The 48,692-nt window shown below is 42.9% G+C and carries 41 protein-coding genes and 1 riboswitch; of the genes, 11 read left to right on the forward strand and 30 right to left on the reverse strand.

The genetic code is table 11. The features are described 5' to 3' along the window. Positions 1–469 precede the first annotated feature (469 nt). The 5 genes from J2Z66_RS39970 to J2Z66_RS39990 form a co-directional block, all read right to left on the reverse strand. The gene (locus J2Z66_RS39970; protein WP_209979296.1) at positions 470–1,114 is read right to left on the reverse strand and encodes an ABC transporter ATP-binding protein; all 645 of its coding nucleotides are present in this window, start codon (positions 1,112–1,114) and stop codon (positions 470–472) included. Next, complete coding sequence (locus tag J2Z66_RS39975) at positions 1,111–2,763, reverse strand: ABC transporter permease (protein WP_209979297.1); 1,653 nt, start codon at positions 2,761–2,763, stop codon at positions 1,111–1,113. The genes J2Z66_RS39970 and J2Z66_RS39975 overlap by 4 nt, the downstream gene beginning before the upstream one ends. 2 nt (positions 2,764–2,765) lie before the next feature. Beyond that, positions 2,766–3,878, reverse strand: coding sequence for a Fe(3+) ABC transporter substrate-binding protein (locus J2Z66_RS39980; protein WP_209979299.1), 1,113 nt, complete (start codon positions 3,876–3,878; stop codon positions 2,766–2,768). A gap of 876 nt (positions 3,879–4,754) precedes the next feature. Further along, positions 4,755–6,197, reverse strand: coding sequence for a HAMP domain-containing sensor histidine kinase (locus J2Z66_RS39985; RefSeq protein ID WP_245376198.1), 1,443 nt, complete (start codon positions 6,195–6,197; stop codon positions 4,755–4,757). A gap of 2 nt (positions 6,198–6,199) precedes the next feature. Further along, positions 6,200–6,877, reverse strand: a complete 678-nt coding sequence (locus J2Z66_RS39990; protein WP_209979303.1) for a response regulator transcription factor — start codon at positions 6,875–6,877, stop codon at positions 6,200–6,202. Positions 6,878–7,056: 179 nt separating this feature from the next. On the opposite strand from J2Z66_RS39990, the gene J2Z66_RS39995 reads away from it, so the two are divergent. Both J2Z66_RS39995 and J2Z66_RS40000 read left to right on the forward strand, forming a co-directional pair. After that, a complete protein-coding gene (locus tag J2Z66_RS39995; protein ID WP_376774562.1) occupies positions 7,057–8,217 on the forward strand; it encodes an AI-2E family transporter in 1,161 nt (386 codons plus the stop codon). A 36-nt stretch (positions 8,218–8,253) separates the two neighbouring features. After that, positions 8,254–9,267 (forward strand): oxidoreductase, encoded by a 1,014-nt coding sequence (locus J2Z66_RS40000; protein WP_209979306.1) that lies wholly within the window; start codon positions 8,254–8,256, stop codon positions 9,265–9,267. Between the two features lie 580 nt (positions 9,268–9,847). Here the strand turns inward: J2Z66_RS40000 and J2Z66_RS40005 are convergent. From J2Z66_RS40005 to J2Z66_RS40025, 5 genes are all read right to left on the reverse strand, one after another. Continuing rightward, positions 9,848–10,315, reverse strand: a complete 468-nt coding sequence (locus tag J2Z66_RS40005) for a LytA/YqiH family protein (RefSeq protein ID WP_209979308.1) — start codon at positions 10,313–10,315, stop codon at positions 9,848–9,850. A 32-nt stretch (positions 10,316–10,347) separates the two neighbouring features. Continuing rightward, positions 10,348–12,273, reverse strand: coding sequence for an ABC transporter permease (locus tag J2Z66_RS40010; protein WP_209979311.1), 1,926 nt, complete (start codon positions 12,271–12,273; stop codon positions 10,348–10,350). Next, on the reverse strand, positions 12,248–13,030 hold the full coding sequence (locus tag J2Z66_RS40015; protein WP_209979313.1) for an ABC transporter ATP-binding protein: 783 nt from the start codon (positions 13,028–13,030) through the stop codon (positions 12,248–12,250). The genes J2Z66_RS40010 and J2Z66_RS40015 overlap by 26 nt, the downstream gene beginning before the upstream one ends. A 133-nt stretch (positions 13,031–13,163) precedes the next feature. After that, complete coding sequence (locus tag J2Z66_RS40020) at positions 13,164–14,270, reverse strand: sensor histidine kinase (protein ID WP_209979315.1); 1,107 nt, start codon at positions 14,268–14,270, stop codon at positions 13,164–13,166. Beyond that, positions 14,267–14,977 carry a response regulator transcription factor gene (locus tag J2Z66_RS40025; RefSeq protein ID WP_209979317.1) on the reverse strand — a complete coding sequence of 237 codons (711 nt, stop codon included), beginning with the start codon at positions 14,975–14,977 and terminating at the stop codon, positions 14,267–14,269. Before J2Z66_RS40025 ends, J2Z66_RS40020 begins: the two co-directional genes overlap by 4 nt. Positions 14,978–15,100: 123 nt before the next feature. Here J2Z66_RS40025 and J2Z66_RS40030 point away from each other — a divergent pair, with 123 nt between their 5' ends. Next, a complete protein-coding gene (locus J2Z66_RS40030; protein WP_209979319.1) occupies positions 15,101–15,733 on the forward strand; it encodes a pyridoxamine 5'-phosphate oxidase family protein in 633 nt (210 codons plus the stop codon). A 441-nt stretch (positions 15,734–16,174) separates the two neighbouring features. Here J2Z66_RS40030 and J2Z66_RS40035 read toward each other — a convergent pair whose 3' ends face one another. The 3 genes from J2Z66_RS40035 to J2Z66_RS40045 all read right to left on the reverse strand — a co-directional run bounded on the left by J2Z66_RS40035 (position 16,175) and on the right by J2Z66_RS40045 (position 19,121). Beyond that, the gene (locus tag J2Z66_RS40035; protein WP_209979321.1) at positions 16,175–17,392 is read right to left on the reverse strand and encodes a TerD family protein; all 1,218 of its coding nucleotides are present in this window, start codon (positions 17,390–17,392) and stop codon (positions 16,175–16,177) included. 386 nt (positions 17,393–17,778) lie between these two features. Next, positions 17,779–18,357 (reverse strand): hypothetical protein, encoded by a 579-nt coding sequence (locus J2Z66_RS40040; protein WP_209979322.1) that lies wholly within the window; start codon positions 18,355–18,357, stop codon positions 17,779–17,781. A gap of 449 nt (positions 18,358–18,806) precedes the next feature. Next, complete coding sequence (locus J2Z66_RS40045) at positions 18,807–19,121, reverse strand: hypothetical protein (RefSeq protein ID WP_209979324.1); 315 nt, start codon at positions 19,119–19,121, stop codon at positions 18,807–18,809. Between the two features lie 83 nt (positions 19,122–19,204). Here J2Z66_RS40045 and J2Z66_RS40050 point away from each other — a divergent pair, with 83 nt between their 5' ends. The 3 genes from J2Z66_RS40050 (at position 19,205) to J2Z66_RS40060 (ending at position 21,423) form a co-directional block, all read left to right on the forward strand. Further along, positions 19,205–19,345, forward strand: coding sequence for a hypothetical protein (locus J2Z66_RS40050; RefSeq protein WP_209979326.1), 141 nt, complete (start codon positions 19,205–19,207; stop codon positions 19,343–19,345). A gap of 217 nt (positions 19,346–19,562) precedes the next feature. Further along, positions 19,563–20,978 (forward strand): GNAT family N-acetyltransferase, encoded by a 1,416-nt coding sequence (locus tag J2Z66_RS40055; protein ID WP_209979328.1) that lies wholly within the window; start codon positions 19,563–19,565, stop codon positions 20,976–20,978. 16 nt (positions 20,979–20,994) lie between these two features. Continuing rightward, entirely contained in the window at positions 20,995–21,423 is a 429-nt protein-coding gene (locus J2Z66_RS40060) for a hypothetical protein (protein ID WP_209979330.1), read from the forward strand. A gap of 68 nt (positions 21,424–21,491) precedes the next feature. Here the strand turns inward: J2Z66_RS40060 and J2Z66_RS40065 are convergent, their stop codons facing one another. The 7 genes from J2Z66_RS40065 to J2Z66_RS40095 all read right to left on the reverse strand — a co-directional run bounded on the left by J2Z66_RS40065 (position 21,492) and on the right by J2Z66_RS40095 (position 32,420). Next, positions 21,492–22,373, reverse strand: a complete 882-nt coding sequence (locus J2Z66_RS40065; protein WP_209979333.1) for an aminoglycoside 6-adenylyltransferase — start codon at positions 22,371–22,373, stop codon at positions 21,492–21,494. Further along, positions 22,373–22,921: a GNAT family N-acetyltransferase gene (locus tag J2Z66_RS40070; protein ID WP_209979372.1), complete on the reverse strand. Its 549-nt coding sequence runs from the start codon at positions 22,919–22,921 to the stop codon at positions 22,373–22,375. The genes J2Z66_RS40065 and J2Z66_RS40070 overlap by 1 nt, the downstream gene beginning before the upstream one ends. Next, positions 22,905–23,459 carry an SRPBCC family protein gene (locus tag J2Z66_RS40075; protein WP_209979334.1) on the reverse strand — a complete coding sequence of 185 codons (555 nt, stop codon included), beginning with the start codon at positions 23,457–23,459 and terminating at the stop codon, positions 22,905–22,907. The genes J2Z66_RS40070 and J2Z66_RS40075 overlap by 17 nt, the downstream gene beginning before the upstream one ends. Next, positions 23,456–24,043: an ASCH domain-containing protein gene (locus J2Z66_RS40080; RefSeq protein WP_209979336.1), complete on the reverse strand. Its 588-nt coding sequence runs from the start codon at positions 24,041–24,043 to the stop codon at positions 23,456–23,458. Before J2Z66_RS40080 ends, J2Z66_RS40075 begins: the two co-directional genes overlap by 4 nt. Positions 24,044–24,107: 64 nt before the next feature. Next, positions 24,108–24,773 carry an HAD family hydrolase gene (locus J2Z66_RS40085; RefSeq protein WP_209979338.1) on the reverse strand — a complete coding sequence of 222 codons (666 nt, stop codon included), beginning with the start codon at positions 24,771–24,773 and terminating at the stop codon, positions 24,108–24,110. A 3-nt stretch (positions 24,774–24,776) separates the two neighbouring features. Next, a complete protein-coding gene (locus tag J2Z66_RS40090; protein ID WP_209979339.1) occupies positions 24,777–26,198 on the reverse strand; it encodes an extracellular solute-binding protein in 1,422 nt (473 codons plus the stop codon). Between the two features lie 348 nt (positions 26,199–26,546). Beyond that, a complete protein-coding gene (locus tag J2Z66_RS40095; RefSeq protein WP_209979341.1) occupies positions 26,547–32,420 on the reverse strand; it encodes a chitinase N-terminal domain-containing protein in 5,874 nt (1,957 codons plus the stop codon). A gap of 316 nt (positions 32,421–32,736) precedes the next feature. Between J2Z66_RS40095 and J2Z66_RS40100 the strand changes: the two genes are divergently transcribed. The 5 genes from J2Z66_RS40100 (at position 32,737) to J2Z66_RS40120 (ending at position 39,920) form a co-directional block, all read left to right on the forward strand. Beyond that, positions 32,737–34,398 carry a type 2 periplasmic-binding domain-containing protein gene (locus tag J2Z66_RS40100; protein ID WP_209979343.1) on the forward strand — a complete coding sequence of 554 codons (1,662 nt, stop codon included), beginning with the start codon at positions 32,737–32,739 and terminating at the stop codon, positions 34,396–34,398. 111 nt (positions 34,399–34,509) lie between these two features. Then, on the forward strand, positions 34,510–35,460 hold the full coding sequence (locus J2Z66_RS40105) for an ABC transporter permease (RefSeq protein ID WP_209979345.1): 951 nt from the start codon (positions 34,510–34,512) through the stop codon (positions 35,458–35,460). A 34-nt stretch (positions 35,461–35,494) separates the two neighbouring features. After that, complete coding sequence (locus tag J2Z66_RS40110; RefSeq protein ID WP_209979348.1) at positions 35,495–36,385, forward strand: carbohydrate ABC transporter permease; 891 nt, start codon at positions 35,495–35,497, stop codon at positions 36,383–36,385. Positions 36,386–36,464: 79 nt separating this feature from the next. Beyond that, positions 36,465–38,306, forward strand: coding sequence for a sensor histidine kinase (locus J2Z66_RS40115; protein ID WP_209979350.1), 1,842 nt, complete (start codon positions 36,465–36,467; stop codon positions 38,304–38,306). Between the two features lie 15 nt (positions 38,307–38,321). Further along, positions 38,322–39,920, forward strand: coding sequence for a response regulator (locus J2Z66_RS40120; RefSeq protein WP_209979352.1), 1,599 nt, complete (start codon positions 38,322–38,324; stop codon positions 39,918–39,920). 285 nt (positions 39,921–40,205) lie between these two features. Here the strand turns inward: J2Z66_RS40120 and J2Z66_RS40125 are convergent, their stop codons facing one another. The 10 genes from J2Z66_RS40125 to J2Z66_RS40170 form a co-directional block, all read right to left on the reverse strand. Beyond that, a complete protein-coding gene (locus tag J2Z66_RS40125) occupies positions 40,206–40,964 on the reverse strand; it encodes an HpcH/HpaI aldolase family protein (RefSeq protein ID WP_209979354.1) in 759 nt (252 codons plus the stop codon). Next, positions 40,958–41,995 carry an Ldh family oxidoreductase gene (locus J2Z66_RS40130; RefSeq protein ID WP_209979357.1) on the reverse strand — a complete coding sequence of 346 codons (1,038 nt, stop codon included), beginning with the start codon at positions 41,993–41,995 and terminating at the stop codon, positions 40,958–40,960. The genes J2Z66_RS40125 and J2Z66_RS40130 overlap by 7 nt, the downstream gene beginning before the upstream one ends. A gap of 301 nt (positions 41,996–42,296) precedes the next feature. Further along, the gene (locus J2Z66_RS40135; protein ID WP_245376199.1) at positions 42,297–42,911 is read right to left on the reverse strand and encodes an HAD-IA family hydrolase; all 615 of its coding nucleotides are present in this window, start codon (positions 42,909–42,911) and stop codon (positions 42,297–42,299) included. A gap of 3 nt (positions 42,912–42,914) precedes the next feature. Further along, the gene (locus tag J2Z66_RS40140) at positions 42,915–43,169 is read right to left on the reverse strand and encodes a DUF7660 family protein (RefSeq protein ID WP_209979359.1); all 255 of its coding nucleotides are present in this window, start codon (positions 43,167–43,169) and stop codon (positions 42,915–42,917) included. A 164-nt stretch (positions 43,170–43,333) separates the two neighbouring features. Further along, the gene (locus J2Z66_RS40145) at positions 43,334–43,807 is read right to left on the reverse strand and encodes an NUDIX hydrolase (RefSeq protein ID WP_209979361.1); all 474 of its coding nucleotides are present in this window, start codon (positions 43,805–43,807) and stop codon (positions 43,334–43,336) included. Positions 43,808–43,832: 25 nt separating this feature from the next. Beyond that, positions 43,833–44,360 carry a GNAT family N-acetyltransferase gene (locus J2Z66_RS40150; RefSeq protein ID WP_209979363.1) on the reverse strand — a complete coding sequence of 176 codons (528 nt, stop codon included), beginning with the start codon at positions 44,358–44,360 and terminating at the stop codon, positions 43,833–43,835. A 159-nt stretch (positions 44,361–44,519) separates the two neighbouring features. Next, on the reverse strand, positions 44,520–45,095 hold the full coding sequence (locus J2Z66_RS40155) for a DJ-1/PfpI family protein (RefSeq protein WP_209979376.1): 576 nt from the start codon (positions 45,093–45,095) through the stop codon (positions 44,520–44,522). Positions 45,096–45,149: 54 nt separating this feature from the next. Next, positions 45,150–45,230, reverse strand: a riboswitch (ZMP/ZTP riboswitch). Between the two features lie 118 nt (positions 45,231–45,348). Next, positions 45,349–46,350 (reverse strand): phosphotransferase enzyme family protein, encoded by a 1,002-nt coding sequence (locus J2Z66_RS40160; protein ID WP_209979364.1) that lies wholly within the window; start codon positions 46,348–46,350, stop codon positions 45,349–45,351. A 233-nt stretch (positions 46,351–46,583) separates the two neighbouring features. Beyond that, positions 46,584–47,300: an MOSC domain-containing protein gene (locus J2Z66_RS40165; protein ID WP_312895023.1), complete on the reverse strand. Its 717-nt coding sequence runs from the start codon at positions 47,298–47,300 to the stop codon at positions 46,584–46,586. Between the two features lie 53 nt (positions 47,301–47,353). Continuing rightward, a complete protein-coding gene (locus J2Z66_RS40170; protein WP_209979366.1) occupies positions 47,354–47,650 on the reverse strand; it encodes a MazG nucleotide pyrophosphohydrolase domain-containing protein in 297 nt (98 codons plus the stop codon). Positions 47,651–48,692 lie beyond the last annotated feature (1,042 nt).

Genomic DNA, 48,692 nt, shown 5'->3' on the forward strand with positions numbered 1-48,692 from the left:
CCTTAAACAAAAACTTCCTCTTCTTTCCTCTTTGACTTCTGCTTATCGCGGACAATTTTCCTTTTAGCCTACCTAAGTAGTAACTGAAAAACATCACTAACTCAGCGGATTGACCTGGAACACATACTTTAACGATGAAAAACATCGTTAAGTGAAACACGAGAAGCACACAAAGCACACGCACGCCTTAAACGGATTGTTAATAGAGGTTGCATCTGAGCGAAGGGGATAGTGGCAATAAGGAAAATTTGCGCTTCCATTCTAATTTCCACGGTGAATGAAGAATCTCAACAAATGCTTTATCGCTATAAAGCTGCACCGCGAGACTATTTCTTTTCACTCCAGGCATCCCCAATAGCTTACACATTCTAATAAGTTCACAAGAAAAACCCTCTCTCCTTTTTCGGAATTGAGGGACAAATATTTTTTCATAAACTCAGGATTATTCCCATGGAGTGGCTGTGGAGTTTCATTCGGCCGCGATATGAACGATGCGGTCGCATATAACATCCGCGTCTTCTTTGTCGTGCGTAACGAGAATCGATGTGATGTTAGCTGCACTTAGCATTTGCTTTAAATCTTCGCGAATTTTGCCCTTCAAGTCGGCATCCAGATTGCTAAACGGCTCATCCATTAACAAAATATGCGGCTTGGGAGCCAAGGCTCGGGCAAAAGCGACACGCTGCTGCTGTCCCCCGCTAAGCTCATGCGGATAACGCTTCCGGTAGTCTTGCAGCTGGACCAGATCAAGCATTTCATCCAGCCGTTCCGAGCGCTCTTTTTTCGCTAGCCGGTGCAAGCCGAAGAGGATGTTCTGGGCAACGGTTAAATGAGGAAATAACGCATAGTCCTGAAAAACCATTCCGACTCCGCGGGATTCAGGATTAACGAAACGAGAGGAATCAACCATCGTTTTTCCGCCAATAACGATACGTCCCGTGCGCGGCGCTTCCAGTCCGGCGATTAGCCGCAGCAGGGTGCTTTTACCGCAACCGCTCTGACCCAGCACACCAACCACTTCGCCCTTCTTCATGTTCAGGGAGAAATTGTTCAGTACGCGCCCGCTGTCCTTAGAGTAATGAAACGAAATATCCGACATCTCAAAAATAGTCATTTTGTGTTTTTCTCCCCTAACCAATGATAGAAAAAGACAGATATCATGCCGACCCCGATAATGAATAAGGACGGAACGGAAGCCTGGTGGATTTGTTCGTCACTGGCATACTGGTAAGCTTTTGTCGCCAATGTATCGAAATTAAAAGGCCGTAAAAGCAAGGTGAGCGGCAATTCCTTGACGATTTCCATAAATGCCAGGATACAGCCCGTTAACACGGACCCTTTGATCAGCGGCAGATCGACTTTAAAAAAAGTCCGGGTCATCCCCATCCCCAGCAAACGTGAGGCTTCCGAATAACGGTTGCCCGTTTTCTCATAACCCGCTTCCACTGCATTGTAGCCAACTGCCAAAAATCGGATAATATAAGCAAAAACCAGCATAGCCAGCGACATACTGAGCACCAGCTTATTAGCGCCCCAGCCTAAACTTTCATAAACTCCACTCAACTGATGATCCAATGAAATGAATACGGCAAGCACACCAATGGATAGAACGGCGCCCGGGATAGAATAACCCATCGATATCACTTTAGAAAGAGCCAGTGTAAATATAGAGCGCCCGGAACGGCTCACATTAGCCACAATTACAGCAAATACAATCAACACGGTAATCGAAACCAGGGAAATGAACACGGTGTTCACGATCAACTCAGCAAATTTAGCGTTCATCACGTCCTGATACGTCCATTTTGCCCATACAATCAATTGTACAACAGGTATAAAAAAAGAAAAGGAACATATAAGCGCACTAAAGAAAAAAGCTGCATATGCCGACATGCCGCGAAGCCTTCTGCGTTGAAGCTGACTGGCTTTAGCTGTTGAAGCATTGTATCTCCTGCGTCTACGCAGCAGCCTTTCAATCACAAACAAGCCAATAATCGCGCTCATTAACAGCGCAGCCAGGCGAATCGCGGAGTCCACGTCATACATGCCGAACCAGGTTTTAAAGATCGCTGTCGTAAACGACTGAATCCCAAAATGCTTTGTAACCCCAAAGTCATTCAAAACTTCAAAAGCAACAAGACTGACTCCGCCAACGATCGCAGCTTGTGAGATAGGAAGCACGACGCGAAAGAAAATATGCAGCGGATTTTTACCAAGCAGCCTTGCGTTCTCGATAAAGGAAGCACTTTGCTTTTCCAGAAATGTTTTTGTAATTAGATAGACGTACGGAAATAAAAACAGGGTAAAAATAAAAATAGCGCCCTTCATGGACATGATGTCAAAAAATTGCTGATTCGGCGTCCAGCCAAGCACATTGCGCATAAAGGTTTGTATGCTCCCGGTATAACTCAGCATAGATCCGTACGTATACGCTGCAATGTATGGAGGAATGGCCAATGGCAGCACAAAAGCCCAAGAAAAAAACTTCCTGAGCGGAAACTCATACGCCGCAACAAGCCAGGCCAGGGTGACACCAACTAACACGGTAAAAAAACCGGTGCCCAGCACTAGCAATAAAGATTGCAGCGCATAATCCTGCAGCATGTAAGTTCTGATGTGCTGCCAATTTTCATTCGGTTTTTGAAAAAGTCCCGATAAAATATAAAGAGACGGGAGAAGGGCCAGGATGGCCCCAATCACGCTCAGTAATACCCAACCGTTACGATTCCTTCTCAGGTTGCGCAGCAAATCAGAAAATCTCATTGTTATTTCCAGCCTACTTTATTGAGAATTTCGGTAGCTTTCTTGTTATGGTCGCCTAGCTTGGCAAAGTCGATTTGCTGGGTTTTGAATTCACCCCATGTATTCAGTAAATCGGGCTTCTTTGCCGCTTTGTTAACCGGAAATTCGAAGCTTCCTTGTGTTAATAAGCTTTGACCTTCTTCGCCCGTTATAAATTCAACAAGCTTGATCGCATTTTCCTTATTTTTAGAATGCTGGGTCATTCCTACACCACTAATATTAAGATGAGTACCTGTTGTATCCTGATTAGGGAAGAAGACTCCGATGTTTTCTGCAACCTTGACTTCCTCAGCATCCTTGGAGTTTAGCATTTGTCCGACATAGTACGTATTCATAATCGCTACATCACCGATTTTTGCGGCGATTGCTTTTGCCTGATCACGGTCTCCGCCCTCAGGATTACGAGCAAGGTTAGTAACGATGCCTTTCGCCCATTCTTCAGCTTGCTGTTCCCCATTCAGATCAATAAATGAAGCCAATAAAGATTGGTTGTACAAGCTTGAAGAAGATCTCACCAATACTTTGCCTTTCCATTTATCGCTGGCCAAATCCTCATAAGTCGACAATTGCTCCGGCTTGACACGGTCTTTCGCATACACGATAACCCGCGCCCGCGTAGCGATCCCAACCCAGTTATTGTCTTTATCGCGCCACTGTTCCGGAACATTATTGATGATCGTATCGGATTGAATCGGCTGCAGCACATTGTTCTGTTTGGCATAATTCAGTACGCCGCCGTCAACCGTAACGAACAGATCCGCTTCCGTGCTTTCCCCTTCACGCTTCAAGCGCTCAACCAGCTCTTCAGCAGTACCTTTAATCTCATTGACTTTGATCCCTGTTTTCTTCGTAAATGCATCGTACAATTGGCTATCCACATCATAATGTCTTGCTGTAAACACGTTAACAACTTGTTCTTTATTTTTGCCTGGCGTTTCTGTCGGCTTCACGGTGCTGCTTTCCTTTGGTTCTGGAGTCGCTGCCGCCTCGTTTCCTGTTTTGTCAGCTCCACAACCAGCCAACAAGATAAGCATCATCGTTAAAAGCATAACCCCGCCTATGTATTTCTTTTTCATTTTCAATCTTCCTCTCCATCTTTTTACTATTTAAAAAACTTGTCCAACTTCTGAAAACAATATTCATTCTCATTTGATGTTAAAAAAAAACTTGTGAACTTCTTTGAGGTGCATGTTCAAAACTTTGGAGCGTTCCGGGAGGGAATGGCTGTGGACTCCAGCCGCTGTTAAAGATTTGTTCCCTGAATGGTACAGATGAGGAGGTAGGAGCAAATCTTTAAAGGCGGGCGCTCACGCTCTTCCACCCACAGCCCTTCCCTCTTCTCAGCTACAATCGCACGAATCACATCAATCACACCAATATCAAGCTCAAACGGACAACCAACAAGGTTTTTTCTCCTGATAGTTGGAGATTTACTAGCGGGCAATAGCTCTGGGAATGCAGAACTGCTGAAGAACTGCTACTTTAACTTTTAACGATGATTTTCATCGTTATAAGCACCAGGTCCGCTCCACATCCTTACTTTAACGATGAAAATCATCGTTAAAGTCCCTTTTTATTACCCAGATAGGCCATCCGTCCTCTTTTAGCGATGAAAATCATCATTAAAGTGACTGATTAACCTCGGACACTTACTTTAACGATGAAAAACATCGTTAAGTCTAGTACACTCTAGTTTCGGGAGGAAGGTTGATATTACAGCTCTTCCACCCAAGAAATAAGCCTAATTTAGTTACATTGAGACTGAACATATGCGGATTAGATATGCACGCTTTGGAGCACTCTTGGAGCACTCTTTGGAACACTCTCTAGGCTCTCTAAACCAACACATTTTGATAATGAATATCATTACCAACTAGCGTCGACTACTTTCATATTGTAACCGATGAAAATGAGAGAATGATGTGAAAAATAAAAAAAGTTCCGCCGACGTTTTATTTGCGGGGCTTATTGTTAGCCAGCGGAAAAGTCACCCTTACTTTTGTCCCCCTGTAGACCTCGCTTTGAAGCTCGATTCTGCCGCTATAACGCTTGACCAGGCGTTCAGCGATGGATAATCCTAGTCCATGTCCGCCCTGCTCCCCGCTCCTAGCCTTATCCACACGATAAAAACGATTGAGCACAAAAGGCAGCTCCTCCTCAGGTATGCCAATACCAAAGTCGCTGATTTCAATGCTGGCTTCTTCCTGCTGCACGCTTCCGCTTACCCGGATAAGCTTGCTGTCGCCGGAATACTTCACCGCATTGTCCATAATAATCAACAGAATCTGCTCTAAATGAGGGGCATCCACGGCAATAGTGACATTGGATAAAGCATCCAGTCTGCTTTCAAAATGGAAGGACGGATGAAGTAGCGCAATATTTTTGATGAGCTGTTGAATAGTCTGGTCGGGATTTTGCAATTTTGGTGCAGCTTCCAAACTCAGCTTTTCTGAACGTGTTAATGTAAGCAACTCTTGTACAAGCCCTTTTAGGCGGGAAAGCTCCTGAATGGACACGTCCAGCGATTCCTCCAAAATAGCCGGATCCCCTTTTCCCCAGCGCTGCAGCAGTGAAAGATGCCCCTCAATGATAGCTAACGGTGTCCTCAATTCATGCGATGCGTCTTCGACGAACTGCCGTTGCTGTTGAAAAGACCTTTCGACTTGATCCATCATCTCATTAAACATCTTCATCAGTGTGGCGATTTCGTCCTTATTGTCGTTAACCTGAACACGCTCATGCAAGCCTTTTTCCTTGATCCTGCGCATCGTCTCGGCCATAGATTGCAGGGGCTTTAATAGCTGCCGCGCCAGCATCCTGCCTCCCAATCCGCTTAACACAACAGAGCCGAGCCCACAGACCAGCATCACACGAAAAATTGCCGTGATCAGCTTTTCAAAATCCTCCATATTTCTCACGATCTCAATAGTTCCATTGAACTGAAATATCGTGAGCGGACTTCTCATAATCAATAAGTTGTTGCTTAAATGCCAGGTTCCTGCCCGCTCTGTACCCAGACTCGAAAGCTCCTCCAGCCCCAGCTCCGGCATATCCTCAGAAACGAAAACGATCGCATTCCCCTCAGCGTCCAAAACGCGAATGAGCTGATTTTGTTGATTCACTTTATCCAGAAAGCTGCGAATTTGCGGAAAATCGGCTTCCTCGAAAGCTAACTCTTTTTCCAGAAAATAGTTCAGAATTTCCCTCATTTTCTGTGCAGTGTTCGTTTCCTCCTGTTTGATCATCCATTTCTCTACAAACACATATTGTACGGTGTTGTATGCCGTGAACAGTAAAAAAAGCAGCAGCGAAGACCACAAGGTCAACTTCCATTTAATTGGAATTTTCGAGAAAGGAATGGCCAGCTTGTTCAGCTTTATTTTGAACCTCTTCAAGCTCATTTTCTCATCACATATCCAATGCCGCGCAAGGTGTGAATATAGCTTGATTCCCCGGGGCTGTCAATTTTGTTCCGCACATACCTCACATACACATCGACCACATTTGTATCGACCGCTGCTTCGAACCCCCATACCGTATCCAGCAGCGTCTCGCGAGTCATGACCCGGTTCACATTTTGCATAAAGGCGACCAGCAGATCATATTCTCTTTTTGTCAGATCAATGCTCTCATTCCCTTTACTAACCTTTCTGGAATCCAGATTGATGCTAAGCTCATTGAAAACCAGCCAAGTTCCGTGCTCCTCCTCACGCTCCTCCTGTCTGCGGAAAATAACCCGCATGCGCGCCAAAAGCTCCTCGATAGCAAAGGGCTTAGGCATATAATCATCGGCACCGCTGTCCAGCCCGGAAACCCGGTCCTCCACACTGTCTCTGGCCGTCAGGATGATGACCGGAGTTTTCTTGGCAGCACGTATGTGGCGGCATATCTCGATTCCATCCATGCCCGGCAGCATCAAATCCAGCAAAATAATATCCCAATCTTCGTTCAAGGCAAGCTTCAGCCCTGTCACACCATCATAGACAACCGTCACGGAGAACGATTCATGCCTAAGCTCCAGCTCAATAAATCTCGCCAGATTCTTCTCGTCCTCGATCAGTAAAATTCTTTTCATCCAAGTCCCGCCCTTTTGCTGCATACTGTAGGTATATATAGGAATCATTGTAGATAATAATTGTTCTCACTGTCAATTTAATAAATGTGGGAGTCTGCGTCCAGAGCCGGGCTAACAGTTGATGTTCAAGCCGTACTCCTGTAAACTAAACTTAATGAACGGAAAATGGCGGAAGGACGATGAATATGGAAAATTCCCGAAGTAATTGGGCAGAAAGGTTCAAAAAATTCTTTTTGAATAACCGCTTTGTATTATTTTTATTAGTTCTGCTGCTAATTGGTTTAAACATTTTCATCCTAAACAAAATTTCTTATGTATTCACCCCATTCATCGTACTGCTTAAAACTATTATCCTCCCGATTATCCTCACAGGTGTTGTCTTTTATTTATTGAATCCCATTGTTGATATGCTGGAACAGAGAAAGGTAAAGCGTATTTATTCCATTCTCATTCTTTACCTTCTTATTATAGGAATCGTTACCGTTTTAATTCTCAATATCATTCCTCTTATTCGCGTCCAAATATTGAGCTTGATTGAAAACTTCCCAACCTATAGCAAAGAAATAGAACTGCGGTTTGAAAAATGGATCGGGGGCGACTTCTTTAATCAGCTCCAACAAACCATTGGCATTAATACAGAGGAGTTAACTAAAAATGCATCTGAATGGGCTACGAAGCTGCTAAGTAATTCCTGGTCCGGTATTGGTGGCTTTCTGGGTGTTTTAAGCGAAACACTGCTCGCTATTGTCACAGTACCTTTCATTCTGTTCTATTTGCTCAAAGATGGTAAAAAACTGCTGCCGTTTATTTTAAACTATGTGCCAACCTCCCTTAACGAGCAGACCGAACAAGTGATGCAAGAGATGAATCATCAGATCAGTTCCTATATTCGCGGACAAATTATTATCAGCTTCTGTATCGGCTTCCTTCTGTATATGGGCTACCTGATAATTGGCTTGGAATATTCCCTTGTGCTTGCTGTTATTGCTGCATGTACAAGCATCGTTCCCTATCTGGGGCCTGCTATCGCGATCACACCAGCCTTAATTGTCGCAACAGTGACATCCCCTGTTATGCTGCTTAAGATGATTGCCATTTGGACAATCGTACAATTGATTGAGGGCAAATTTATTTCTCCGCAAATTATGGGAAGATCCCTGCAGATTCATCCTATCACGATTATTTTCGTCATCCTTACAGCCGGTAATTTATTCGGAGTTGTCGGTATTATTCTGGCCGTTCCCGGATATGCAGTAATTAAAGTTATTGCGACCCACCTCTTTAACTGGTTTAAGTTCCGGACTCGTTTATATGATCCCAAGGAGCCGCCTTTTCTGTAAAGTAGTGATTGATATTCGAATAGGAGCTGCTGAACCATGCTTAATGATTTTACTGCTTGGGTGCATGAACGCACGAATGATTCCTTTGAAATCAGCTTAAAAAAAATCAAGTTAGAGGAGCTTCCAGCAGGAGATGTCCTCATCAAAGTCGCCTATTCCAGCCTTAACTACAAAGACGGGCTTGCCTTTCTTCCTGGAGGAGGTCAAGTCCTCCGTTCTTTCCCGGTCGTACCGGGCATTGATCTCGCGGGAACCGTCGTCCAGTCGCAAGACGCTGCCTTTCGGGCCGGAGACCGCGTGCTTGTAACTGGCTATGAGCTGGGAACAGCTTCATCGGGAGGCTATGCCGAATACGCCCGTGTTCCGGCAAAATGGATCGTCCCCCTCCCTGACGAGCTATCGTTCAGGGAGGCCATGGGCTTCGGCACAGCAGGTTTAACTGCTGCTATTGCCGTAAGTCGGTTGGAGCAGAGCGGGCTGCGCCCTGGTGCCGGCGAAGTGCTTGTGACAGGAGCCAGCGGCGGTGTCGGCAGCATGGCTGTTGCCCTGCTTGCGCAGCGCGGGTATACCGTTGTTGCAGCAAGCGGCAAAGCGGATGCGCATGCTTATCTGCAGATGCTGGGCGCTGCCCGCATCATCGGTCGCGGGGAGCTGCTGCAGGACGAAAGCGCAAGAAAGCCGCTGGAGCGGCAGCGGTGGGCCGCTGCGATCGACTCCGTCGGCGGCGATACGTTAGCTGGCGTACTGGCAGCCATCTCCTATGGCGGGTCCGTTGCCGCCTGCGGCTTGGCTGGAGGCGGAGAATTGAAATCAACTGTGCTTCCGTTTATTATTCGGGGCGTCAGCTTGCTGGGTATCGATTCCGTCTACTGCCCGATGGACATCCGGATGCTGCTGTGGCAGCTTTTGTCCGATGATTGGAAGCCAGCGCAAATGGATGCATTGATTACGAAAGAAATCACACTGGAACAAGTGCCTCAGCACGCAGCAGCAATATTAAGCGGAAGCTTGATCGGCAGAACCGTGATCCGTATCAGCGAAGATGTATGAGAATGAGAATACGCCTTCTTGGGAGTCCTTTGAGGAGGCTGTTTGAGACTAGGGTGCGTTGCGAAGGGAATCGATGTGGGCTCCAGCCGCTGTTAAAGATTTGTTCCCTTGAATGGAATGGATGAGGATGTTGGAACAAATCTTTAAAGGCGGACGCTATCGCTCTTCCTCCCACACCCATTCCCTTCTCAGCTACAATCGCACGAACACCAAGCTCAAACTGACAGCTAGTAAGGGTTTTTCCGTTGATTGGAAGAGACTTTTTCTGCGGTCTGGAAGGCGGCCTGCTACCTACTATCGTTCTTCCTCCCACATACCTTCCCACTCAGCTTCTAAGTACCGAACATGCAGCGCTCTAACGAACCGGCAACAGAGGCTGCATTCCTGAGGGCACAAAAGGTAATACTTTTCAATAACTTCAATATTAAAAACCTCCGACTGGCACAAAGTGCAGTCGGAGGTTTTTATTACTTAGAACGACATCATGGGAAAACCATCAAAGATCCGGGGCTTTACTTTCTTCCCACAGCGAAGTTTGTAACACTAACACTACATATGCCAAACCACATTTTATTATTTGCTATTTCTTCACGATTTTGGTCAAGGTAAGCTGTTTGCTCTCTGGATCGCTAACGATATATTCAAATTCGACATGATCATTCTTCTTCAAACCGTCTATGACAGCGGCTGTGTCATCTCCAAATTGGAAGGAAGTTGGCTCACCGTTCATTGTAATTTCAACCGTGTGAGAATCCTCCTGGCCTGTGTAGGAGCCCTCTCCTTTTAGCGTCTTTGCTGCTTCATTCTCTGGTGCTGTGCTTCCCGTCGGAGCAGGAGTTTGCGTAACATCAGTCGTAGGACTCGGAATTGGACTTAGTGCTGGACTGGTACTTGGACTAAGGCTTGGACTAACAGTAGGAATGGGAGTACTGCTGCTTTCTTCTCCAGCTTTCTTGTCATTGCCGCATGCTGCCAGAACAAGGATTAGCATTCCGCATAAAAGCATCAGGAGCATTTTACTGCTTTTGTACGTTTTAACATTTTTCATTACTATCACCTCAATAGTATTATACACGATGCTCACTCAACAAGCACTTTCTTCAAATAGGACCTTCTTGCAATCAGAAAATAAACGGTTTGCATGGCAAGGTAAACGAGCAGCACTACGCCTGCGTAAACCAACACATTTGTACTGAAAATATTATAAAATGCCTTCATAGCGAACGCCGCATGCAAACCGCCAACGACACAAGGGATGAAAAATAAGATGGCAATTTGTACAGTGACGATCTTGTTGATCTCCTGACGAGTGACGCCAATGCGGCGAAGTGAATGCAGTTGGGCTCTATCCTCTTGAAGCTCAGTAAACAGCTTGAAATACAGTAGGCTTCCAGAAGCCATAAAAAACAAAATGCTAATAAATATAGCAATAAAGAAAGTAAGCGAAGCAATTTGCATGAACATATGATACGAATCCACTCTTGATTCAAAAGCATTTTTGTAATGGGCAGGTACGAGCTGTTCTATTTTCTGTCCAGTCTTGAGCGCCGACTCCCATTTTTTTAATTCAAAGCCATATGCTACCGTCTTAAGCTCATCTGGCAGAATGGCAGAAAGCTCCTTGTAGTCCTGATCATTCAGTACGAATAAATACCCAGAGGCACCGTAAGGTTTGGAAATCGCCCCTGATTTTTGGCCTAGCATTTGCAGCTGCAGCGGTTTCCCATTCATCTTCATGCTAATCTGCTCACCCTTGGAGACAAGTTCTTTCTTCATCTCCCGGTACGGATATACAAACCAGGCCTGTCCTGGAGCAACCTTCACCTGGTCCCTCTTCTTCACTCTGGCTGCCTGGATGTTATAATCACTTTCGGAAACAAGCATCGCGGTAAGCTCCCGGTTGATAGCCGGCAGTTCAGCTTGTACCGTCAAGCCGACCAGCTGCAGCTCATAATCCAATTCTAAGCCATCTTCCTTCAGAATGCGTCTTACATCCTCTGGATCGACCACATTATGGGCATGAAGTCCAGTCTCCACAAAACCGAACGTTTGAGGCGCATGATCGATAAGCTGCTCCTTACTGCCATTCATAAACACATTCAATGTGCCCGAAGCGGTTAATATAACAGCGCACAGCACCGATACCAAGAATAAGATCCTGGCATTATCCTTCATCTTGAATATCATCTGCGAAATAATAATCATATTCGTGCGTTTATAATGGATCGATTTATTTGACTGCAGCCCTTTGAGCAAAGCAACACTCGACTGGGTGAATAAGCCATACGTACCGATAACAACAAGTGCAATAACCGGCAGCATAATAAACAGCATATTCCCAGGCGTCATCGTATAAGCGAGTACATAACCGCTCCCCAGACAAATGATGGACAGCAGGACAAGCCAGATAGAGAAACGCGGCGGAAGCTTCGGCTGTCTCGACGCCTGCATCAGCTCGATAATTTCCTGTTTAATTGCTTTTCTTATCGCTAACATAGTAATGACTAGAAACAGCGCCATATAGCCGCCTGCAGTAATTAGAATTGCCGTCTTCGGAAAATAGAAGCGCAGAGGATTGTCCAAGGATATAATTTCAGAAATAATCATAAAAAAGAGCTTGCTAAAAAGCATCCCGAAGCCAATGCCCACACCCAGAGATAACAAGCAAATCAGCATGTTTTCGTAAAGCACCATCCGCCGCAGCTGTCCCTTGGTAGTCCCAAATAGCAGGAACAGAGCAAATTCTTTTTTTCTGGATTTCAGAAAAGCAGAGAACGAATACAATACAAAAAAGAAAGAAAAAATCACAATAATACATTCACAGCCGATCATGCCGATCGCGACAGCTTCTCCGCCTATAATTTTACCGCCGCGGACATCAGGATGCAGGATAAACGCAGCGTAAATGAAAAAAATCATGACTGCAAAAACGCTGCTAAAGAAAAAAGCACTATATTGATGACGGTTGCCCAGTACATTGTTAATGGCGAGATGGCGAAATTTCATTGAAATTCCCTCCCAGCACGCTCAGTGAATCCAATATTTGTTGAAAAAACGCCTGCCTATTGGAGCCTCTGCGAATTTCAGAGAAAAGCTTGCCATCGCGGATAAAAACAATGCGTCTGCAATAGCTTGCAGCGAATGGGTCATGCGTTACCATCAGAACGGTGGAGCCGCGCTGCTCGTTTAACTGCTCTAAAGATTCCATAACATCCTTCGCCGCCTTGGAATCAAGGCTCCCCGTCAGCTCATCGGCCAAAAGAATGGCAGGCTGGTGAATCATAGCTCTAGCAATTGCAGTCCGCTGCTTCTGTCCGCCAGATATCTCATAGGTCCGTTTATTTAAAATATCCGTCAGGTTAAGCAGCTTCGCGCTGTCATCAAGACGTCTTTCCATTTCTTTAATAGGTAGACCATCCAGCACCATCGGAAGCATAATATTTTCTTTAATCGATAACGTATCCAGCAAATTAAAATCCTGAAAAATAAACCCAAGCTCCCGCCTGCGGAACAAAGCCAATTGTTTGTCCGGAAGTGAAGCGGGGCGAACACCATTAATTTCAAGCTGCCCCGAAGTCTGCTTATCTATGGTAGCCATAATATTAAGAAGCGTAGTTTTACCGCTCCCAGAAGGCCCCATAATGCCAACAAACTCACCCTTACCAATTTGCAAATCAATGCCTTCAAGCGCTTTATATTGAAGTCCATTTTTTGCTCCATAAATTTTGGTGATGGCTTCTGCTTTTAACACATGCTTTTCCATTCTTTCGCCCTCCATAACGCTAATGAATATATGATCCATCATACACGGTGAGAGGCTTGAGAACCTATCGATTTACCTTTCACATTTACTGAGAAAGCTTACATTTTTGTCACCAAGTCCGCCAGAATTAGCTTCAATTCATCTGAAATATACTTTTACCAGTGAAACAGATCGTGACCTTCGTTCCACTGCCTTCTGTGGATTCGATGGATAATTCATGGCCTAGCCGCTGACACACCTCATTCGCCAAAAACAACCCCATTCCGGTGGATTCCTTTGTTTTCCTGCCATTTTCTCCTGTAAAAAAAGGATCAAAAACACGCAGCAAATCCTGCTCTGGGATACCGATTCCTTCATCTGCAAGGGTTAGCCTCGTTTCCACCGGACCTTGAGTTACCTGTATGTGCAGCCTCTTCGTTCCTTCCCGCAACTTTGAATACTTGATGGCATTGGATACAACCTGATTGACCACAAAAATCATCCATTTCTCATCCGTTTCTACCTCGGCCTCATCCCCTGTCAAGGAAGGATAAATATGGGCGCGTATAAGTGAAGTTTTGTATCCATTGATTACAGTTCGCAGCAGCTTGTTCAAATGAACGCGACCAAGGTGCAAGTCATGCTCAAATTGTCCCAATCTCGCCTCATAGAGAACCATCTCCAGATTGTGGGCGATACGCTCATTTTCTTCTCGAATACTGCTCAGCTTTTTCTGTGGATCCTCTTTGGAAGGGACTGTCTCTTCCTGGGTTAGCAAGTCTATAACGGACACCGGCGTTTTCATCTGATGCACCCATTGCGTTGTAAAAATCTGCCTTCTCTCTTCCAACCCCCTGTATTGTTCAAGAAGCTCCATATATTTGGCATACTGAATGGCCATAGCCTGTGTTAAGAGCTGTTGATCCCGTGTAATTCCCGGTGCAAGACCGACAAAAGCGTCCATAGCATGCTCTTTCGAATCTATTAAAGCTTCAATCGAGCGGTGAAAGGCAGCCTGCCGCAGGTAATCGATAACAAGCGGGGCAAGTGCAAAAATGATCGTTAGTATAAATAAGTAGGCAATGCTGCTTTCCCGGTAACTCCCAGTTTGAGATGAAATACCTAAGACAGCGATGGTGACGATACAGATCGAGCAGACCAAAAAGGAGAGCAGATACATGATCCGATCCCTCACAAAATGACCAAATAGAAAAACAGATTTTTTCAGCTTCATAGTCCCCATAGGTTTCATAGGCTTCATTTAGAACCACCACCGCTCCAAGATATATGAAGCCGGTATCCCTGCCCTCTTACGGTTTCCACAGCATCATAAATATTTAATTGCTCAAGCTTTTTCCGCAGCCTGGTTACATTTACGGTGAGGGTGTTATCATCGACAAACTGTGTATCGTCCCAAAGAGCTTCCAGTAAGTTTTCCCTGGAGACAATCGCCCCAGCTGTCCTCGCCAGCGCGTCATACAGCATGCATTCCTTGTGGGTCAATTCGACCTGAGAATCATTCCAGCTTAACGTATTTCGCGTACGATCCAGAATCAGCCCGGCAGTTTCCAGCGTATCCCTATTCTCTGCAGGCACTGCATATTCGCCATAGGCTCTGCGCAGTGCACTTTTTATCTTGGCCAGAACGACCTCCAGGTAGAAAGGCTTCGTAATATAATCATCCCCGCCATTCTCAATCGCCATAACCTGATCCATCTCCCCCGTCCTGGCTGAAATGAAAATAATCGGAACATTGGACACTGTGCGAATTTGCCTGCACCAATAAAAGCCGTCATAGCTCGGCAAATTAATATCCAACAGCAGCAGATCCGGCTGGCGCTCCAGAAACTGTTCTTTTATATGTGTAAACTGCTGAACACAGAACGCTTCATAGCCATACCTTTGAGCGTAATTTTTGAGAATCTCAGCAATCTTATCGTCATCTTCCACGATCATAATGCGATACACCAACAAATATCTCCCCTTTTGCTTCATAACATAAAACCGCAGTCCATCTATTATACAATAGTAGAAGGAAATACGGTTTATCCATTATACTAACATTAGCCATACAACAAAAGGAGAACTGTAGTGGAAACTTACTATAAAGAAATTTTGACCTCAGAAAATGAGATTAGAGAGCTGTTAGGAAATCCCAGCGAAGTAGTCCGGCTTAAAGCCATAGCTGCATTAGACCAGCATTGCCGGAATTTCATCGCCCAGTCCTCTTTATTATTTGTATCTACAGCTGATCGGCAAGGTAATTGTGACGTTTCTCCCCGGGGAGATTCACCTGGTTCTGTTTTAGTGCTGGACGATAAACATCTGGTTATTCCAGAGCGACCTGGAAATCGCCGGATTGACTCCTTAAGAAATATAGTGTCCAATCCACACATTGGATTAATATTCATCATTCCGGGGCTCGAAGAAACATTGAGAATCAATGGGCGGGCTTATGTCATTAAGGATGAGGACATTTTGAACCAGATGAAAGCGAGGGAAAAAACACCTTTGCTCGCCATAGGCGTGACAATCGAGGAATGTTATATTCACTGTGCTAAAGCTTTTAAAAGGTCTCACCTGTGGGATCAACCATCCTGGTTAAGCAAAAGTGATCTGCCCTCAATACCTGAGATTTTATCAACTCATGTCAATTCAAGTGATTTCAGCGTAGACGTTATCAAAAAAGGCTTACAAGAAAGCTATGAGAAGAGACTTTATTGAGAAAAAGCGCCTTGCGGCGTCCTTTGAGGAGCGTGTTCGTGACGCTCGTGCTAGGGGAGGGAATGGCTGTGGGCTCCAGCCGCTGTTAAAGATTTGTTCCCTGAATGGAATCGATGAGGTGGTAGGAACAAATCTTTAAAGGCGGATGCTATCGCTCTTCCTCCCACAGCCATTCCCTCTCTTTAGCTGCATTCGCACGAATCGCACGAATACCAAGTTCAAACGGACTACCAGCAAGGTTTTTTCTCTTGATTAGAGGGGGTTTCCTAGCAAGTGCAGACGCTGGGGATGAAGAGCCCGCGCTGCTGAGAAGGACCTGATGCTTTAACGATGTTTTTCATCGTTAAAGGCACTAGGTCCTCACCACAACCTTACTTTAACGATGAAAAACATCGTAAAGTGAAGCACACGCTCATTTCGGGAGAGGCGGGCTCTGTCTTATTAAAGATCATCATCTAGAAGATAATCGTCATCTGAGGAATTTTTAAACTCTATTGGGCCAACGTCCATTTTGAAGGAGCCATCTTTGTAAAGAAGGGGGCTGCGTTCTTCTCCATCACGCGAATACTTTTCCACGTGACTCACCTTCATTTCATTGCTTCCGGTAAAGTCAATGTGGGCAATAGCCACCCAATAAGCAAAATCGTTCTTTTCATGGAGAAAAGTGCTGACAACCTGTCCTTGATGATTATCAACAACTGCCCGAACTTTCATCGATTTGAAGCTGCCTGTGCCATTGCTGATGGCACTATATGCAGCAAATAAGACAAATTGCAATTCTTTAGGACGATGGATAACTATAGTTTCGGTTCCATGCTCGAGGGCATCACCATCCAATTGGATGTACGGCGTGCTGTGCGGGGAGCCAAGATTCCCATAGTAAATTTTCCCGACCTCAAAATCATTTGTTACATAGAAACAGTACAGATCCAAGTCTTTATTTGTTTCCCATACAAGAGTGGCCGTTACTTTCTCAGACTTAACAATATTGATGCTGCCTTTTTTCTTGAGTTCTACTTTTAATAATTGGGTTGGAGAGGAAGGTTCGGGAGGCGTCTTTGGAGTAACCTCATCAACCTCATTCACAGCTGCCGTTTCCGCTTGCGCTTCAGCCTCCGTCACTTCAAGGCCAAAGTTTTTCACAAGAGCGGCGAGTCCTCCGTTGAACCCGCTGCCAACCGCATTAAACTTCCATTCTCCTTTATATATATACATCTCGCCGACTACAATGGCTGTTTCTTTCTGGAGACCTTCAATGAAGTTGAACCGGCCAATCTCCTCATCGCTCCCAGAATCATAGATCCTGCAAAGGGCATCTTGTACCTGCGCGAACGCTTGCCCTTTCGTTTCTCCTTCGTGAATGGTAACTGTAACGGCGATCTTCTCAATATCTTGGGGTACCTTACCAAATGAGATACGAATAAGCTCCCGATCGCTACCTGCCTTTTCGGAATGAACGACGGCTCCTTGCCGGCTTGTCTGCTGGTTATAAAAGATAAAGTCCTCGTCTTTCATACAAATCCCGTTTGAATTCAATAGGAAAGCTGAGACATTAATGTCGATACCCGGATCTATGTTGTGCCAAGTCAGACCGATTGAGATATCTTTAATACTCTTCCCTTTTGTAATGTCGATTTTTTGCCCTTTTAAGATAATCATTGCAATCACTCCAGGTCTAGGTTGGATTACCACTGTTTGTGTGACTGAGTATAGCATATATTGGGAATAAGAGAAACGCCTTGCGGGACTGTTGACAAATTACCTTATTGACGAAATTGACGTTTGAGAACCCGCATAAACACTGGGTATCTAAAAGGCATTTTTCGTAAAATTGGCTTTTGTCAACAGTCCCTTGCGGCGTCCTTTGATGTGCGTGTTCGTGACTTGGATGCGTTGCGGAGGGAATGGCTGTGGGCTCCAGCCGCTGTTAAAGATTTGTTCCCTGAATGGAATGGATGAGGAGGTAGGAACAAATCTTTAAAGGCGGACGCTTCCGCTCTTCCTCCCACAGCCATTCCCTCTTCCTGATATATTTGCCAAATAAGTTATTTGGCCGTTTTTTCTACCCAAGTAATCGTCGCCTCAATGTTATCAGCTTCTGGATCATTTTTTGCTGCGACCATTGAGAATGTACTTTCATCAAGTGTTCCAGAAGCCATAATAAAGTCATCCCCCATCATATCCGTAGTCTCTAAATAACCTTTATCTTTCAAATAATCAGAATACAACGTGTGGAGCTCATCCATCTTCGTTTCAACAGAGAACACAATGATAATCGTGGTATTGCCTTCACTATTGCTCTTAATAGAGCTTGTCACTTTTGCTTTGTCGGGCAAAGGAATGTGCTTAGGCAAATCGTCTGGAACTTTCCCGCTTTCGGAGAACTCCGACGTGCTGCTGTTGCCATCCTTGTCCTTGCTTTCTATTTTCACATTTTTGTTATCATCACTTGATTTAATGGTCGCTTCCCCGTCTTCACTCTTAATGGAAACTTCCTCTCCATCTTTAGACACCTTCGCAGTACCATCCTCTGTAACGATTGTTGCCGAATTTCCACAAGCTGACACGAATACCATACACACAATAAATAAACACATGCTTGCATAACTTTTGAGCTTCTTCATCAGTTCACCCTATCTAATTTTTTTGTATCCCGCCACTCTATTACCCAATACTTTAAAACTTGAAACAGATTTTTTCAAGATAATTTCAAGTGGTGTGATTTGCATGCCGATACGTAGGAACCTCCTTCCCCTCAGGGTTATCATTCATTTCAATGATTCCTATGGGAAACCATTTCTTTTTATGACTTATAACCTTACATTTTTTATACATAAAAAACGCTCAACACCTTGATATAGCTACGGTCCAAGACCCCTTGGAGATAGAAAATTTCGCTGCAAAGCTTCAAGTGGCATTAGCTTCTTTCATACTTTCTTAGGTGCACATTCAAGCAAAAATAAGCGCGCACCCAAAGATGCGCACTACATTTTATACAACTGGAAACGTCCACCTTTGAACTAAACCACCGCAACAGTCCGTCTCCAATCCTCCCATCGACAACGGCACGTACTTATTCCAGCTCTTTCCTTAGGAATTCTAAAGTTTTTGACTCAACATAGTACGTTAAATCTACACTTGCTGTGTTAATGACTTCTATTAATTCTTCGTCAAATATAATAAATTTTACTTTATTAATTGATATATCCCAAAAAACAGTGCCACTAGGATCTGATTTCCTTTCAAGTCTATAGGAGGCTCTTTTGCTCTGTGTTCTTTGAAGGACACTAATAATTATGTCATGGAATAATTCTAGCTGGCTTTCTCTTTTTTTCTCTTTTTCCTGAATTCGATCCAATAACTCCCTTACATCTTGCTCAAAATCCATGATGACCCCTCCTATTATTTGGTAAGTCCACTATTATATCAAACTCGTAGAAAATGTCAAAACACACGTAAGGAAGACGTCCATTGACGAAGCTCTTAGATGTAGACGCTCAGTACAGCAGCGATATCGAACGTTTATCAAAAAATGCGCGCGGCAAAGCAATATTTGACGGAATACACTTGGAAATATACGAACGCGCTCGCGGAAACTACACGCCGGTTTAGATGGATAAAACAATTATATGCAAATGACATCTTGATAAAAATGGTTTTATTATCCATAATATTAAATGAGATACACCTCAAAATGAGCATGTTTATCCTAATACGTTCAAAAGGAGTGATGATGTTTGAAAACGAACATAAACAATAGGATGCCTGTGAGAGGTCATTATTTGTAATATAAAAGCACCTCTCTATAGGCTTGGGAGGCAAACAGGAAATGATGTCCTTAATCAACATGGTACGGGGTTTAGAAAATGACTCTCCTGCCAAAAAATTGATTCATTACTGGATTCATGATGCAGATACGTTAACATTCTGGAGAGCCAGCAGTAATTTTGTTTATTTGTTTCAGATGCATGGCAAGCCGCACTTTTTAAGATTTATTCATGAAAAAGATCATTCCATTGAACACATTCAAGCTGAGCTTGATTTTATGTGGTTTCTAATGGATAAGGGTTATCCTGCTGCAGCTCTTGTTCCCTCCAGAAACGGAAAATGGATTGAAACAGTTACAACTGAGAACGGAAATTATCACGGAGTCGTTTTCGAGCAGGCGAAAGGAGTTCATATACCACTTCATCAAATGTCAGACCTTCATTATTCTCATTGGGGACAGTCGCTTGCAGCCCTTCATCACTTATCCGAATCGTATAGACCTATAGCAGCCAATGCAGCTTCTCCAAAAAGTTGGAAAGACGCTCTTGATTTTGTATTTTCCGTTTTACAGAGCCATCCTCAGGAAATTGAGGCACTACAAGAGTGCGTACGATTGAAAAGCTTGCTTTCTGAACTCCCCTCAGGTGCCGGGCAGACGGGTCTCATACACTATGATTTTCAGCCGGACAATCTCTTCTACATGAAAGAGGCGTCACGATATAGTGTCATCGATTTTGATGATTCCATGTATCATTGGTTGATGATGGACATCACCTCGGCTTTATCTGATCTGATCGAGCAAAATGATGCAGAAGCCCAAAAGAATATCGAGTGTTTTATTAGCGGATATAAATCCGTAAAACATCTGGATATTAAGTACGTCGAATTGATGCCCCTATTTCAGAGATTTTCAGACCTTTATACATTTGCACGACTGCTTCGCAGTATGCAGAACATGGATATCCCTGATCTTCCTGAATGGGTCATTCAACTTCAGCATAAATTGCTCAGAAAATGCGATCAGATTCGCGCTGGCTTTCAGCCACTTATTGTGTTACGGAAAATTACAGCAAACGACTGGTTCGCCTCCACCCAACTGGAGGTTACCAATGAACAAAAAGCCTTTTTTCCAGTCCCTATAGTGTATTGGCTGGCTGAGTCCGCGTATTGTAATTTCATACCTCTCGCTATATATGCGGAAGAAGAACAGATAGGATTTGCCGTATACGCAGTCGATCCAGGCGACGGGAACTATTGGATCATGGCTTTTATGATTGACAAAAACTTTCAGAGTAAAGGCTTCGGTAGAATCGCTATGAATGCGTTGATTCGATATATAAAAACGGAACATAACTGCAACAAAATCCTTCTAGGACATCGGCCTGAGAATGAACGTGCTGCGAACTTATACACTTCACTAGGATTTATGGAAATCAAGCGGAATGACAGTGAAGTTATACGGCAATTGTTTACTTAGAAAGCGAGGATAAATCTTGAGATACCCTTTACGTCATGTTGTACTTATCATTGTTTTGATAGGTTTGTTGTCGTTCCTTGCAGCGTGTAAGAATGGTAACGAAAATAAAGAATTTTCTCAAATAAGAAAGGGTTTTGCCGAAAGTAGCAATGAGCTTAACAAGGAGCAAGGTATTATTCTTACGGGTTTTGCTAGTAACCTTGAAGAGAAATTATTTAAACTGGGCATACAGTTTGACCACAACAAAATAACCATTGAACAATTGAAAAAAATTGTGGATTCTTACCTCGATTATGCCACAACGTTTACTCAAGAGAAAGATTATAAAAAGCTATTATTACCCTATAATTTTCAAATTGAAGAATTGGGTGACGGAGAAAATCTTTCTATAATTGCCGAAAAGGCCGCTGGTTCTAGCGAGTTTATATGGAAGGAAACTAAGTGAAATTAAAGGATGTGCAAGCCGAAAGCTTCCAGCATTTCAGCAATCGGCCTGCACATTTTATAAGGAATCTACTTTGTATTCGAGGGATTCAACACTTCTAACTGGTGCGCCTCCAACCAGGTACGAATATTGAAAAACAACTTGTCTGGATAAGCAAAATTATATGTATTAGCTACTCCCCATGACAAACGACTGAATAATTCAAAAGAAATACATAGTGCTTTCCAACTGTTTTTTTGATCATAATCCCCAAATGACTGTTTCATATTGGTAACTACATCTATATCAGCCCATTCATCGATAAACTTGCCCGCATGCCATGTATCATAATCAGGTCCGTGTAAGGCTTTTGCATGCAACTCTACCATCAGTAACAACAACTGTTTACAATCTTTATCCCTTTGGTTAGCTACCCACATTTCATTACGCAAAATTTGTTTAGCCACATAGAGGCAGGCAAAACCAAACATGTTAACAACCTGCAAATAAGCACTTTCGGTTATACGATTATTTTCAGAAGCCTTTGCTGTTTTTATCGTTTGAGGTAATATTTTTTCTCCTATTCCCGTCTTATCAAGAAGAATCTTGGCACCTAGCTGAAAGCCTTGAGGAGTCTCGCCGCATTTGATTAAATTATCAAAATTAGAAACAGGATGAAATAAAAAGTCAACCTCTGCCCCTTGATCAAAGAGAACGAGCCTTTCTGGGTCCCCGCCAGCTGTATTATACATAAAGCTTGTCCAGACCTTGCCGATACTTAGCAACCATTCGTCGTTTTGAAGATAGTAATCCGGATTAGTTGAAAAGACAACAATATCCAAATCAGAAAATTCATCAAACGGTTTATCTACTCTCGCTCTTGATCCAACCATGTAAATCGCTATGATCTCCTCATTCAAATTGCCCCAGTTCACTATACGCTCTTGGAGCACCTCATACACATCATTCATCAATTTACCCTCTCCCCCCAGTCACTTCTTAACATTCCATAAACCACATGGTCAATGTAGTGATCATAGATCCATTCGGCTTGGCGAATACAGCCTTCTTGCGTGAACCTCAATTTTTCAGGAATCGCCCTGCTTTTAACATTTTCAACGCCACATCTAATTTCAACTCTGTTAAGACCTAAATGATGGAAAGCATAATCGACCATTTTCTCACATGCTTTTGTCATAATTCCGTGACCTTGATAGTTCTCTCCCAACCAATAGCCGATACTTGTTTTTTTATTTACCCAATCAATTGCATGATATCCAATACAACCAGCGATTTCTCCTTTGAACCAAATACCCGCATTGAAACCATCATGATTAGCATGCTGATTCTGACAAAATTGGATAAAAGACTTCGTATGATCCACATTCAGAGTGAAATCAACCCAAGGAAGCCATTCGCGAAGATAATTTCTCGACCTGTCTGTTAAAGCAAATAACTCATTAGCATCTTCTGTTTCGAGCAGCTTGAGCATGTTGTTATCGTCAATTTTCAATTGCATATTCAATGAGCGGAGTGCCCGTCTCCAGCAATGTTTTTAAATTCGACAATACAGCAGGCCATCCGTTGCCGACGAAATGGAAGGTATGTGGAGCATGCTCAAATTGGTCATGTGTTACCGTAAGCGAGCAAACATCTGGCATATCTGCGCTCTCTATAATTTCATAAGTAATGCGCGAAGGCTCATCTACAGCTGTTTCAGGAACGGATAGCAGCTTCCATGTATAAGAAAGTCTTTTAGGCGGATCCAATGCCACAAGCTTACCCACAGCAGTTATGCAGCCTTCATCATCTACAAACGTAACATCATTTCCTAACTTCCAATCAGAAACAACCCGGGATTGATACAAAAATTTCCTTGTCATCTCAGGATCAGTAAGCGCTCGCCACAAACGTTCTGGACTTGTTCTAATCCATATTTGAGCCGCTTCGTATAGCAAATCAAGGAGAAGCCTTCTGCTAGGATCAGCTAATGCTTTAAACACATTGTTTTTCTGATCGACATTAATCATAACTTCCCCTTTCAAACCATGCTTCATTTGAGCTCTAGCCGCTCCATCACTACCTCGCCACGCGGCGATATTTGATATCCGGTCCCCAGACTAATTGTGAGTCCGATATTTTTAAGCTTACGGACATTCAGCTTAAACTTTTCCGTTTCCCATTCAATTGCAGAAGCAAGCTCCGTAGATCTCAAACCAGGATATTGCTTTATGATACACATAAATTTAGCTGTCCATGGGCCATGGGGACTGGCCTTATCCAATCGTTCAAGCTTACCTCGCACTTCAACAAATTCTTGTTCAGTCAATTCATTCCTTTCCCGCAGTTCTTCACGGGGATCAGCCCCTATATGTACCAATACAATTCTATATATATTTCCATCATTGCTAAAAGAATTGATCTCTTTCAACAGCCCCTCACGCGTAGAAAACCCTGCTTGCTTGATATCCTCATCCGATATTTCCCAATCATGAATAGCTTCAATTGATACGATTTCAAGAACGCCTATTGTTGTGTGAAGACGACTACCACTATTGACACGGGCACTTTTCCAACGACGAAAAGCAAGCGAAATCTCACCCTTCGCAATGCCATCTAGAATATGGTTTTTGAAAAGCATACATTCATGATCCCCTCACTCATTTTTTGGAAATCCAAGCTGAGAAAGATGCCACCTGGACTTGCTACCCATTTCTCCGTTTATCATGTTCTTCTTCAATTAGCTGAATAAATTCACTCGTACTATTAAAAGTCCTGTCAGGCTTGACATCAAATACAGATGATTGGAACGTTGATAGCCACTGAACTGCAAACGTCTGAACTCCTGCTGCCTTTCCAGCCAAAATATCAGCATTGCTATCACCAAGAAACACAGTTTTATCTGCTTTAATCCCAAAATAATCTATTGCTTTGAGTACACCTTCTGGATGCGGCTTCGGATGCACGACATCATTCCCCGTAACAACATAATCGAAATAGGACGTTAAGTTTAAAGCTTCTGCTGAAATTTGATAGGCTCGGGTACTTTTTCCGGTAATTACGCCGATTTTCATTCCCCGCTCTTTCAGAAACTGCAATAAAACAATGATAGCATTGATTTCAATGGTTTGATTGTGACCCTGACTGTACATCTCATAATATTCTTGAACAGCGCGACGAACCGCTTCTTTATTGGAGAAATTATTCAAGATAATCTCATCTTCCGTCGGGCCAAACATAGCTACAAGCTCGTCACTTGTAACATCTTGATCATCGTACTTTTTAAAAACTGTTTTAAATGCAGAAAAAGATGCAGGTAATGTATCTGCCAGTGTTCCATCAAAGTCGAAAAGCACAAGTTCAGTGGGCATAGTTCATCTCCTAAGTTGTGGTTGTATCCAGATTTTATTTAAATGCTCCCAAACTTGATCAAAAGAATCCGTTCTGCACCAAACCATTTCAAGCGCATGTGAAAGATCTGCGACTTGTTTATAAGTTAAGCCTAAATCATTAACAACCTGAACATCATGCAGCGTATCCATAAAGGAATAATACCCACTGCCAGAGGAGGCGGAGAAAGCATCCGGAGGAAATTCGGTCGACTCGGCTATTTGCTGCAGTGCAGGAATCGTCGTGCTGTTCGCCTTAATAAATGCCTGAATCGGTTCTGAAATCAAGTATTCGAGGAAATACCTGGCTTCATCAACATGGCGGCATTCCCTGCTAATCCCCACATTCGTCGAGATTGCCAATGATTTGTCGAGCGTTCCGCCAGGAAATTTGCATATTCCCCACTCAAAAGAGTTCTTCATAAATGACTCACTGAAATAATACGTTGACATAATCATCCCAACTTTTCCCCTTTGAAACAATTGCTCACTTAAAGCAGAGTTCCGAAAAAGAAACGGAGTGACCTTATGCTTATAAATCAGATCAAGAATGAATTGAATGCCGGCGTTCCCTTCTTTCAGTGGAGGAAAAGCCAAGTCGTCTTGGACGAAACAGCCTCCTTCCTGCAAGAAGAACAGCGGCCAACGATAAAAAGAAGGGGAGAAGGCAAAGCCATACTGTGCATTAGATTCACTTTCCCGCTCCGTCAACTTGGAGGCTGCATCCAAAAAATCACTCCAGGTCCAGCAGTTGTTAGGATAATCAAGACCTGCCCGGTCAAAAATCTCTTTGTTAAATACAAGCATAACAGGTGAAAATGTAATCGGAACCGCAAATAAAGCTTCATTCTTCATATTCGATTTCCACAAGAAACGGTAAACCTCTTCCTTTGTACCCATATCAAGATCAGTAAGAGGTGTAAGGATCGACTCCATCTGCTCCGAGTTCAGCTCATGCAGAAAACGATTTGTTAAACTGATTAAGTCAGGTGTCTGCTCGTGCAGATTGATGTTTCTATAACTGGCATAGATGCTTGGTGTAATCGAATGAGTAAAGGTGATTAAGCGGATCTGAATATGTCTGTGCTCTTTATTAAACCTCTCAACGATCATTTGTATCACCGGGAATTCGTTAGAGGGTAAGTACCAAAAAAGATTAAGTAGGATAACATTAAGCTCCAAATGTAAGGTTTTGAGAATGACACTGCCTTTGCCAGGAATAGTCTGAATAAGACCCTCCATGGCTAGCTCCGCTATAGCTTTACGAACGGTTGGCCGGCTGAGCCCATAGTGTTGTGAAATCTTGTTCTCGGATGGTATGAAATCACCTTCCTTGAGCTCGCCACTTATAATTCTCAGCTTGATCTCGTTTAAGAATTTGGCATACTTTTTAGAGCCTGCTCTCACAACGTGGGCCTCCTATGACTATTCCTGATTAAGCAGCGTACAGCTAATCATGTAAAAATAATCATATCATAAACGGATATTTATGAAAAACGTTCCTTTATCCCCTGGGAGAGAACGCTTGGGCTGTCTGTTTGAAAATTGTTGTTCATATAGTTATATGCTGATAGAGGGAGTCTGCTCTGGGATGGAAAGCGGTAGCGGCCGCATTTAAAGATGTGTTCCTACGTCCTAGGATTCATTCAGGGGAACACATATTTAACAGCGGTGGAATCCCAGAGTAGACTCTCTCCCAATGCACGACGTCATGAACACAAACTTCAAAGGACGCCACAAGGGCGTCCTCCTCATCTATTGGCTCACAACAACAACAGTCATCACATCACTAGAAGTACTTCCCGCATAATTGACCAGCTCAGCCCGATACTCATAGGTACCCGGCTCTTTGTTTAACATACTCGTAACAGCAGATTGAGAGGAAGGGGTTTGCCCGGTAAGTGTTTGGGTATCCACTAAAACTCCGTTTTCATATAAGTGATATGTGTCCCCATTCGTACCCCACCACAAATTCATACTCACCTGAAAGCTGCCATCTCCATCCCAATTATCATGGGAAATAACTGGTTTGTCTGGTGCTGCTCTGGTTACCTCTACCACATGAGTATTGCTCTTGGTTATTCCATAAGCATTGATAAGCTCTCCATAGTAACGATAAGTACCGTTCATCTTGCCACTAAGCTGAGTTGCCGCTGTTTGTGCAGCTGGCGCCGCATCTGCAACGATCTGAGTATCGATCAATACGTCGTTCTCGTAAAGCTTATAAAGGCTGCCATTATTTCCGTACCACATGTTCATTGTTATCGTGTAATTGCCATCTTTTATCCCATCTGCATGACCATGATCATCGCTAAGAATAGGACTGCCCGGCTTAGCCGTACTGCTGGACAAAATGTTAGACACACTTGCTATTACTGTGCCCACATTACCAGCGGCGTCGGCAAATTCAAAGGTGAAGCTGCCATTATAATAAAATGTATAAGTGTTAAGCCCCCCATTGTTCGTAATCGTGACAGGTTCGTCAGATAAGATCGTTGCCACTACAGCCTGGTTAGTTGGTATATCTGTACTATATGTCACCACTACTGATGGTGCAGACTTATCAATATTACTTACGGTGTAGTGAGTTACGTTAGTCGAGACTTGCCCGGCTGCATTTCTTCCTCTGGCATATACGGTACTGTTCTCAGGCACGACGACCGGAGCCGAGTACAAAGTCCATTCCCCGTCTTCTCCGAGCTTGAATTCTTTCCATATCGTATCCTCCGGATAGCTGATCGTAATAATAACATCGGTGTTAGTTAATTCCGTTTTATTCGCAACCAAGCTTGCTTCCTGCAAACCGGGCTCAGGCTCATAAGCAGCACTATACGATAGAGGGATTCGGAAAGCTGCATCAGGCGCTATATCGTACACATACCCTTGGGTGAAATCAGCTGCATTAAGGTAAGAGCGGATAAGCGTAATATCTCCGAGCTCCAGACGATACTCATGCTCTCCTGCTAGTGAAACTCCCTTGATCTCATAAGCAGCATTCCTGATCTTGTCATTGTCCACATAAATCATGCGACCGACCAATGCTTCCGGCTGGAGACCTCGAAGATTCAGCTTCACATTGATCTCATTATGAAGAGACATCTCACGTGTAAAATCAATAACAGTACCCTCCAAGCTGCCAAATGCCTTATCTATAACCGGTGCCTGCAGGAGTCCAATCAGAGTTCCATCATTTACATATGCGGATTCATAATTTCCATTCCTTTCAGAGTATACGCCAAAAAATCCTTTAAATTGCAAGTAATCGCCAATGGTATACACCATATCCGGGTGAAGCGAGTACATAATATAATCCGTTCTTCCGTTTATCAGCTTTACTTTGACTGCTTGAACCGTATCATCAGTAACAAGAGTCTGGCCATTCTTGACAGAAACGCGTTCAATAGACTCAATAAAACGTTCGTTCTGATACGGTTCGATTACAGAGGTGAAGGTCGACTTTAAGTTCACACCATTCCTTTGAGCAAGCATATAACGCACAGAATCAGGACTCTTAGCGTTCATCTGCGGCGGTTGACCGCTGGCCAATGCGACTTCGTCGACCGGATTCAGCATAGTAAGGCGAAGATGTACGTTGGGATCCTCAGGATGAACCCCCCATGTATCCTTCACCTTCCAGTCAATGCTGAACGGTGCTTGCGGCATGGGGGCACGATCTACATCAAATAAATAATGAAAGCCACTTCCCTTATACCCGCTGCCTGATCCGCTTCCCGGCTCCTTCTGTCCGTAGGGAATACTGGCGCCTGCATAAGTGCCTACGTAATTGCCGCTTCCATCCTTTTGCGGAACAACCTGCAGTCCCTCTGTTGATACCGCAGCATCTGGTCCATGAAAGCTGAATGTATGATTGCTGCCGCCTTCTACACGGAAAAAATCAACCGCATAGGAATTCTTGCTATCAACCTTTATAAGTGATGTAGTCCTTCGATACAAATCAATATCCGAATAGGCTTGTGGCGCTTCAACATCGAACAGCTTTATATCTCCATTGCCTTCAAAATGCTCCGGTATTCCAACAATAGAATTGTCCTGCTTCGCTTTGTTTACCACGACTGTATTGTGCGCTACTGTATTCTCTGTCCATTCCACCCGCTTTGGATCGCTTCCCGTTACATCCGGATAACCGAGGTCTGGAGCCAGATCCATCCCATAGGCATGAAGGCCCAAGTTAAGCGTATCCTTATGTCCATGCCCGCCGTTCCTGCCGAAATACATCCACAAATCCCGCTGAGTATCGGGTTCTGCATTCTCCTGCAGTACTCTTTCTTCCTCACTGACTAGAGCGAGCTTCTTAAACGCCGCAAAATAACCTGTAGCACCTGGATGCTGTCCCTCGTATTCAAAGGAAAGCGTGTGTTTGCCTGCATCCAGCCAAAGTGTCGCCAAAGTAGAATAACTGCTAGGGGCTGAACCTCCATAGAAATCATAATTCCCCATTGAAACGCCATCAATGGCATATTGATAGGAACCATAGCTTGCCGCCTTATTGGGTAAAAAATCAATATCATATTCATTCGCGACTGCCACATCGAACTCAAACGTAATAGCTGCCCCCGCCCCATCCGTGTTTTGAAAGAGCAAAGCATTATAGGCTGGCAAATATTTAGTCCCGCGATTAGCAGATACAATCTTCATATCCTTGAAATCATAGATCGTCCCACTCGCATCAAAAGCAGGCTTTCCATCACGAAGCGCAGTGAAACCGAAACCGCTCATCATCGTGCTACCCAGCTGCAGTGGTCCTTGATTCAAAATAATTGCAGCAATATCGCTGCTTATCTGATCGGGCTCGGGCAGAAATATACTACCGTGCAGCCCACTTACTGTATTTCCGTTTTTCAGATAAATGAGCTGGGCTTGCAAGGGATTTCCCCACCGTTCAAACGCCAGGATATCGTGATGGATATCTCCGACTACCCCGGGAGCGCCCAATATGCCGGAATCACCGAAGGAGGGGGTATATTTGCCCAGCATGACCAGCTGATAATAGGCGGAGAACATCTTTTGAAACTTCACATTTTGATACATATCGTACTCGGGATAACGTTGATAGCCATCTAAAATCTCAGCCGTTTCCAGGAAGGTATCGAGCCATATGGCGTTATATCCTGGCGCCGCTTCATTCCCCATTCCATCCCGATCCACTTCATCAACCAGCAGACGCTGCAAATCACCGCCTGTTACCTGAAATTGCCGGCCATACGGCCTGTCAGGATCACTCACTTTAATGAGCTCCCCAGTCTGAAAGACATAGTCCAGCCAAGCTTTGGATGTGTTCTCCTCATCGAGAACGACAGCTGCTAGTGCCAAGGTACTTTGATGCATCCCCATATTCCCACGGATTTGCGAACCCTTCATAGCCGGATAAACGAGCCTGACGATATTGTCTTCCATGTTCTTGCGGATCGCAGACACGGAATTTTTAGGGTTTGCCATATGGTAGTACTCAGCTTTATCGGACAAAAACGAAACCAAGCGATTTTCTAGGCTAACCATCTCTGGAAAAAAGGCATCATAGGCAAAGATCAGACTTTTGGCTAAATTCGTTTCCCAAATATCATTTACAGCCTTACCTTGACCCGTATGAACACCTGGATCTCCATTATCAAATCCTTTAGCCCACGGATAGGTTGTCACATCAAGATCAGGATACACATCTGCTACACGGTCAAGCAAAATAAGACCTTTATACGCATATTCAGGATCGCCAGTAAACAAGTAGGCATCCCTTAAGCTGTTCAGGGCATTCATAATAAAACCGTTGTACCAAATTCCCCAGTGGTTATAGTAGGCAATAAAGGTCCATATATCGTCACTATCCTCCGACCAGCCCCAACCATCATCGATACCCCAAGTAGATGAAGGGTCTTCCGCGTTAGATAAGAACTGTGAACCGTTCTGCAGAGCAAGCTCATAATTGAACGCACCATATTCGTCAATACCGCTTTGATAGAAAGCTGCATAATCATTTGTCGGAAAAAGGCGGCCCGTTACAGGACTTTTCAGCTTCCAAGGCTGATTGATCACGTCAATCTTCCAGGGGTAATTGCCATAATTCGTAATCGTCGCATCAGCAGGATCAGGGCTCGGCTTTTGTCTTAAGTTGTACCGGGTGGCAATGCCAAGGCTGCGAGAAACGCTTTGCGGTGTAATCATATTCCAAATCTTGTTGTCATCAAGGGCCAGATAGGGGGCTGCATTCGATACAGCTGCATCTCTTTGCGAACGCGCCCACTCGTACCGGTCGATATTGTTCTGTATATTTGCCTTCTTTGCCTCTGTATAATAGGTGCTTTTGGTTTTGCTGCTGATGATTTCACCACTGAAATCATCAGCACGAAGCGTAACTATTGAAGTTTTTGTAATACCATCAGAAGTTACCTTTACTTTAATTTCACTGCTGCCACTAGCTAATACCTGAAAGTTTCCGTTAGAGGAATCTATCGAGATAACGCCTGGAGCCATACTTTCATAAGTTACATGGGTTACAGTGGAACGGTCGAGCAGCGATCCGTCAGTCCTGGTACCATACCAATGAATGCTGCCGGTGTCCCCAATCTGGTACAACGTTTTGGAGGTATTAATAACGAGATGATCGTAGACTGAAAGCTCTGGAGGAGTCGGTGGTGCAATACCGAAAGCAGCAGCATCAAAGTATGCGGTGCCTGTATTTTTGCTGGATAAATATAAGAGGAGAGTCGCAGTAACTGCATTAGGCGGAGCTTGCTGACGGATTTGAATCGGCTGCCACACATGAAGAACATCATTGGTTTTCGTACTGACAGGAGTAATCCGCTTATTCGATTGATCCCAAAATTCCAAATATAATTCCGAAGCTTTGCTCAAATTGTAAGACATCACGCTTGCCTCATAGAAGACACCTGGTGTAATTGGAATCTTGGCGCTTCGCAAGCCTGCACCCGCGCCGATTAGCGGATCATTCGTTATCTTTACGCTCCTATTCCCTTCATGCACCAACTCCGTTGCGGGTACGACTTCCGATTGGGGAGTCAGTTTCACCCATTTATCCGGCAGTTGATTCATAACATACTCGAAGCCTCCATTTGACAGCAGAGGAGCCTCTCCGAAGAGGGCTTCGTCGAAATAAGCGGTGCCTTTGTTCAAGCTGCTCTGATACAACAGCAAGGTAGCATAGCTAGCGTTGACAGGAGCTTGTTGTTTAACTTCATTTCTCACCCATGCTCCTCTGGCAGCAATCAGATTCTTACCTACAGGATTAATGCGTTGATTGGATTGATCCCAGAATTCCAGATACAGCTCAGAGCTGGCATCCACATTATAGGTCATCACCGACGCTTCATACACAGTTCCCGGAGTTACAGGTATTTTCGAGCTTCGCAGTCCCGCAGAAGAAGTAAGATTCGTCATTTTGACACTATAGGATCCTGCATACGTTTGTTCCGTTGATCTTGCATAAAGCTGATTATTATCATAAATGATCCAATCGGCAGGCTTTCCATTTGCAGCTGCTTCTTCAAACCCGTTGTTTTTGGGCAATTGGTTTTCCTCGAGCAAGTTAACAACCTCCGCATAAGCAGATGGATAAGGTACATGTAAGGATTGAAGCACAAGCAAACAAATCAGCATCACACATAATCTCCTGAATATCTTTGTACATGCGACCAAAATGAACAGCTCCTTTAATAGAATAGTGTTTTCAAACATGGTAGTAAGCGGTTACAAATTTTGCAGATCAAGTTCTAATATCAAGCTGAACCTCCTTTTCCATTATTTACATGTATAATTTACATGATAGAAAAATTTGTGTCAACAACATCTTTTGAACAATAAATAAGTGCTAATATTACCAACGAAAGTTAAAATAGTACTATAGGATTGGGCGAAAATATTAGGTATACTAGGTCCGAAAGCGATTACAAAATAATTCCAAGGGGATGACTGAATGAAGAAAGTAAGGTTTGGAATAAGGTTTGGCTTGTTATGCTCGCTTGCCCTGATACTATTGATTACTTCGTGTACCTCTGGTAAATCCGGGAATGATAGTTCCCCCACTCCAATGAGCACTGCAGAGGTGAAGCAAACAGGAACAACAGAATCAAAGAAAGAAAAGCTAAGCTTGAAATGGTTTGTCAATGGTTCCAATAATTCCAACTTGCCCGCGAAAGACAAGGACTTTGTAAAAAAGAAAATCGAAGAAAAGTTCAACGTCAATCTGGAAATTGAACATATGGAGATTGGTGCTGACTTCACAACCAAACTGAATTTGAAAATGGCCGGACGGGATATGCCCGATATGTTTATGGCAGACGGCGCAGCCTCGAACACCTACATTAAAGATGGCTTGGCTTTAGACCTGAAGGGAATCGTTACACCGGAAAAAATGCCGAATTACTTTAAGTATTGGGTTTCCGAGGGCGAACTGCAGCGCTATGCTGTACAAGGCAAGTTTATGCGCGCTCCTGTGCCGTTCGCTAAACAGCAGTACAACTCCTACTATATTCGTAAAGACTGGCTCGACAATTTAAATGCCAAAGGGATTCAAGTGAAAATTCCCGAAACCTATGACGAAATGGTTGAAGTCATGAAAGCATTTACCTTTAATGATCCAGACAATAACGGTACAAATGATACCACTGGGCTCACTCTCTTTGGTAATGGTACAATGCTCTACCTCTCCTGGCCTGAATATTTAAAGCATGGACTTTATGGGCTTGGACTAAAGAATGATCAATTAGTCGATGCATATTCCGATTTGAAAGTACAGCAAGTCATCGAAGATGTCCGCAAAGTGATTGATCTTAAAATTGTCGATGAAGATTGGTTTCTGCAAAAATCAGGCGAAGAATTAAATAAAGCGGCTCAAGGAAAAGCGGGAATTTTCTTTTCTGCAGCCAAAACCGCCGCATTGGATAACGAACCGAGCAGTGTTCAATTCAAAACGAAAGAAATCTATAAAGCTGCCGGAAAACAACTAGAAGCAGACAAAATAGATTGGCAGCCCTTCCATCCTTTCGGTAAAACCGGCGTAGCTACAGAAGCTTTGCCTGGAGCACCATTTATGTTCGGCAAGGATACACCCTTGGAAAAAGTCGAAAGATCCATTGAAATCCTCGACTGGTTGGCAAGTGAAGAAGGATTTCTGCTCGTTCGCTATGGAGAAGAAGGCACTCATTATACAAGAAGCGGGACAACCATCACAATAAATGCCGATGCCTACAAGACTGATATCATCGATCAGGGAGACTTCTTAAACGTGTATCAATTTTTCTCCATGGCAGATGAGCCGCAAGTATTTGGCTTAGATGTCATTCGCCCTAACGAAACGGATCGTGATCGAACCATTCTTGAGCATATTAAAACATATAAATACTTTCCCTCTATTGGAACGAACGTGGCGCCGCCAGATGGTTACAATCTCGCTGATTTTCGCAACCAGCTGTATGCGACTCAAGTGAAAGTACTATTTGAAGAGAAGGATGCCTCTAACTGGCCGAAGTATCGGGAAGAATTGATGGAGAAGTACGGCGGACGTGCGGTATTTGAAGCCTACGCCGAGCAAATGTCCAAAGCCCATGGCCGTACCATTACGTTCAGAGATAAGTAAAGATAAGTAATAAATCGCTGCTTTAAGACATTGCTGCCATAACGATCAGGGAAAGCATGAACACCTTCTTTCCCCTGATCGTCATACATCTATGAAAAGGAGACCTATCGGATGGAAATGGAAATTGCCTTACCACAGCAGCCGAAAAAGACGAGTCGCCGATTGAATTGGAAATCCATGTATCGAGCCCGCTGGTTTTACATTATGATGGTCCCCGGCTTGGCTTACTATTTAATTTTCTCCTATTTGCCAATGGGTGGACTGGTCATTGCATTTAAAGAATATAGCTTGTTAAAAGGAGTTTGGGACAGCCCCTGGGTTGGCTTCGATAACTTCAGAACTATATTCTCTTCCCCTGACTTTTTTAATATATTAAAGAACACTTTGTTAATCAGCTTTTACCGTATTATTTTCGGCATGTTTCCCGATGTATTGCTGGCACTTATGTTGAACGAAATCCGGGTAGGCTGGTTTAAGCGCTTCGTCCAAACGATTACATACGGTCCGCATTTTTTATCATGGGTCATCGTGTTTGGGATCGTCTACGCCTTTTTGACACCAGGTTCCGGGTTACTATCCCAATTGTACAAAAGTATGGGCTGGGGATCTGTCAGCTTAATGACGGATCAAAACTTTTTCCGCCCCCTGCTCATCATTAGCGATTTATGGAAAAGCACCGGTTTCGGCGCTATCATTTATTTGGCTGCATTAGGTTCCATTAACAGTGAGCTCTATGAAGCCGCAGTCGTAGATGGAGCCAGCCGATGGCGACAAATATGGCATATCACCTTACCAGGCATCCGGGATGTATTTTTGCTTTTGCTTATTTTGCGGATTGGTCATATTCTGGACGCCGGGTTCGAGCAAGTGTTTATCTTTTTGAACGCCCGTGTCAATGAAGTTGGAGATATTATTGATACATGGGTGTATCGAAGAGGACTCGAGCAGCTCGAATTCAGTATCTCAGCAGCGACTGGCTTTTTTAAATCGATCGTCGGATTCATCCTGGTACTGGGAGCCAACCATATTTCCAAAAGATTTGGCGGGTCCGGTATTTGGTAAGAATAAGCTTGCAACAAGTCAGGAGGCTGGATAGATGTCATTTGTCATACAAAAAACAATAGCAGACCGCGTGGTGGATGCTTTATTATATATAATTCTAGGTCTATTTGCGCTCGCCTGTTTATTTCCGATTTATTACGTCTTTATTATGTCGATTACCCCCTTCTCAGAAGTATTAAGTCGTGGCGGGTTTGTTATTTTACCAAAATCGATCACATTTGACGCCTATAAAGAAATCTTCTCCAGTGCCCGAATTCCGCAGGCGTTAAAAGTAACTGTATTCGTTACGGTCGTTGGAACAGCGTTAAATTTAATAACAACCATTTTACTAGCCTATCCGCTTTCCAAAAAATTCGTTCCCGGACGCAATCACATTTTGCTTGCAATTGTTTTTACCATGCTCTTTAACGGAGGCTTAATCCCTACTTATCTTGTTGTTAGAGGTGTGGGGTTGACCAATACGGTCTGGGCGCTCATCATCCCCGGTCTCGTTTCGGCCTTTAATATGCTAATTGTAAAAACTTATTTTCAAAACCTGCCTGACGAAATCGAGGATGCTGCCCGAGTGGATGGCTGTGGAGACTTCCAGACGATGTTCCGTATCGTGCTTCCACTCTCCATGCCGATCATTGCTACCATTGGACTCTTTTATGCGGTCGGCCATTGGAATGCTTTCTTCGGGGCGATTATGTATATTAGTGATAAATCACTGTACCCCATTCAACTGGTCCTGCGAAATATGATTCAGAATCCCAATGTGAGTCAAGAACTGCAATTGATGAACTCGCAAGTCATGCAACAGCTGCCACCGGAAACCATCAAGATGGCAACCGTTGTGGTGGCGATTCTGCCCATTTTGGCTGTCTACCCATTTTTACAACGGTATTTTGTTAAAGGTATGATCATGGGGGCTATAAAAGGGTAAAACATGAAAAAGGATTTCAAGACCTTCTAATCGAATGTGTAACTTAAACAATTTCTGGTTTGGAGGTCTAGAGGTCTATATGAAACCTTTCTTTAATTGGTGTATAAACAAATGGATCGAGTCCATCCAGCTGCGCTTAACGATTTATTTCCTGCTAATTCTGGCTCCTCTTGTTTCCATTAGCTTGTATGCTAATTATGAATCCAAATCTATCCTGGAACGGCATGTGAATGAACGGATTCAAAATGCAATGTCAGGAACTATGGAATATGTTGACCTTACAGTTCTCAATGTAGAGGAATTATCCATGATTGTCGCCACGGACGATAATATCAACCAGCAATTATCTTTGCTGGATACGAAGACATTTCCCGAGGCTAACTTCTACTTCAGCAAGGTATTGGCCAGCATTTCGAATGTGAACACTATTAATCCATTACTTGCTCAAATATCGATTCTTCATGCATCTTCCGGCGTGCTGCTTTCCACCCGATTCGGAGGCAAACAAATCGACAATTTCGAGGAGCAGCCCTGGTATCTGGAAACAAAAAATAAGAAGAAGGGAACGAGCATCTGGTTGATACCGCAAAACGATCAGCCGGATTTCGATGTTGCGGTTGGTCCCATCTTTAGTAAGGATAGCATTACGCTGCTCCGTCAAATGGACTATTTCACACCAAATCCCCAAAACCTGATTATGTTTACCATCAACAAGCAAAAGCTGCTGCAAATGATTGGAAACTTAACAAGATCCGATAAAGAACATATTTATTTATATACAGAGGAAGGACAGCTGGTCGTTTCCAACTCTGAGCATCCAATGCCAGTTCCGCTGGAAGCCTACGATGAGGCGAAGGATCATGTCGTGCAAACTGAACTGGATCAGAATCATGAGTTTATCCTGACGCGGGTTACCTCCCATGAAACCGGGTGGTCGCTTGTACTTGTTCAACCCGTTCAAGAAATTTATCATTTGTCCAATAATTTACGACAATTTACTTATTATATTATTGTTATCAGTATTGTATTGGCTACTATTATTTCTTGGGTTGTGTATCGGGGGATCGCCGCTCCCTTATCCTCATTAGCTTATGGGATGAAGCATGTAAGACAAGGCAATTTAAATACTCGTTTGCCTATTGATCGCAAAGATGATTTTGGCAACTTGACCCGTTCCTTTAATGATATGGTCCAGGAGCAGCAGCATTTGATCCAAAATAACTACGAGCAGCAGCTGCTGATGGCAAAAACAGAATTGCAATTGCTGCAATCACAAATTAATCCGCATTTTTTATATAACACCTTGGACTCTATCTATTGGAAAGCTGAAAACTATGATGCCAAAGAAATTAGTGAGATGGTGCTGAATCTCTCCAAGTTTTTCCGGACAAGTCTCAGTAAGGGAAAGGAAGTATTTACTGTCCAGGAAACCATGGAGCATTTGGGTTATTATTTGCGAGTACAGCAGCTGCGGTATGGAGATCATTTCAATGTTAAGTTTCAAGTGGCGGAAGACTGCCGGCAAATTCCACTTCTTAAGCTTCTGCTGCAGCCCATAGTAGAAAATGCAATCCTGCACGGACTAGAGAAAAATGTGGATGGAGGTGAATTAATAATCACTTCCGGGTGCGAGGACGGGATTCTAAAGCTGGTCGTCCAAGATGACGGCAAAGGAATGAAGGCAGACAGGCTTCAGTTTATTCTCCAACAATTAGATAAAGTAACTTATGCTGATTATAAAGGTGGCTCCAGACAAGACCAAGACCGCAATGAACTCTTCGGATTAAAAAATGTAAAGGCACGATTAAAGCTTTTTTACAAAAATCAGGCCGATCTAACTATTGAAAGTACCCTGGATGTTGGAACAATAGTCACGATTTCGATTCCGCTTCATAGTTATCACGAACTTGCACTCGATTAGAAAGAAGGGTGAGCGATGGATTTAATGATCGTGGAAGACGAGGTCCAATTACTCGATAATATGGCGCACAATATACCTTGGGAGGAGCATGACATTGAAGTCGTAGCTACGGCTGGAAATGGATTAGAGGCCATTGAGCTCTTTCAGCTGACCAAACCAGACATTGTCCTTCTGGACATTCAAATGCCCGAGGTGGATGGCATCACTGTTGCTGCTCATCTTGCCACCCACTTTCCTGCGGTCAAAATTATCATTCTTAGCGGCCATGACGACTTTTATTACGCCCAGAAAGCCATTGAATTCAATGTCGTCAAATATTTATTGAAGCCTGCTGGCTTCACAGAAATTGTTTCTGCCGTAATGGAAGCCCAGAAGCAGATCAAGAACGAGCGCGATGTCCTATATAAGCAGGAACTCTTGCAGAAAACATGGGAAGAGCACTTACCTCAGCTCCAAGCTTCGTTCTATCTGCATTGGGTGTTGGGCCAGTACGTCGGCTGGGAAATAGAGAGACAAAGTTCTGATCTCAAAATTGATCTGTCGGCTATTACTTTGTTTGCGGTTATTGTTATTGATATGGATCCGCTTGATGAGCACGAAACCCGATTTACAGATAGTGACACCTCTTTGCTAAGGTTTTCCCTTAATCAAATGGCGAAGGAATTTTTTAACGATGTTTCTTGCTGCATTTTAAAAGATTATGATGATTCCACCCTGTTGCTTTTTATGGAAAAAACGAATAAGAAAGAAAGCGAATTTATTACGGAAATTCATCTGTTATCCTCCAGATTTTTGACTATTGTTAAAGAATATTTAAAAGTGACAGCCAGTGCAGGAATTGGAAAGGCGCTAGTTCATAAGGACGAGGTGTCCGAATCCTACAAGCAAGCCCGTAGGGCTTTACAGGAAAGAGTTATACATGGTCATAACCTGGCTATTCCTTATCGTGGAAAAAAAGACGAATTTGCCGAAATCCCCTTCAACCCACCGCTTGAAAAAATGCTTTCCAATGCTCTGGAGATCGGGAATCAGGAAAAAGCAATCGAAATCGTAAATGAACTAATTCTTCTTGGGGTAGATCAGGCGAAGTCCGTTGAAGAGGTGCAGGAAAATGTGCTTTATTTCAGCAGTCTGTTCGTCCGTACCATTCATTCCCAAGGGTGGGCGTTGAAAGAGGTAGTTGGAAGCAACTACGATTATTTCCAAAACTTATATTCCTTGCAGACCAAGGAAAAGATCGTCCAATGGTTGCACAGCACGGTGCGCAGTATCACACAAAATGCCAAGGAGCGCAACCGTTCAAATAGTCATCAACTAGTGGAAGAAATGCTTCATATGATTGAGGAAACCTCAGACCAGGCTATCAGCCTGCATCTTTTAGCACAAAAACTTTATGTAAACCCCACCTATTTGTCAAGATTGTTTAAACAAGCAACAGGACAATCTTTCACCACCTATGTGTTGGACAGGAATATGAAACTCGCGATGGAAAGACTTAATGCCGGGACGAAAGTGATTCATACAGCCAGGTCGCTTGGTTATAAGGATGTCAGCTATTTCACGAAGGTTTTCCGCAAATACTGGGGCGTGACCCCGGGAGAAGTACGAGGTTAACTTATGAAAGATGCCTTGCGGCGTCCTTAGAGGTGTTGTGTTCATGGCTTTGGTGTGTTGCGGAGGGAATGGCTGTGAAGGCTGGAACCAATCTTTAAATGCGGACGCTGCCGCTCTTCCGCCCACAGCCATTCCCTCCCTCAGCTACAATCGCACGAATCACACGAACATCAAGCTCAAACGGACAGCCAGCAGCATCTGGTTCATGACCGAAAGGACAGTTAGGGCAGTGAAATCTCGGACTTCTTTACAGATTTCACGTCCTGGGATTGCAGAAATAAATAATCAATCCATTTGTTCGACAGTATCACATAAAGCATGATACCCTTTCACATAGAAGTCTATATCACTACCAGACCATATGATATTCATTCCACGTTCACGCCAATACTTCATATCTGCCGATGACCCCATATACATACCGCATGAAACTTGATACTTGCCGCAGATTTCTATTACATCATTCACAGCTTGAATGAACCTCGGATGTTGAAGTTGTCCTGGGATTTCCATACTTACAGACAAATCATAAGGTCCTACAATAACCCCTGCCACTTCCTTCATATCCAGCATAGCTCCAAGATTAGCAATAGCGGTTGGGTTTTCCATTTGAATAATAATCATTTTTTCCATGTTATAGTTGGCTAATTTGTTCAATAGATCATCACCTGAGAAATCATAGCCCCCCACTCCCTTCCTTCCCCTCGGAGGAAGTCTCATCATATCCACAGCACGTTCCAGCTCTGCCACAGTCTCGATGCGAGGAATGATAATCCCATTTGCTCCAAGATCCAGAACCTTGGATACTTGATTATAAGCAAGCTCCGTTATACGGACAAAAGCGGTTAATGCTACTGTATTACTTGTCCGCAATAACCCTTCCATATCCCGCCAATCAAAGAAATTATGCTCCAATTCTATAATGACAAAATCAATGTTGCGTTTCTTAAGCAGCGGAACAACTCCTGTCCAGCTAAAATGCGAAATTGTAGTGCCGAACACTTTGGATCTCTGCTTTAATTTCTCATAAGTACCGTTTAACATATCGAGCACCCTACCTTTTGTGCTGCCTTGACAATCGTCTCCCAAGTGACTTCATCAATTGGAACTCCTGACTGAAGCCGTTGTTCCTTCCTGTGGAAGTCCAGAGCACCTGGCAATGTAATTTTATCGAACCCGGGAGCCGTCGGACAGGAAAGCATATACTCGCTCAATTGATCCATCTCCTGCACGAAGCTCTCCTTGCCATAAAAAGCGTCCGGGTTAATTGCGATGAGGCACAATCCATTCACATAATCAGCATCATCAGAAAGACTGACTCCAGCAAGCACACCACCCAAAATTTCAACTAGCAATCCCAATCCGAACCCCTTATAGCCTAATTCTGCTCCAAAAGGCAGCAAGGTACCTGCCGGGGGGCCATAGAAATCTTTAGGATCGGTACTTGGGTTGCCATTAGCATCCAAAATTCTTCCCAATGGAACGGGTTCTCCCTTGTTTTTGTACATACGCAGCCTGCCTTCCGCAATCATTGAAGTGGACATATCAAATACGAGCGGCTCCTTGCTGGTTGGGACTGCATATGCGAACGGGTTCGTACAAAGCCTTCCTTCGCGACCACCCCATGGAGCTACGCAGTGCTCTCCCTTTGCTCCATTTACAGCTGCGAGGGCAACCATCTGTTTTTCCGCTACTTTTTGTGCGTAGGCTCCAAGCCGCCCGACATGGTGGGAGCGTCGACTGACGACGCAAGCGATATGGGAGTGCTCTGCTTTTTCAAGCAAAATATCTACCATTTTGTTCGCGCTTACAGCACCGAAATTAAGGCCGCAATCGACAACCGCCGTACTGGGAGTTTCACGAATAATTTGTATTTTGGATCCGGGTTTTATCGATCCGCTAAAAACTTGATTCACGTATTGAGGAATTCTTATAACACCGTGCGAATCGATTCCCATTAAACTTGCTTCCACCAATTCTTCCGCTACCCATGCTGCCTCTTCAGGTGTCGCCCCGCATGCAGAAAAAACCTGTACGGTCAGTTGATATAGCTCCTGTGATGTTTTTAAAATCATTGTTCATCCTCCTGTTTTTGTAGTTATCCAAAAACGTTACATGTACCAAACCTGTACCTTTATAACTTACATAATATCCTAATTTCCAATGTGATGTCAACGCAAATAAGATAAGTACGAATTGCTGCATGTTTTTTAATTATTGGAACCTGTTTGATAATAAATTCCGTCGGCTTTGCTGACGGAATTTATTTACAGATCGAAAGTATTGCGATGTTATCTTACTGCAATCTATCATCAATTCTGTAAATTGATATGTAAAGAGGAGCAGCCATATGGCATACTCCTCCACTCTCGTTCATTAATCTCTAAGATATGTCATAACCTTACGAATCCACTCCCCTTCTTGATCTGCAAGCAAAGTGTGCCAACCAAGAATCTTGGCTTCTTTAAAATTCTTTTCTTGATCATCTATAAACAATACACGGCTTGTATCAATAAGATGAGTGCTCGCTGCTGCATATATTTCAGGATTCGGCTTACAACTGCCAGTTTGGCTGGATATTGTCATGCTTTTTACATAACTTCGGACTGGGTTTATGATGTGGTCTATCCACTCAGCACGATGGTTGCTTAAAAGATGAATGTTAGCCACTTTGCTCCATTTCGGAATTTCTTCGATGGCTGGCAAAGGCTTTATATAGGAAAGCAGCATGGCTTGGACATAATCCTTATTCAGAGAGGGGATTCGCTCGCATAGCCTACGCCAAAACTCTTCTTCAGAAACTTTTCCAGACCATAGATCTTCTCGAATTCCCTTTTTATAATGATCAAGTTGATCAAAAGAAATTCCAGATTCAATTGATAATTGCCGCCAAAAATGCGGAGAAAAATTAGTTGCAAGCACACCAGCCACATCAAGGATTAATTCGGGTTTTGTAGTTATTTCAGAACACCTCTTCCCATAAAAACCCATGTTTTATTCATAAATTTTAGAAGCGTATAATATATCGGCAAAGACCTTCCAAGTTGGTTGGTCAGGAACCAATTGATTCGTATTAACATAATAACTATCCATATCATTCATCCATGCTTCCATTGCTTCAAAGTATCTTTCTAGCGTTGAATTTTCCCAATCCCCAATTTGAGTATCTAAGTTATTTCTAAGTGCTGAAATAAACTTAATTAAATCTTCTTTTGACTTTACTTGTTCAACCATATCATGAAGTTGCATTATAATTCTCCATTACAAAAAACAGTTGCAATGTCCCTTCCATGCTATGTTAAAGCTATATCCTTTCAGGGGTTGGCGCTGCAACTGTGAATTGTACTCCCCAATCTTAGATTTCAAATAATTCCATAGGCCGAGTCAATTGTAATCGTGAATTTCTCATATTTTTACACAGTCAAGGGCAGCTTTATATAATCAATCATTTCCTCATTAACATTGTAGCTAAATCTATGATCGACATTTTCCCCATTTAGCATAACTGGCAGAAACTCTTGAACGTTGTCTGCAATGCCAGTGTTTTTAACATTTAAAACCCAGTCTATGTCTTTCCAATCCAATATACCCTCTGCAACATTCACAGGAGTCGAAAAATCTGTTGATGTTGGAATTGAAGATATATAGACATACATGCCTGATATTGCATCATTCAAAATCCAAGTTACGGTCCCAACCAATTCTGGATTATCAACGCTGAGCCCAGTCTCCTCATAGACTTCCCTTATTACACTTTGCTGTGGAGTTTCACCCGCTTCAATTTTTCCGCCTACCCCGTTCCATTTGCCCATATTTGGGGAGTAAAGACGATTTAACATTAGAATTTGATGGCCTTTTTTAATAAAACAAAGCGTATAATTGTGCATATTTTTCCCCGTATCTCAATCGGATTTAGTAGATAGAATTATTGCTAATTAACTTTTGAAATCTCATTTGAACTAATGTTTTACCTCTTTTAATTACTCTTTCTGTTCCATCAGATTTAAAATCTAATTTCTCATAAAACTTTATCGCATCTGTATTTTCTTTAAGGACCCATAACGAGGCTCTGGAGTGACCTAATTCAAGCACTTTATCCAACACCCAGCCCATCAGATGGCTCCCGAATCCCCTCCCGGAATATTCCTTAAGCAAATATATGGCGAATATTTCTACCCAGGTTTCATCTAAATCCTTATCTTCACATTTACCGACTTCCGCATAACCAATAGTTGCTCCATCAACTCTCAGGATTGCTATTCTTTTAGCGCTAGTTTTAAGCAAATTTTGGACATGCAGAGACCGATCTTCAAGTGTCATTTTATTTAAAAAATCATCCGGCATTATTCCTCTATACGCAGCACGGTATGACTCCAAATGTACAATACTTAAATCATGGCAATCATTGATGCAAGCCCACCGTATTTCAATCTCACTCACAGAGCACCTCTTCATTTCATTCAATAACTACAGAAACAAATTCATTCCTGGGGCTTCAGCCGGCCGCTCTAGTCCAGACATCATTTGAGTTCCAACCTGTAGATTGAAATAAATGAAAATATTCATTTTTGTCAGGAATTTCCGTGCGATAGGAAATATTCAAAGCGAGCCTCCTTTATAGTAAGGGTAATCCAGCTTTTCTTGAACCTGCCGAACCACCTCATCATTCGTAAGAGATTCTATGAAATACAATCCCAGGTCGATGGAAGCGGACACGCCACCTCCCGTAAAAATGTTCCCATCTCTCACGTAACGCTCCTTAATGACTTCCTTGCAATATGGCTCCAATAAATCGTATGCAGATGGATTCGTGGTTGCCTTTTTATCTTTCAAAAAACCTGCTGCCCCCAAAATTAATGCACCCGTACATACAGAGAGCTTATACTCCACGTCGCGTGCAGTTTGGATCCATGATATAAATTCGGTATCGTACCTAAGCTGTCTTGTAGAAAAACCTCCGGGTATAAATATGACATCATAGCCCGATAAGTCCGGATAAACGTGATTAATTTTAACAGTCAATCCCCTGTCATCCGTTATATACTCTTGGTTTGAACAGAAGTCCCACGACACATTTTCTTTTACCTTTAAAATCCCCATCCAAGTTACCGCTTCATAAAAACCAACTAAATCCAGCATAGTCATCTTGTCAAACAGAATGTAAGCCATCTTCATTCCCAAGCACCTCACCCTTCTGATTTTGAAAAAAAGTACCTGATCTATGATCAAATACTTTGCCCAGGCGCACGACTTCATGACATATGAGCTCCCTCGCGGTTCTCCGCATTTACGCCAGTTGCCCATACCAGATATTTACTATATTTTATGCTGAAAGCTTTTATAAATCAATAATTTCCTTATCTCTTTTCATCAATGCATCCCCATTAGCTTTATTCGCAAGCTGCCGCGCCACTCTCAAATATACCTATTAGTCCAACAAAAAAGTTGTGTGTTCGAGATATTTTTTACAATAATGATCTATCACGAATGGCAAATCCCTTTTTAACGATTCAATCTCCTTTGGATTCTGCGAATGAAATGCAAACGTTCTTATGATGGACCAAATAAAAAAAGCTTCTATTACGGTTCTATAATCGTCTTGCAGCGGGTGCACAGTTCCATATGTGGATACGAACACCTTTTGATTCTCAAAAGAAAGATGCATACAGGTTTCAGCCAAATCAAATAAATAGTATCCATGGCCGCAGTTGGAAAAATCAATGGGTCGAGGATTATCTTTGTAAAAGACATAGTTAGCCTCATGAAGATCAGAATGAATAAGCCCCCAGCTGTCCCGGGACATATTTTGGCTATCAATTTCAATAGAAATTTGATCCACAGTTTCTTTTAGAGAAGAAAAATATTCATCAGCTATAAGCCCCTTTAAATTTTGTCTTAACTGCTTATAAGAAGTCATTAAATGTAGCGAATTATAGGCCGGTCTTGTGAATCTATCAGGGGCATCCCACTTTTTGGAATGTGCATGCAGATCTGCCATTAACAACGCCAGCCTTCTTGTTTCGTCACCAGTTGGTTGTCTATTAAGTAGTTCCCCATGAACCCAATGATGTAAGGTCACAAACATTTCTTCATTAAAACCATCAGCTAAGTTATCTATGTCTTCTAAATCTTCGACAGTTACCGTAGTGACTAATTCGCCCTCCCCATTTTTCACAGGAGCAGGAACGTCATGCTTTGAATCACTAGCTAAGGCTTCGAGCCAAATCAACTCTGATTCGATAAAATCTTTTGATCTACTTCCATTTGTTGAATAATGAAGTTTAATTAGATACTTTAAATCTTCATCTTTAGTTTCAACGCGAAATGTTACATTATCACTTAAACCAAGGTACACCAATTTTTCAGCAAAAATCGGGTATTTTTCCAAGGCTTTTTTGGCAATGTTCTCATATTCCTTTTCTGAAAGCACATTGACCACTCCATCTGGAATTATTTTGACCATTTCATTTATACTAGCATGATTTCGTTCAGAACAGATGTAAAAATTGGATATAACTAACTATCGTTTAAAATCACAATTATTTCCTTTAGTTGGAATTTTCATTGTGTAGGCAAGTTTATGCTTGCGCAAAAAAAACTCCGCCGCATATGCCATGTGGGAGAGGTTTTTGTATCAGCATTGTAGTTCCGTTGGAAGCATGGTCAATCCATTACATATACTTTCTCGCCAACATGAATTTGTCCAGTCTTTTTAACCGAAGCATACACACCGAAATTTAAGTTCATCTCTTCATTTACCTTTTTTAAAAGAGAAGCATCACGTTCCAGTGTATCTGGGTCAAGAGTAATCATAGAACACCGCTCACAATACATATCAACATGTAATTCCGCACTACCCACTGATAATCGTTTTCCTAACCAATTGCTTTCATCCCATGCGTTATCATCTAAAGTCACCATCATATTTGCTCTAAAACGACGCTGATCTAATCTTTTTCCCCATATTGTTTCAAGTTTACGTAAAGTTGCATCTGTAATAATCAGTATACTGCCAGTATCAACGGCCATAAGTTCAGAGCTTTGATTTTTATAGCTAACCATAGATATCTTCTTTTTGGAATGCCTTTGCACTTCATCTAGTAAATCATAATTCCAGGCAAGAATTCGTCCATCAGGCGATGTTACGCTTACATTATCTTGTCCATTTTCAGAATCCTCGCACTCAAGTTTGGCCTTATAAGCAAGCATACTAGGGATGCTTCTAGCCGTAATAAAGCTCTCCCATCCTTCCTTTGTTTCATCTATAAAAGCATACCAGCGATCGCCATAGAAGCCATATGTCTCAATGTCGCAAGTCTCCAGGCTCTCTCCAGCAAATGACTTTATAGGGTATCTGTTTATCTCACTGATTTCACCCACTAACTTCAAAATGAATCCCCCTAAAATCTAATTATTCCCCACGATGACTATGGTCACTTGCCCCATTTTAATTTGTTCAGCTCTTCTTTTTGTTTAAAAGATTCTTCAAGGTTTATTTGAAACACATTTGCGAGTGCAATGGTATAATACAAAACATCACTTAACTCTTCCTCAATTGAATCTTTAATATTCCCAGCCTCTTGCCGCTTGTTTTTCCTTATCACTTCTGCCAGTTCGCCTACTTCCTCTATAAGCTTATAAAAATAAGCGGAGGCGTCTGGGTTAAAATCTTTGTTTTTAATATATTGTTGTAATTCATTCAGCGTAATATTTGATCTTAGAGAAGTCATAATTTCCTCACTCCAGCTACAGTTTTGGTATTTTGGAAATCACATATTGACGCTGTTAGGTCAGACCCCATGTGATCGACTAATCTTACGTATCCTTCATTCAGTACTTTGATTAATGACAATTGAATAGATCCCCGTTTATTCCAATCGTTATAGGTTCTACAAAAAATAAGGTTTCCCTCTTTTTCGCTTTATTTGACTATCTCTAATTTATTGTTCTCATATCTAGCTTATTGAGGTGAAAGGGTGCTCATTAAAGTTTTGTTGATAATATAGCCCTCCCTGGTCTATTAACTCACAATGTGTAGTCGAAATTCCGCCATAATATTTTTCACCGCTTTGCCAAACCAGTATTGAACTATTGGGGCTAGTCCGGCTAGTCCGGTTAGGACAGTAATAGAAACTGCAAACACGATACAAACTGTCCAAATAGCAATCATATTTTTTGAAACTATGGAATCAAGTATGAATTTAAGCATCAAGGGAAGTACTAGTGTCAAAATTGAATCGATTAGACAGCACCCAAGTAGACCCAAGATATATGATGTTTTGCTTGGATTAATAAATCCAATAAGTCTTCTTAGTTCGGATTGACTTTTATTTCTCAAGGTTCAAGCCCCTCTCCCTTCATGAAATGAAACGGAGTCCTTTTGATAAATTAGTTGTTTGTCATACAGACTTTTGTAAGCACCTTCTATACTTTATTCTCAGATATTGTTATCAAACCATCTCGGTAAAATTTTATAACATATGTTATATGGATATTAATGGAAAGTTAACATTTTTCTTACCGACTTTAGGCTCAACCTAATAATCAGTGCTTGACAGTCAAGCTAACATTCGATGGCGGTTAAATGCTACGATAATGCCAGCTTTATAGCGGCCCGGTACTTGTCATAGCTATTTTCATATCGGCGAGGGTAACACGTGCGGTAATGGTCACCGCAGTCTAAGCTTGCCCCACTATGCTTCCAATTTTATGGAAACATCAAATATTGGAAATTAAGTTGATTTTATATAAATAAAAAATATCCAAATGAGC

Origin of the sequence: Paenibacillus eucommiae (genome assembly GCF_017874215.1) — a bacterium.
GTDB classification, from domain to species: domain Bacteria; phylum Bacillota; class Bacilli; order Paenibacillales; family NBRC-103111; genus Paenibacillus_AI; species Paenibacillus_AI eucommiae.

Bases quoted from the DNA above. Each gene is read 5' to 3' on its own strand.
- J2Z66_RS39970 (WP_209979296.1), bottom strand. From the start codon at position 1,114: ATGACTATTTTTGAGATGTCGGATATTTCGTTTCATTACTCTAAGGAC.
- J2Z66_RS39975 (WP_209979297.1), bottom strand. From the start codon at position 2,763: ATGAGATTTTCTGATTTGCTGCGCAACCTGAGAAGGAATCGTAACGGT.
- J2Z66_RS39980 (WP_209979299.1), bottom strand. From the start codon at position 3,878: ATGAAAAAGAAATACATAGGCGGGGTTATGCTTTTAACGATGATGCTT.
- J2Z66_RS39990 (WP_209979303.1), bottom strand. From the start codon at position 6,877: ATGAAAAGAATTTTACTGATCGAGGACGAGAAGAATCTGGCGAGATTT.
- J2Z66_RS39995 (WP_376774562.1), top strand. From the start codon at position 7,057: ATGAATATGGAAAATTCCCGAAGTAATTGGGCAGAAAGGTTCAAAAAA.
- J2Z66_RS40000 (WP_209979306.1), top strand. From the start codon at position 8,254: ATGCTTAATGATTTTACTGCTTGGGTGCATGAACGCACGAATGATTCC.
- J2Z66_RS40005 (WP_209979308.1), bottom strand. From the start codon at position 10,315: ATGAAAAATGTTAAAACGTACAAAAGCAGTAAAATGCTCCTGATGCTT.
- J2Z66_RS40010 (WP_209979311.1), bottom strand. From the start codon at position 12,273: ATGAAATTTCGCCATCTCGCCATTAACAATGTACTGGGCAACCGTCAT.
- J2Z66_RS40015 (WP_209979313.1), bottom strand. From the start codon at position 13,030: ATGGAAAAGCATGTGTTAAAAGCAGAAGCCATCACCAAAATTTATGGA.
- J2Z66_RS40020 (WP_209979315.1), bottom strand. From the start codon at position 14,270: ATGAAGCCTATGAAACCTATGGGGACTATGAAGCTGAAAAAATCTGTT.
- J2Z66_RS40035 (WP_209979321.1), bottom strand. From the start codon at position 17,392: ATGATTATCTTAAAAGGGCAAAAAATCGACATTACAAAAGGGAAGAGT.
- J2Z66_RS40040 (WP_209979322.1), bottom strand. From the start codon at position 18,357: ATGAAGAAGCTCAAAAGTTATGCAAGCATGTGTTTATTTATTGTGTGT.
- J2Z66_RS40045 (WP_209979324.1), bottom strand. From the start codon at position 19,121: ATGGATTTTGAGCAAGATGTAAGGGAGTTATTGGATCGAATTCAGGAA.
- J2Z66_RS40055 (WP_209979328.1), top strand. From the start codon at position 19,563: ATGATGTCCTTAATCAACATGGTACGGGGTTTAGAAAATGACTCTCCT.
- J2Z66_RS40065 (WP_209979333.1), bottom strand. From the start codon at position 22,373: ATGAATGATGTGTATGAGGTGCTCCAAGAGCGTATAGTGAACTGGGGC.
- J2Z66_RS40070 (WP_209979372.1), bottom strand. From the start codon at position 22,921: ATGCAATTGAAAATTGACGATAACAACATGCTCAAGCTGCTCGAAACA.
- J2Z66_RS40075 (WP_209979334.1), bottom strand. From the start codon at position 23,459: ATGAAGCATGGTTTGAAAGGGGAAGTTATGATTAATGTCGATCAGAAA.
- J2Z66_RS40080 (WP_209979336.1), bottom strand. From the start codon at position 24,043: ATGCTTTTCAAAAACCATATTCTAGATGGCATTGCGAAGGGTGAGATT.
- J2Z66_RS40085 (WP_209979338.1), bottom strand. From the start codon at position 24,773: ATGCCCACTGAACTTGTGCTTTTCGACTTTGATGGAACACTGGCAGAT.
- J2Z66_RS40095 (WP_209979341.1), bottom strand. From the start codon at position 32,420: ATGCTGATTTGTTTGCTTGTGCTTCAATCCTTACATGTACCTTATCCA.
- J2Z66_RS40100 (WP_209979343.1), top strand. From the start codon at position 32,737: ATGAAGAAAGTAAGGTTTGGAATAAGGTTTGGCTTGTTATGCTCGCTT.
- J2Z66_RS40105 (WP_209979345.1), top strand. From the start codon at position 34,510: ATGGAAATGGAAATTGCCTTACCACAGCAGCCGAAAAAGACGAGTCGC.
- J2Z66_RS40110 (WP_209979348.1), top strand. From the start codon at position 35,495: ATGTCATTTGTCATACAAAAAACAATAGCAGACCGCGTGGTGGATGCT.
- J2Z66_RS40115 (WP_209979350.1), top strand. From the start codon at position 36,465: ATGAAACCTTTCTTTAATTGGTGTATAAACAAATGGATCGAGTCCATC.
- J2Z66_RS40120 (WP_209979352.1), top strand. From the start codon at position 38,322: ATGGATTTAATGATCGTGGAAGACGAGGTCCAATTACTCGATAATATG.
- J2Z66_RS40125 (WP_209979354.1), bottom strand. From the start codon at position 40,964: ATGTTAAACGGTACTTATGAGAAATTAAAGCAGAGATCCAAAGTGTTC.
- J2Z66_RS40130 (WP_209979357.1), bottom strand. From the start codon at position 41,995: ATGATTTTAAAAACATCACAGGAGCTATATCAACTGACCGTACAGGTT.
- J2Z66_RS40135 (WP_245376199.1), bottom strand. From the start codon at position 42,911: ATGGGTTTTTATGGGAAGAGGTGTTCTGAAATAACTACAAAACCCGAA.
- J2Z66_RS40140 (WP_209979359.1), bottom strand. From the start codon at position 43,169: ATGCAACTTCATGATATGGTTGAACAAGTAAAGTCAAAAGAAGATTTA.
- J2Z66_RS40145 (WP_209979361.1), bottom strand. From the start codon at position 43,807: ATGCACAATTATACGCTTTGTTTTATTAAAAAAGGCCATCAAATTCTA.
- J2Z66_RS40155 (WP_209979376.1), bottom strand. From the start codon at position 45,095: ATGAAGATGGCTTACATTCTGTTTGACAAGATGACTATGCTGGATTTA.
- J2Z66_RS40170 (WP_209979366.1), bottom strand. From the start codon at position 47,650: ATGACTTCTCTAAGATCAAATATTACGCTGAATGAATTACAACAATAT.